This is a genomic window from Amycolatopsis sp. cmx-11-51 (assembly GCF_047608665.1).
GTDB lineage: Bacteria > Actinomycetota > Actinomycetes > Mycobacteriales > Pseudonocardiaceae > Amycolatopsis.
On record NZ_JADNQO010000001.1, the window covers coordinates 394,929 to 452,599 of the forward strand.

Here is a 57,671-nt window from a genome sequence, read left to right on the forward strand (position 1 = left end):
GCTCGCCGACGAGTGCGCCGCCGTACGGCCGCAAACGGTCGAGGGCGTCGTCGATGTCCTCGACCGAGAACACGAAGTGGCGAATGCCGGGCGTGTTCATAAGCGCCCGCGAATCACCTTCTCGTCCCTCCGGCGTCCGGTAGTGGATCAGTTCCACCCCTCCGTGACCGTCCGGCGGCCGTAGCACCGCGATATCCGTCCTGACCCCTTTCAATCCGGTGAGACGGTCGACCGTGTCGCCCGTGAGCGACGCCTCGCCTTCCAGTTCGAGACCGAGCGCGATGAAGAACGCCTTGGCCGCTTCGAGGTCGCGGACGACGACACCGACGTGTTCCAGCTTCTTGAGTGGCATGACAGTTCCTTTCAGGCACTCTGACGCGCTGCCTGCCGACGCAGGAGCTCTTCGACGGCGGAAGGCAGGGTGGTCTCGAAGTCGATGAGCTTGACCCAGGTCGGGGTCACCACGATCCGGACCATGCCGTCGTAGAGCGACCGCACGCCTTCCTCCCACTCGACCCGCTGCTCGGGCGTCATCTCGTAGGTGCCGTTCCACTGCATGTACTCGTCGGGGATGCCGTCGACGACGTCCAGCTCGGCCGTGCCGCGGATGAGCAGCACCTTCGGCGGGTGCGATTCAGTGTCGATCGTCAGTGCGACGGCGGGGTTGCGGCGCAGCGACGGCAGTTTCTGCGCGTTCGTCGCGGTGCACATGACGATCTCCTTGCCGTTCCAGTGGATCCCGATCGGGATCGCCCGCGGCGTGCCGTCGAGCGCGGTGTAGGCCAGCCGGGCCAGGTCACGGGCCAGGAGTTCCTGGCTGAGCGGGCGGTTCAGGATCTCGTCGATCGCGCTCTGCCGCATGTCGCTCTCCTTTGGGTCGCTGTCTTCGCGGACGTCCCAGGGACGCCGCTGTCCCCAGCACTTCGACACTCTCGAATGTGTCCCGCATCACATCGTCTTTAGCGGGCTAACCGCGACCTGTTTGTCGAAACGGCACCTGGCCGGGCGTCGCGTCTGTGAAGGCATACGAGAGGACAGTCCATGACGAAGGAATCCAAGGTCCGCTTCGAGGGCTTCCTGCCCGCCACACCCGCCGACACCTGGGCCGCGATCACGACGGGCAGCGGCGGCTGGCTCTGGCCGATCCAGTACGAACCACGCGACGGCGGTGCCGAATCCGGCCTCACCCCGAACGGCGGCATGGTGACCGTCTGGAAGCCGTCACAGCGCTTCGTCACTTACGCGGAAGACGAAACGGGCTGGTTCAACACGCTCGAGTACGTGCTCGAACCGAACGACGGCAGGACCTACCTGCGCTACGAACACACCACGGTCCTCGACGACGTCGAATACGACGCGTGCAAGCGGCACACGGCGTTCTACTACCACTCGCTGGGCGAGTACTTGACGCACTTCAACCGGCGCGAGGTGAAGTACTTCAAGACCGACGCGCCCGAAGCCTCGAAGGCTCCGGAGGCGTTCGAGGTCGTGCGGGCAGCGATCGGCGCGACGGTCGCAGGCGACCAGGTGCGCTTCGAGGTGCCGGGCGTCGGCACCATCGAAGGCGTCGTCGACTATCTGACGCACGTCTTCATCGGCGTCCGGACCGAAGACGCGCTGTACCGCTTCTACGGCCGGAACGCCTGGAGCTGGCCTGTCAGCATCGGGCACCACCTGTTCGCCGAAGACGCCGACGTGAACAAGGCCGAGAAGGCGTGGACGGCCTGGCTGAACGGCCTGTACGCCTAACGGGGCAGGTTCTTCGCGAGTTCGGCCCCGACGGACTTCGCCGCTTCGGCAGACTCTCCGGGCGGGATCGGTGAGTTCGTGAAGAACCCCTTGTCCCAGCCTTTGTAGGTGACGATGCCGACGTACACGCCTTGGGTGAAGCGCAGTTCCGCGCCGCTGAAGGCGCTGTCGGTGTCCAGAGTGACGAGAACTGCCTTCTCCCCGATGCCCTTCACCTGCTGCTGGCGTTCTGACGGCGCGGCCGACCCGACGGAGGACTCGGCCGCGCGCTTCTCGGCGTCCGGCCCCTCGTGGCGGTAGACCATGACCTGGAGGGTGCGGTCGTGGACGTTGTCGCCGTCCGGCGCCGACCAGGAGCAGCCGTACTGCTTGGTGACGATGTCGCCCGCCTTGATCTCGTTCTCGCGGACGCCCTGGAAGCTGTTGGTGACCGTCTTGTTCAGGGTCTCTGGGGAGATCTTGCACTCGGTGGGCGGCTGCTGGGAGACCGGCGCCTTGCCGACCGACGAGTAGTACTCCGACGCGAAGATGCCGCCTGGGATACCCAGGCCGAGCAGGACGACGCCGCCCACGATCAGGCCGACGATCAACCCGGTCTTTTTCTTCTTGGGCGGCTGCCCGTAGCCGGGCTGGGGGTATCCGGGATGCGAACCGTAACCGGGCCCACCGGGCCGGCCGTAACCCGGCTGCTGTCCGTATCCCGGCCCAGGTGGCGGGCCCTGACCCGGACCTGGGCCGTACCCCTGCGGCGGCTGGTGCACCGATCCTCCTACCGATCCTCGCGTACGCTCCGCGTCGCGTTTAGCCTGCTAAAGGCGACACGCGGCCAGCATGGCACGGCGGCCGGGGCCCGGGGCACCGGGAACGCCCACAGTGCTGTCCGTGGGCGCCCCCGGATCGCGATCAGGGGGCTGAACGCAAGTCGGCCGGATCGCGATTAGCCCGCTGAAGGCGACGTCGGTGCCAGGAGCGGCCTGATCGCGATTAGGGGGCTGAACGCAAGTCGGCGTTAGTGGGCGAAGTGGCGCGTGCCGGTGAGGTACAGGGTGACCCCGGCGGCCTCGGCGGCGGCGATGACCTCGGCGTCGCGGATCGAGCCGCCCGGCTGGACGACGGCGCGGACACCAGCCTCCAGCAGGACCTCCAGGCCGTCCGGGAACGGGAAGAAGGCGTCCGAAGCGGCGACAGCGCCCTTCGCCCGGTCCCCCGCCCGCGAGACCGCGAGCCGCGAGGAGTCGACCCGGTTGACCTGGCCCATGCCGACACCGACGGTCGCGCCGTCGTTCGCCAGCAGGATCGCGTTCGACTTCACCGCGCGCAGCGAACGCCACGCGAACTCGAGGTCGGCCAGCGTCCGCTCGTCGGCGGCCGCGCCGGCCGCCAGGGTCCAGTTCGCCGGGTCGTCGCCCTCGGCGGCGATCGTGTCGACGGTCTGCACCAGCATGCCGCCCGAGATCGGCCGGAACTCGATCGGATCCGGCGACGTGATCGCGGGCAGCTTCAGCAGTCGCAAGTTCTTCTTGCGCCGCAGGATCTCCAGCGCCTCGGTGTCGAAGTCCGGCGCCAGGACGACCTCGGTGAACACCTCGGAGATCTGCTCGGCGGCTTCGCGGCTCACCGGCCGGTTGGTCGCGATCACCCCGCCGTAGGCCGAAACCGGGTCGCAAGCGTGCGCCTTCCGGTGCGCTTCGGCGATGTCCTCGCCGACGGCGATCCCGCACGGGTTGGCGTGCTTGATGATCGCGACGGCCGGGGCGTCGAAGTCGTAGGCGGCGCGGCGCGCGGCGTCGGTGTCGACGTAGTTGTTGTACGACATGGCCTTGCCGTGCAGCTGCTCCGCGTGCGCGAGACCCGGCCGCCAGTGCTTGTACAGCGCGGCCTTCTGGTGCGGGTTCTCGCCGTAGCGCAGCACGTCACCGCGCTCCCACGAAGCGCCGGTGAAGTCCGGGAAGCCGGAGTCGTCCGCGGGCGCGTAGACGTTGGCGAACCACGCGGCGACAGCGGTGTCGTACGCGGCGGTGTGCGCGTACGCCTGCGCGGCGAGCCGCTTGCGGTCGGCCAGTTCGAAACCGCCGTCGGCGACGCGCTCCAGTACCCACCCGTAGCGGGAGGGGTCGACCACGACGGCGACGCTGTTGTGGTTCTTCGCCGCGGCACGCACCATCGCCGGGCCGCCGATGTCGATGTTCTCGACGCAGTCCTCAGGGCTCGCGCCCGAAGCGACGGTCTGCGTGAACGGGTACAGGTTCACCACGAGCAGGTCGAACGGCGCGATGTCCAGCTTCTTGAGCTGCTCGACGTGCTCCGGGCGGTCACGGTCGGCGAGCAGGCCCGCGTGCACGCGAGGGTGCAGCGTCTTGACCCGGCCGTCGAGGGACTCGGGGAACCCGGTGACCTCTTCGACCGGCGTCACCGGCACCCCGGCGTTGGCGATGACCTTCGCCGTGCCGCCGGTCGACACGATCTCGACACCCGCCGCGTGCAGCCCGGTGGCGAGTTCGAGCAGGCCGGCCTTGTCCGAGACGCCGATCAGCGCGCGCCGGATGGGCCGCTGCCGGAGTGCAGTACTCACGAAAACCTCACCTTTCGTCCCTCGACCGCGCACCCGCTCCGGCCGAGTCTTTCGATCGTTTCCACCAGGAGCCTGCGTTCCACGGCCTTGATCCGCTCGTGCAGGACGTGCTCGTCGTCGTCGGACTCCACGATCACCGGCTCCTGCGCGATGATCGGCCCGGTATCCACCCCGGCGTCGACGAAATGCACCGTCGACCCGGTGATCTTGACGGCCATCGCCAGCGCGTCGGCCACGGCGTGCGCGCCGGGGAACGACGGCAGCAACGCCGGATGCGTGTTGATCACACGGCCGGGGAACCGCGCGAGGAATTCGGCGCCGAGGATCTTCATGAATCCCGCCGAGACGACCAGGTCGGGCTGATAGGCGGCGACGGCTTCGGTGATCGCCTTGTCCCACGCCGTGCGGTCCGGATGGTCGGCCATCCGGACGGTGAACGACGGCACGTCGGCGCGTTCGGCCCGGGTGAGTGCCTCGATCCCGGTGCGGTCGGCTCCGACGGCGACCACCTTCGCCGGAAAGTTCGGCTTTTCGACCGCGTCGAGCACGGCTTGCAGCAGCGTGCCGGAACCGGACGCGAGGACGACGAGCTTCACCGGAGTGGGCAGGTCCAACCGACTAGCCAGAACGGGCTCCTTGCCACGGCGGTACGCACTCGGGCGTACGGCGCTTCACTCGGTCGCGACAACCCTAACGGTCGCCACCAGGCACGCTTTCGTCGCCGGACCCGTCGGTGGACTCGGTCACAGCGATGTCCTGCTCGGGCTGGGTTTCGGGCGGGGTCTCGTCGGAGTCTTCATCCAGCTCGCGGGTGAGTTCCGCTTCGGCTTCGTCGTCCAGATCGTCGTCGTCCGGTACTGATTCGTCTTCTTCTTCGGCTTCGACGATGGCTTCAGGTTCCGTCGGCGGCGCGGGCGGCTCGTGTGCCCCGGCGAAGAAGGCGACGAGCCCGCCGGGGATGACGATCCAGCAGAAGGCGATCACCGACGCGACCCCGACCGGCACGCTGACCGGGTCGAACGGCCCGTCGCCGAGCCTGCCGCCGGAGAGGGTCCCGAGGATGACGCAGCCGAACGCGACGAGCGCGCCCGCGACGGCGACCGCCCGCATCCGCAGCATCGGATCCTCGTCGATCGTGCGGATCTTCCAGCCGACGAGCGCACCGACCAGCGCGGGCAGGACCAGCAACGCCGGCCACCAGACCGCGTGGTGCGACGGGATCCCCGCCAGCACCGGCACGCCCGGCAGCTGTCCTTCCTGGTAGCCGAACATGCCGACGGTCAGCGAACCGACCGAAAAACCCGGACCGGTGGTGAAGGACAGCGCGGCGACGACCGCGTTCGGCAGATACGCCACGGAAAGCACGAACAGGCCGAAGCTCGCGCCGAGGCCGGGTTCGAACAGGCTGTCCACAGTGGACCAAGTGAGCGCGGTGGCGACGGTGAACACCACCGCGCCACAGGCGACCATCGCGGCGAGGCCGAGCGCGCCCGCCCGCAGGCCCTGCCCGGCCACCGGGTCGAACCGGTCCCGCACCGTGGCGGGAAGCCCGCAGCGCTTGGCGACTCCCGCGACGGCGGCGAATCCGGCGATGAGTCCAGGCACGCAGAAGGCGGTCAGCGGGTTCACCCCGATCGGCGATCCTTCTGCCAGCAGGGCGATGAACACACCGAACAGCGCGTGCGCCCCGGCTGTCACCGCTACCACCGGGACGGCGTCCGCCGGGGTCCGGCCGCCGATCCGGCGCACGGCGTGCGCGGCCGTCCTCGCCGCGAATCCCGCGACGACGAGTGTCGGTAGCAACGGAAGTACGCCGAGCGGGTGATCGTCGAGTTCGAGTTCCACCTGCCAGGAGGCGAGCCAGCCCGGCCCCGCGGCGAGCAGGGCGCCCATGGCGGAGAACCGGGGACGGTCGGCGGCGAACGCGACTACCGCGAGGACCGTCGCGACGGCGGTGTAGGAGAAGAGCAACGGCGTACAGGCCGCGGCGAGCAACACCCGAACCCGTTTCGCCCTGGACACCTCCGGCGGCGAGCGTTCGTCGCGGGTGAGCAGCTTCATGATCCGCACCATGACATCCGGACTGAGCCGTCCGGGTGAGGCACGCCGCCACCGGGTGACGTGCGTGGCCCAACCCACCCGGTCGGGTAACCCGGAAAAGAAAGCACCCATTGTGACACGGAGTGTCACAATGGGTGCTTTCTCGGTACGGAAGGTCAGCTTTGCCGGTCGAAACCACCCGGCGGCGTGCCCGGGTTCTGGCCCTGCTCCGAGGACGGCGGCTGCTGGAAGAACTGGCCCTGCTGCGGCGCGTACGTCGTTGCCTGCTGCCCCGGCGGCTGCGTGACCGGCGGCTGGAAGCCACCCGGCTGCGCGAACGGGCCGGACGGCTCACCTTGCTGCTGGCCCTGCTGCTGCTGCCCCGCACCGGGGAACGACTGGACCTGCGTGGCGGCCGGGCCCTGCTGGCCCTGCTGGCCGAACGGACCCTGCGGGCCCTGCTGCGGGAACTGCTGGCTGTAGGGGGCCTGCGGCGCCTGCTGCTGCGGCTTCGCGGCGGGCAGTTTGAGGACGCCGTGCTCGAACAGCAGCGCGGCGACCGCGATCAGCATCTGCAGGATGCCGAGGATCAGCACCACGGTGATGATGCCCGGGACCGAGACCTCCGGGCGGCCCTCCCCGCCGTCGACGGTCGGGTAGCCGATGATCAGGTCGAGCGCGCCGAACGCGCCGAGCACGCTGAACAACGCGGCGAACGGCAGCACCTTCGGGCCGCGCGGCAGCGCGTGCAGTGCCGCGAGCAGACCGCCGACCAGGAGGAAGACCGAGACCTCCTTGGCGGCGTCGGCTTCATCGGAGAAACCGACGAAGAACTGCACCAGGCCGAGGACGGTGACGGCGAGCGCGAGCAGCAGCGCCAGGTTCAGCGGTGACGACGGCGCCTGCTGCTGCGGGAAGGCTCCCGATCCTGGGTTGGGGTGTTGCTGGCCGCCACCCTGCTGGGGGTAGCCGGGCCCACCGCTGGGATAGGACATCCGAATGCTCTCCTGTCGTTGGACCGGCACCCCGGGGGCACGCGGAACTCCCGGGACAAACGAGGCGGCTGTGATGCTCGAACGCTAGCGCACGCACGCGGTCATCTCGCGCCTCGGGCTCTGAGACGTCTGTACACCTGATCGGGTTCCGCGCGGAACCCCTCGGCGACGCCCATTTCGCGTTTAGCCCGCTGAACGCGACGCGGCACCGAGTCGCGTTCAGCGGGCTAAACGCGAGCAGGCGGGCCGGGCACCCGCGTGGGTGCCCGGCCCGCCGGGGAAAACGCTCCGTCTCTGAAAGGATCAGAGGCTGTTGTACAGCTCGCGCGCCAGGACGGCGGTCTCGCTCGGGGTCTTCCCGACCTTGACGCCGGCGGCCTCGAGGGCCTCCTTCTTGGCGGCGGCCGTGCCGGAGGAGCCGGAGACGATGGCGCCGGCGTGGCCCATGGTCTTGCCCTCGGGCGCGGTGAAGCCCGCGACGTAGCCGACGACCGGCTTCGTCACGTTGTCCTTGATGTAGGCCGCGGCACGCTCTTCGGCGTCGCCGCCGATCTCGCCGATCATCACGATGACCTTGGTCTCGGGGTCGGCCTCGAACGCCTCGAGGGCGTCGATGTGCGTGGTGCCGATGATCGGGTCACCGCCGATGCCGACACCGGTCGAGAAACCGATGTCACGCAGCTCGTACATCATCTGGTAGGTCAGCGTGCCGGACTTCGACACCAGCCCGATCGGGCCGTCACCGGTGATGTCGGCCGGGATGATGCCGGCGTTCGACTTACCGGGGCTGATCACGCCGGGGCAGTTCGGCCCGATGATGCGGGTCTTGTTGCCCGTCGCGACCGCGTGCGCCCAGAAGTAGGCCGAGTCGTGCACCGGGATGCCCTCGGTGATCACCACGGCGAGCGGGATCTCGGCGTCGATCGCCTCGATGACCGCGTCCTTGGCGAACTTCGGCGGCACGAAGATGACCGAAACGTCGGCTCCGGTCTCCTTGATGGCCTCCTCGACCGTGCCGAACACGGTGAGGTCCTTGCCCTCGACGGAGACGGTCTGACCGGCCTTGCGGGCGTTGACGCCACCCACGATGTTCGTGCCGGACTTCAGCATCTTGGTCGCGTGCTTCATGCCCTCGGAGCCGGTGAGCCCCTGGACGATGACCTTGCTGTTTTCGTTGATGAAGATCGACATCTCACGCACCTGCCGCGGCGAGCTCGGCGGCCTTGTCGGCCGCGTTGTCCATTGTGTCCACCACGGTGACCAGCGGGTGGTTCGCGTCGGCCAGGATCTGGCGACCCTCGATGACGTTGTTGCCGTCCAGCCGCACGACGAGCGGCTTGGTGGCCTCGTCGCCCAGGATCTTCAGCGCCTCGACGATGCCGTTCGCGACCGCGTCACAAGCGGTGATGCCGCCGAAGACGTTGACGAAAACGCTCTTCACGTCGGTGTCGTTGAGGATGACGTCCAGCCCGGCCGCCATGACCTCGGCCGAAGCGCCGCCGCCGATGTCGAGGAAGTTGGCGGGCTTGACGCCGCCGTGCTTCTCGCCCGCGTAGGCCACGACGTCCAAAGTGGACATCACGAGGCCCGCGCCGTTGCCGATGATGCCGACCTCGCCGTCGAGCTTGACGTAGTTGAGGTCCTTGGCCTTGGCCTTCGCCTCGAGCGGGTTCTCCGCGTCCTTGTCGACCAGGGCCTCGTGGCCCGGCTGACGGAACGAGGCGTTCTCGTCGAGGGTGACCTTGCCGTCGAGGGCGATGATCTTGTCCTGCGGGTCACGGACCAGCGGGTTGACCTCGACCAGCGTCGCGTCCTCGGAGACGAAGGTCTCCCAGAGCTTCACGACGACGTCGGCGGCCTCGTCGACCACGTTCTCCGGGAACTTGCCCGCGGTCAGGATCTCGACGGCCTTCGCCTTGTCGACACCGATGATCGCGTCGACCGGGATCTTCGCGAGCGCTTCGGGACGCTCGACGGCCAGCTGCTCGATCTCCACGCCGCCTTCGGCCGAAGCCATCGCGAGGAAGGTGCGGTTCGCACGGTCCAGCAGGAAGGAGAAGTAGTACTCCTCGGCGATGTCCGAGGCTTCGGCCACCAGCACGCGGCGCGTGATGTGACCCTTGATGTCGAGACCGAGGATCGCCTCGGCCTTTTCCGCGGCCTCGTCCGGCGTCTGAGCCAGCTTGACGCCGCCGGCCTTGCCGCGGCCGCCGGTCTTGACCTGCGCCTTGATGACGACCTGGTTGCCGATCTTCTCGGCGGTGGCCTTGGCTTCTTCGGGGGTGTTTGCCACGGCACCCGGCAGAACCGGTACTCCGTGGGCGGCGAAGAGATCCCTCGCCTGGTACTCGTAGAGGTCCACTACTCCAGTCTCCTGACGACACGCCACTGTGGTGGTCCGTTGCCGGACCGCGCTGTCGGACCAGTCGAGGTTAGCGACCTGCGCAGAAGCAGGGGACTCCGCACCTGGTGAAGTCGGTCACCGTATGCGGTCAGATGGTGTTTCCACGGTGTGAGACCGCACACCGGAGACCCAGTTCGCCGCCTCTTCCAGGCTTTCGAAGGCGTTCTCGAACTTGCTCGGGCCGTTACCGACCGCGAAGAGGAGGACGTCCGGGAGCGCTTCGGCGAGCCCTTCCGGTTCACTCGCGCCTCGCACGACGCCGAGGATGTCCGGATCCTCCTGTTCGGCCGTCCGCACCAGGTGCGCGACGGTGTCGAGGCGCCCGGTGTAAACGACCTCGACACCGTCATCACGCAACAGCCTGCCGAGCGCGACCGCCGCGCCTTCCTCCACGCCGAACTCGGCCAGCACGACGCGCGGCAGACGACGCGTCACTCGGACCGCCGTGAGCCCACGACGGCCGTCCCGGCCGCGACGAGGGAGACGGCGGCGGCGCCCAGCGCGAGCCAGAACCCGATCCCCGCCGACGCGTCGTCGTACTCCGCCCCGACGAGCGGCAGTTCCGCCGCGCGCAGACCGAGCACCAGCGCGGCACCGGCCAACGCGGCCGCGGCCGCGATCGGGCGCGAGCGCACGACGAGCGCGTACAACCCGAGGACGACCGCGAGCGCGCCGAGCAGGCCCCACGACGCCGCGCCGAAGTCCGACCACAGGCCCGGAGCGGTGTAGCCGGGCGCGATGAACACCGGCGTGCCGAACGCGGCGATCGCCAGCACCGCCGCGGCGACGACCGGGGTGAGCAGGTTGCCGTTCGCCCGCGAGCCGTCCAGCCCGGTGTCCATCGCGGCGTCCATCGCGGCGTCGTCGGTGACGTCGCGCTCCACGACCCCGGTGATCACCGCGGCGAGCGCGGCGACGGCCGCCAGCGCGAGCGCGATGAACGTCCAGGTGACACCCGGGCCCGCCGAGTAGCCGACCTTGTCCGGCGACGGCAGCGGCAGGTCGACACCGAACAGCGCCGGGTCGACCGCCTTGTCCTCGGTCACGGACAAAGCAGCGCTCAGCACGCCCGCGCCCGCGAGGACGACGCCCGCCCATGTGGCCGCGACGACTCCCCTGGCGAACGGTGAGAGCCTCGGCACGAAGACGAACAGCGCGGGAATGGCGAGCACGGCGGCGGCGCCGAGCAGCAGCCAGCGCGCCGGTGTCTCCGGGACGGGCGCCGGACCGTTGGCCGTCAGTACCGGTGTCAGCACGCCCGCGACCGCCGCCGCGGCGGCGAGCAGCGCCAGTCCGCCGGTGGCCAGCCGCCACCAGAACAGCCCGGGCAGCCTGGCCTCGCCCGCCAGATCGCCGGTGACCGCCTCGCCCGCTTCCTCGACGTCGAACCGGGTGAAGGTCAGCCCGAGCAGCAGCAGGCCCGCGACGGTCACCAGTACCGAACCCGGCGCGACCGAGAGCCGGTCCACGACCAGCCCCGCGACCACCTGTGGCACGCCGACCGCGAGCGCCGCCAGCGCGGCCCCGGCGAACCCGCCCTTGCCGACCGCTGCCGAGGGCGAACTCACCGCCACGAGCACGGTCAGCGGAAGCAGGGCCGCGAGCAGCAGGTATCCGGCCATCGCGACCGTCGGTCCCTCGAAGGCGTTCTTCGCCAGGAGGTACGCGTTGCCCGAACCGAGAGGTGCGAGCAGCAAGCCGATCCCGCCCGCCACGCCGAGCATGGGCCCGAGCAGCCGCCAGCGGCGCCGTCCGTCGAGTTCGCCCGCCAGTTCCGCCTCGTCACGGGCGGTCCCCGCGGCGAACGCCCCGGCGGCGAACGTGAGGAGGTGGCCGGCCACCAGCGGCCACAGTCCCGGCCCGGCCGGAGGCAGGGTGAGCAGGCGGTCGGCGAGGAACAGCTCCGGACGCGCGGCGAGGGATCCGTCCGCGAGCAGCTGCAGGTCCAGCAGTAGCCGTCCGGGCGCGAGCGCGGTCAGCCCGAGCACCAGCCCCGCCGTGAGCCCCGGACGTCCCGTCACCACGGCGTAGACCACGGCCACCGCGGGCGCCAAGGCCAGCACGACCAGCAACGGCCCGGCGGCGAAACCGGGTGAACCACCCCGGACGACGGGCATCAGCGCGCCGACGGCCAGCGCGACCGCACCGGCCGCCACCAGCCCCGCCGACAGCACAAGCGCTCGCGGGCGGGCGGGCGGTTCGCTCCGGAGCGGTTCGGCGGACACGGTCCCGGGGACGGCCTGCCCGGTGGATTCCGCGAGCACTGGAGAAACTGCGGATTCGTCACCGGGGTGCCGTGAGCGCGAAGTCATCGACGGCGACGCTAGCAAGCCGGGCTCGCACGGGCCCGCCAGCAGGGGCGCCGCAGGTCTCACCAGCGCTCAGCGGCACTCACGTGCTGCTCAACGGCACTCACCTACGGCACTCACCTGATGCCGCTGAGGCCTGAGTGGCCTCAGCAGAGGCCGAGAGCGGGTAAACCCCCTTCAACATCACCGAGCAACCAGTTATTTCCCTCGTTTGCCTCCCTCCTGGCCCTCCGGTACCCCGAACGGCCGCATGATCTTGTAACGCAAGTCACAAGGTTACGAGTAAACCCCAGCTAACTTTGGGTGATATTCACTGGATAACGGCCAGATCGTCATCGCCCGATCGGCCGAGGGCGCGGCCGAATCTTGCTGATCGGGGTGCCGCTTCGTTACTGTCCCCACGTCCCCATTACAGTCAGATCACGAATGAGAGTTCTGAACGAACCACCCCCGAGGTCGTTCACCGGGTCCCCCGCCCGGGCTCTTGATCCGACTCCCCGAACATGGAAGGCCCCGTCTTGGCTTCACACCGCTCCCCCGGCGGCCAAGCTCCTTCCCCGGCGCTCGAGAACGCACTCGATGGTGCGGTCGTTCGCGTCCGGGGCTCGCACCGACTGTCGCCCCCGTCTTCGGCCCTTCGTGGCCGTGTCGTGGTCGCGGCCGTCGCTGCCGGCGCCTTCGCGGCCGCCGCTGCCGGGCAGACTCTGAAGTCCGTTTCGGAATCCTCCGACGCAGCCGTTACCCCGCTGGCCAGCGCCCAGGACGCGAGCGCCTCGTTCGCCCTCGGTGGCGGAGCCGGTGGTGGCGCCCCCGAGTTGCTGCCGACCAGCCAGTCGGCGAACGCCTCGGCCGAGGCCCAGAAGCTCTCGGACAACAACAGCATCACCCAGGCCCGTGTGAAGCGTGAGGCCGACGCGGCCCGCAAGGCGGCCGAAGAGGCCAAGCGGCCCAAGACCTGCATGCCGACCAAGGGCACCTTCACCTCGGGCTTCGGTGCCCGGTGGGGCACGAGCCACCTCGGCATCGACCTCGCGGCCCCGATCGGCACGCCGATCGTCGCGGTCTCCGACGGCACGGTCATCGAGGCGGGCCCGGCCAGCGGTTTCGGCCTCTGGGTCAAGGTTCAGCTCCCCGACGGCACGGTCCACGTCTACGGCCACATGAACTCGTTCTCCGTCCGCGAAGGCCAGAAGGTCAAGTGCGGCGAGGAGATCGCCGAGGTCGGCAACCGTGGCCAGAGCACCGGCCCGCACCTGCACTTCGAGGTGTGGCAGAACGGCACGAAGAAGATCGACCCGCGACCGTGGCTCGCCTCCCGCGGCGTCAACGTCGGCTGATCGAGTCCTTTCTCACCCACCACATCGGTGATCACGCCCGCGCCAAGGGCACGCCTGGCAACGACGCCCTGGCGTGCCTTCGGAATCTCCGCTCCCCCCATTTCGGGCATAAGGGAGCGTCTTAGGTCCTCTGACTCGGCGCACGTTCGGCTTTCCGGACCCTCAAAGGGCTCATACGACACCGTCGGGCGGTCTTCGGACGAAGTACCCCACGGCGACTTGCCACACCGTGCAGAGTCCTGCCGGGCGCCGTCTGAGTGACGGCCACCAGGCGACCATTCCCCGGGAAGCCTCCCGGTACCCGGCTGACCGCGGCCCGAACAGCCATCGCCGCGCGTGCCCGCATACGACGCACCGTCCGGCCCCGTCCGGTTCGTGCATCCGCAGTAACGCGCGCCAGGCCGCGACCAGCCTGAGCACTTCCGGCGGTTCCGGACCCCGATCCGGTCCCGCCCCTTCTTCAACACCCCGCAGGTATTCGAGTACCCCAGCGGCGAGAACCCCAAACAAGACCCCGTCCACACCGTGCGCCCCCTCCCTTGGTCGGGGGACACCGGCTTTTCCAGCATACCCCAGCGCATCGAACTCGTGTTCGATGCGACAGGTATACGGGAGGGGTCCGACAGTTTTCGAACGCGGTGATAAAACCGCAGTTCAGGGCTATAGTTTGACCATCGGCACGCTGCCGATGAGCATCAGCCGGACCTTGCCGGCGGCACCGAAGTCGATTGTCGCCGTGGCCCGCGGGCCGGCTCCGTCGCAGGCGACGACGGTCCCGAGCCCGTACTTGTCGTGGCTGACCCTGTCGCCGATGTCGAGCTTGAGCGCGACAGTGTCCTTCCAGCCTTTGCCGAACGGGCTCGTGCCCGTCGACCTCGACGGCGACGCGGAGCCACCACCGCGGCTTCCCCAGGTCGTCGCGGCGCGCGGCGAGCCGCCCGACGAACCGAAGCCGCCGGAGGACGACGACGGCGCGAGCCTGCGCCAATCGACCAGTTCGTCGGGAAGCTCGTCGAGGAACCGCGAAGCCGGGTTCATCTGCGGCTGGCCCCAGGCCGAGCGCACCATCGAACGGGAGACGTACAGCCGCTTCCTGGCCCGCGTGATCGCGACGTAGGCGAGACGGCGTTCCTCGGCCAGTTCGGCCGGGTCACCGAGCGCGCGCATATGCGGGAAGATCCCGTCTTCCCAACCGGTACAGAAGACGACGGGGTACTCGAGGCCCTTCGCGGTGTGCACGGTCATCAGCGTGACCACACCGGCGTCGTGCCCGTCGCCGTCATCGCCGCCGTCGGCCGCGGGAATCGAGTCCGCGTCCGCCACCAGCGAGACCCGCTCCAGGAAGGCGGGCAGCGAGCCCGGTTCCGGCACTCCGGGATCGGCCTCGGGCAGTTCGCCGTCCGGCCCAGCGACCTCGGCGGTGAACTCGGTGAATTCCCGCGCGACGGTGACGAGTTCCGTCAGGTTCTCCACCCGCGAGGCGTCCTGCGGGTCGTCGGACTCCTCGAGTTCCGCGCGATAGCCCGTGCGCTCCAGGACCGCTTCGAGGATGTCGGCGACTTCGGCGCCGCTCTCGGCGATTTCACCGAGTTCGTCCAGCAGCTCGACGAAACCGGTGATCGCCCTGGCACTACGCGGATTCAGCAGCGGCACCTCACCGTTGACGGCGCCGCGCAACGCCTGCGCGAACGAGATGCGCTCCCGCTCGGCGTACGTCGCGATGACCGCTTCGGCGCGGTCGCCGATGCCGCGTTTGGGGACGTTCAGGACACGGCGCAGGCTCACCGTGTCCTCCGGGTTCGCCAGCACCCTCAGGTACGCCAGCATGTCCCGGACCTCACGCCGTTCGTAGAACCGCACACCGCCGACGACCTTGTAGGGCAGGCCGAGGCGGATGAAGATCTCTTCGAAGACACGCGACTGGTTGTTGGTGCGGTAGAAGACCGCGACGTCGGAGTAGTCCGCTTCGCCCTTGTCCGCCAGCGCGTCGATCTCGCCCGCGACGAACGCCGCCTCGTCGTGCTCGTTGTCCGCGACGTAGCCGACGATCTTCTCGCCGTCGCCGGAATCGGTCCACAGCCGCTTCGCGCGCCTGTTGGGGTTGCGCGCGATGACCGCGTTCGCCGCCGAAAGGATCGTCTGGGTCGAGCGGTAGTTCTGTTCCAGCAGCACGGTCCGCGCGTTCGGGAAGTCGCGTTCGAACTCCTCGATATTGCGGATGGTCGCGCCGCGGAAGGCGTAGATCGACTGGTCCGCGTCGCCCACGACGCACAGTTCCGCCGGGTCGATCGCGGCCTCCTTCGCCTCGGTGCCGACCAGTTCGCGGATCAGGGTGTACTGCGCGTGGTTCGTGTCCTGGTACTCGTCGACCAATACGTGCCGGAACCGCCGCCGGTAGTACTCGGCGACGTCCGGGAAGGTCTTCAGGAGTTCGACCGTCCGCATGATGAGGTCGTCGAAGTCGAAGGCGTTGGCCTGGTTCAGCCGCCGCTGGTACTCGACGTAGACCTCGGCGACGCGGCGTTCGAGGTCGTTGCCCGCGTCGGCGACCGCCGTGTCCGGATCGATCAGTTCGTTCTTCAGGTTCGAGATGTGCACGGCCAGCGTGCGCGGCGCGTACCGCTTCGGGTCGATGTCGAGATCACGGGAGACGAGCGTGATGAGCCGCTTCGTGTCGTCCGAGTCGTAGATGGAGAAACTCGACGACATCTCCAGCGTTTTGGCCTCACGGCGCAGGATCCGCACGCACATGGAGTGGAACGTCGACACCCACATGGCGTTGGCGCGGCGGCCGACGAGGTCGCTCACCCGCTCCCGCATCTCCGCGGCCGCCTTGTTGGTGAACGTGATCGCCATGATCTGGCCGGGATGCACGTCCCGCTCGGCGAGCAGGTACGCGATCCGCCTGGTCAGCACCCTGGTCTTGCCCGAACCCGCACCCGCGACGACCAGCAGCGGCGCGCCCGCGTGGGTCACGGCCTCGCGCTGCGCCGGGTTCAGGTCGTCGAGCAGGTCCGCGTGCCGGGGCTTGGCCGGGCCGTCCGCTGGGAGATCGAAGAGGGTGTTCATCGCCGGTCCACGCTACAGCGCCGGGCGTAGGCGCTGTTGCCGCCTGCCGTCCGACGCGCGGGCGGTGTTCGCGGCGGAGGATCGGATGCCATGGACACCAACGGAATTTCCTCCCGGCTCAGGGCCGCCGACGCCGACCGGGAGCGGGTCGCCTCGCTCATCCAGGCCGCCGGCGGCGAAGGTCGTCTCACTCTCGAAGAAGTAGAAGACCGGCTCAGCACCGTGTATTCCACGAAGTACACGGACGAACTCGCTACGCTCACCTCGGATCTGCCGAAACCCGCGCCGAAGCGGCACCCTGTCGCCTTCGGGCATCCGGCGGTGCGGATCCACCTCGCGGTCGCCGTGGTGCTTTCGGTGCTGCTGATCGTCCGCTGGACGGTTTCGGGCGTGCCGTTCTTCTGGCCTGCGATGCCGATGTTCTGGCTGGCCATGAGCGTCCTGGTGCACGCGCGCGTCCGCGGGACGCGGCGCCGCTTCAAGCCGGAGGACGACTTCGCTGTGGCATAATGATGGTATGCGGCACCGCGCGACGCGATTTTTTTACGGGAACCGGACTCCGGCTCCCGTGATCGCATAGTGCCGTTATGCCATCACCCGAAGCCCCGGAGTCCACGGACCCCGGGGCTTTACGCTGTTCCGGGGGCCAGCAGGGAATCCGGACCGAAGAGAGGTCCCGATGGACACCACACAGAAGCCGGACGCCGAAGAACCCACCGCCACGGCCGAGGAGATCAGTGAGCTCCGCAAGGAGATCGACTGGCTCGACGGTGAGATCCTGCGGCTGGTCAAACGCCGGGTCGAGGTCTCCAAGACGATCGGCGCCGCCAGGATGGCCGCGGGCGGCACCAAGATCGTCTACAACCGCGAGATGGACGTGCTGGGGCGCTACCGCGAACTCGGGCCGGAGGGACGGCAGCTGGCGATGGCGCTGCTGAACCTGGGCCGGGGCAGGCTGGGGCGCTAGACCCGCGCCTCCAGGCCCACGGCACCCGGATCGCGTTCAGCCCGCTAAACGCGAGGCGGCCGCATCACGATCGCGTGCCGTGAGGAGAAACTCAGGGGTGTTCCCCGAGCCATGGCGACTGGGGACCAGGCAAACTGGACACATGATTAACCTCATCGCCATCGTGATCGCGATCGCCGGCGTGCTCGCCGCGTTGGGCCATCTCGGTTATCTCGCCATGTTGAACAACGCGGCGGGTAAGCGAGCGGGCGGTACGCCCATCGCTCAGTACGTCAAGTCGCGTTGGCCGATCGCAGCGGGTACCACAGCAGCCTCACTGTTCGCCTGGTTGCTCACTAGTGGGGGAACGCCGCTCGACATCATCGCCATTTTGCTTGCAGCGGGTAGTGGAATCACCGCCACCAAAGCCCTGCAGTCGACCCAGCAGAAGTACCGCAGCGGCAACTGAGGGGCCTCACCAGCACGAATAGCATTGCGTTACGTCATCAAGCCCGTTCGGCCGCGCCCGACCGAGTGAAACATCTGCAACTTGCAGAGTGGGTGAAGACTTGCGGGTGTCGAGCTTTTACTGTGGATCCCGTGAAGACCCTTGCGTCTGGGTCGGGCGATGCCCGAACGACGCGCGGGGGCAATAGCCCCGCGCGTCCACAGTCGCGTGCTCGTGCATTTGCTCACGAGAGTGCCCGGGAGTCTGCAAGCGAGGGATCCCGTGAAACCGCTGCGCCGTTCGGCTTGATCGGTGTCACATCGCCGTCAGGGACGGCCCGCGAGGGGGTCGCTCGGACATGACCGGCTGGGTGGAACACCTGGGACGTACCGGACGGGACGGCGCCGCGCACCCGGGCCGCCACCGGGCGGGCGGGACCGAGGGCTGGACCCCGCCCGTGCCGCCGAGGCGGCAGCGTCCAACCGGGCACGGGCATCACGCGCACAGCGAGTTCGCCCCGCCCGCCATCGGTTCCCTTCCCCTGCCGCCACCGCGGAACGGGAGGGCGCCGAGCCCCGGCTACGCCCCATCGAGCGGCCGACTGCCGCTCCCCCAGCCCGCACGCGAGGTTTCCGTGGAACGCCCGGCACGTCTCGAGGTCGCGTTCACCGAACCTGTCCGGCCCACCGCCGAAGAACGGCGCGCGAAGGCCGCCCAGCGCACGAAGGTGACACTGACGGCGCCCGCCCCCCGCCGCCCCGCACCGGTGGAAACCGAGGTCGGCGACGACGACGTCCGCGTCTACCTAGCCCCGCCCGTCGACGGCCTGAGCACCTTCGATCTCGGTTCGGTGCCCGCTTCGGTGACCCCGCCCAAGACCTGGCGCAAGGCCGCCTGGTTCGCCGCGGCCGCGTCCGCGCTGGTCGTCATCGGCCTGCTCTTCGCCGGTTCGTTCCTGGTCGGCAAACCCGCATCGGAGCAGCAGAGCCAGGGCGGCTGGCCCGGCTACCGCGGCGGCAGCCCGTTGACCAACGAAGGCATCGCCGCCGACCCGATCACACCGCCACAGGGCGGCGCGGCGGGCAACCCGTCCGGTTCCGAGACCGACTCCTCCCCCCAGGACGACCGCAGCTCCGTCAAGTCGGGCACCTCCTCCGACAGCGAGACCACCGGCGGTGGCGGGTCGCGGCCCGACTCGGGTGGACCGGTCACGAGCGGGCGGCCCGCGCCGTCTTCGAGCGATCGGCCGCGGAAGCCGCCGATCATGCCCGCCGACCGCACCACCACGACGGCCCCCTGGTACGCGTCGCAGCCGGACGCGCAGGCGATGGGCGACAACACCGAGGTCTTCCTCAACTCCGTCACCACCGACCCCCACGAAGCCTCCTCCGTCACCTCCGGTGGTCTGCGCGAAGAAGGTGCGCAGGGCCTCCGCGAGCGCTACGCCGAAGTCGCCTACTTCGAGGTGAAGAAGATCAGCATCGACCAGCGCCGTGGCGTCACCGTCAACACCGTCGAGGTCACCCACAAAGACGGTACGAAGACCATGGAGCAGCGCACGCTGACCTTCGGTGACGACGACAAGATCGTCGACGACGGTATGTAGGTGTCCACGCACGTGCAGGTGTGCTGTTCCGCTGCACGTGCGGAGCGGCGAGCGGTTGTCCCTGGTCCGGGTGGGTGACCTAAGCTGCCGTTCGTCGTATCGCGACGGCATTCCGGCGATAGAGCCTGGCCGCGGACCGTCTCCACAGGGTTACCTGACGACAGCAGGGTCCGCACCGTTCAGAAAACGACCGCGGATCAGAGGCGTCGGCCGAACGGCCTGACGTCTGCCCCAAACCAGAGCGAGGAATTTCGTGCTTGATCGACAGCGCATACGGCGTGAGGACGCCGTACGTGTCGAGGACGTCATCCCGGAAGAGATCCTGAACGACAACCGCGTCGACCGCGAGTACCTGGAGCAGGTCTTTCGCGAGCCGCAGAAGTTCGTTCCCGCCCGCACCCGCGAAGAGTCGTCGCCACGGCCAGAGCCCGAGGAAGAGCCGGAAAGCCGCGCCGCCCGGCGAGCCAAGCTGGCAGGCCTGGTCGCCGCCGGACTGCTGGTCGCGGGTGCCGTTGTCACCGCGGGCTTGCTCGCGGGAGCCCAGCGGCAGGACCCGTTGCCGGGCGCCGCGGCGCCCGAGGTGATGAGCGGAGCCGCCGCGCTCGGCGGGCTCGCCGTCCCGGACGCCACCGAACCGCGGCAGAAGCGGGAGACGCCGACGCCGCCGGGGACCAGCACGACGGCCCATCCGGCTTCGGGCACCGGCTCGGGTCCGGTCCCGCGGCGGGGTTCGGCGGCCAGCAGCACCAGTTCGCAGCCGATCGCCAAACCGGCCGCGATCAGCACGGCCGAGGACAAGATCGACGCGGTCCGGAAGTTCTACCAGACCGTCGACGCCGACCCCTATGGCGCGAAGTCGCTGCTCACGCCGGTGCTGGCCGACTCCGAAGCTGGCATGCTGATCCAGGCGTGGAGCACCATGGACGCCATCCAGATCCAGGACATCCGGGAGCAGGCCGACGGCACGATCCTCACCGTGGTGACCATGCGCAATCCGGACGGCGGCCTGGTTCGGGTCACGCAAGTGCTGGAATTCGCCGACGAGACGACGGGTCTGATCACCGACGCCCGGCTGCTGTCCGCGCAGCACATGTGACGGATACCGGGCGTGAAACAGCCCTCCACCCAGGGCGATCAGAGCGTACCGCGTGTGTGTGCGCAGAGTGAGGGCCTAGCCTTGTCACGAGTCGGTCTCGGAAAGCCGGCACACAGACCACTACATGTGCATACGCTCCAACGCTGTGGCGTGCTGAAGGCCGCACCGCGTGCGCGGACCACTCCGCGACGTGAAGACGGAGCCCAAAGGGAGGTCGCGTGAGCGACGAGGGTCGCCTGGTCGCCGGTCGATATCGCATCGCCGGGCGGATCGGCACGGGCGCGATGGGTGCCGTCTGGCAAGCGCACGACGAAGTACTCGGCCGCACGGTGGCGATCAAGCAGTTGCTGCTGCAGCCCGGCCTCGAGGCTCACGACGCCGAGGACGCCCGCCAGCGCACGATGCGCGAGGGCCGGATCGCGGCCCGGCTGCACCACCCGAACGCCATCTCGGTGTTCGACGTCGTCACCGACGACAACGGGCAGCCGTGCCTGATCATGGAGTACCTGAACTCCACCAGCCTCGCCCAGGAGTTGCAGGAGCATCGGACGCTGCCGCCGATCGAGGTGGCCAGGATCGGCGCGCAGGTCGCGGCGGCGCTGACCGAAGCGCACGCGGTCGGCATCGTGCACCGGGACATCAAGCCCGGCAACATCCTGCTGGCGCCCAACGGCTCCGTGAAGATCACCGACTTCGGCATCTCGCGGGCCAAGGACGACGTCACGGTCACGAAGACCGGGATGATCGCCGGAACCCCCGCCTATCTGGCGCCCGAGGTGGCCATCGGCGGCGACCCGGGCCCCGAGTCCGACGTCTTCTCACTCGGCTCGACGCTCTACGCGGCCTGCGAAGGCCAGCCGCCGTTCGGCCTCAGTGAGAACACGCTGAGCCTGCTGCACGCGGTCGCGGCCGGGCAGATCATCCCACCGCGCCAGTCCGGCCCGCTCGCCAGCGTGCTGGCCGTGCTGCTGCATCCGGAGATCCGGCACCGACCCACCGCCGAAGAGTGCGAGGAACTCCTCGCCGCTGTCGCGCGGGGTGAAACGCCGCTGGGCGGTCCCACGGACGAAACCGTGCTCGCCGCCCCCGTCGCGGGCGCGCTCGCGGGTGCCGGCGTGACCCAGGCGCTCGACAGTGAGGCGGCCGGGCATTCGGGCTCACTCCTCGACGAGCAGGCCGCGGCGGGACCGTACTACGACGACGAGGACGACTACCATCAGCCGCCCGCGTCGAAGTACCCGGAAGACGATTACGACGGGTACGACAACTACGACGAGACGGCGTTGCTGTCCGAACGCGGCCACCCCGGTGGCCCGGAGCCCACACGCGCCGTCCCGGTGCCCACGGGCGACTACGACAACGATTCCTACGACGATTACGACGACCCGCCTCCTCCTCCCCCACCGCCGCCCACCCGTGCGCAGACCAGCCCGGCGGACGAGGACGACGAGAAGCCGGGCGCGTGGAAGAAACCCGCGATCATCGGCGGTGTCGTGGTCGTGGCGCTGGCCGCGCTGGGCTTCTGGCTGCTGAGCCCGAACAACCCGGAGACGCCCGCGCAGGTGGGGAACTCTTCTACGAAGCCGACCCCGTCGGCGACGTCTTCGGCGCCCGAGACGACGGAATCGCCGTCGGAGACGCAATCGGCCGAGCCGCCCAAGGAGACGGCGGGCTCGTCGAAGAAGACTTCGAGCAAGGCGACTCAGCCGCAGGAGCCGAATCGGCCGACCCCGCCGAAGTCGACTCCTAAGTCGACTCCGAAGCCGCCGTCTTCCCCTGACGACCCTCCGCCGAGCACTACCCCGAGCCCGACAACGACCCCGACTCCCGCCGGAACGTGATCCATTGAGTTCTGAAGGTTCCATCGTCGGCGGCCGGTACCGCCTGGACCAGCCCATCGGGCGTGGCCGGGCGGGCATCGTGTGGCTGGCGTTCGACACACGTCTGCTGCGCACGGTCGCGATGAAGCGCATGTACCTGCCCGTCGGTCTGCCGCCGGACCGGGCGGAGCAGGCCAAGGCCGTCGTCGTCCAGGAGGGCAAGGACGCGGCCAAGTTCGAGCACGCCACCGCCATCAAGGTGTACGACGTGCTGCCCGACGGCCCGGACGTGTGGCTGGTGATGGAGTACATCCCGTCGCGCGGGATGTCGACCTTCCTGGCCGAGCACGGCAGGCTGACCGCGGAACAGGCCGCCGCGCTGGGCATCATGCTCGGCCGCGCGCTGGCCGCGATGCACGAGGCCGGGGTGGTGCACCGGACCGTCGAGCCGGGCACGATCCTGCTGGCCGACGACGGCGGCGTGAAACTCACCGATATCGGCATCACCGGTGGCGGCGCGAGTCCGGCCTACCGGGCGCCCGAGGTGGCGCGCGGCGAACCGGCGACTTCGGCGTCCGACGTGTTCTCGCTGGGCGCGACGCTGTACACGGCCGTCGAAGGCGTACCGCCGTTCGGCGAGGACGGCGAGTCGTCGGAACGGCCGCCGCAGACCGCCGGTCCGCTGGCCGGTGCGCTGCGCAAGATGCTGCGGGCCGAGCCGGACGTGCGGCCGACGATGGCCGACACCGTCCGCTCGCTGGGCGCGATCACCGAGGGGCGGCAGACGGCGTTCATTCCGCCGACCGCGCCCGCCATGCCGACGATGCCTGCCTCGATGCCGATGCAGCAGGCGCCGCAGCAGCCGGTTCCGCAGTTCCCTCAGCACCAGCCGCCGCAGTATCAGCCCCCACCGCAGCAGCAGTACCCGCCGCCGCCGCAGCAGCAGTACGCACCCGCGCCGGCCGCGGCGAAGTCGCCCGACACCCGGAAGTGGCTGATCACGGCGGGCGCCGTGGTGGCGGCGATCCTCATCGGGGTGCTGTTCGCGGAACTGTTCCTGATCTGAACAACCGGGCAGGCTACAGCCGCTCGCGAACCAGTGCCGCCAGTTCGACGGGACGGCTGAGGAACGGGCTGTGGCTCGCCCGCCAGGTCACCTGCGTGTCGCACCGTGCGGCGAAGTGGGCGACCATTTCCGGTGCGATCGCCCGGTCTTCGGCACAGGTGAGGTAGGTGTTCGGGGTTTCCTTCCACGCCGCGCCCTCAGGCGACTCGTCGAAGATCGTGACGGGCTCCGGACGCAGCAGGGCCGTGGCCCATTCGGCGACGGCGTCCGAACAGTCGGCGTACAGGGCCTCGCGGACGGCGGTGCGGTCGAGATGGGTCATGCCCGCGTCGTCGAAGGTCAAGGGCAGCGACTCGGGTTCGCGTCCGGTTTCCTCCTTGATCCGCTCGATCCAGTACTGAGCTGTCTCACCGGGTTCGCTGACGATCGCGGCCAGAAGGATCAGATGCGAGACCCCTTGGAGCCCGCTGGCGGTCACTCCGCCGTAGGAGTGCGCGAGCACCACCGGTGGTTCGGCCGCTCGGTCGACGATTTCCTGGACGGTCCGGGTGGTTTCGGCGATCGGGCGCGCACCGAGGTCGGGAACGGTGACCTCGACGCCTTCCCGGCGCAGGCGTTCGGCGATGTCGTCGAAATGGGCGGGCTGGTGCCAAGAGCCGTGCAGGATGATCAGGGGACGCACGGAGGTCCTTTCGCCGGCGGGGTCGGTGGCTTCCCTGCCAGGTTGTCGACCGCCGGCACGGCTGATCAAGCTCAGCCGGTTTTCGTGCCCGCCTGGTCAATCCCGGTTGCCTGTCCGGTCAGGCCGCTTTCGCCGCTTCACGGATCGCGCTGAGGAACCGTCGCACCGCGGGGTGTTCCCTGGCGTGCGCGGCCACGGCCGCATGGATGGAGCGGACCGGATCGGGGCGGCGGACCTTGCGGATCGCGACGCCGGGGTGCGGGGCGCCGAGGCCGAGTTCCGGGATCAGCGCGACTCCGAGCCCGGCGGCCACGAACCCTTGCGCCGTTTGGTAATCCTCGGATTCGACGACGTGGTTCGGGGCGAATCCGGCCGCGCCGCACGCGTCGAGCAGGATGTCGCGGCAGGCGCCGGGCAGGCCGTCGACGCCGACCCACGGATCCTCCGCGAGTTCGCCGAGATCGAGGACGCGTTTACGGGCGAGCCGGTGGTTCTTCGGCAGGATCGCGCGGTACGGGTCGTCGAGAAGGTGCACGTACTCGACACCCTTGACCCGGGGAAGGGTCGTCGGGAGCACGATCATCGCGACGTCGGCCTTGCCCGACTCGATCTCGAGCATCGAATCGTCGGGCTCGACCAGTTTCAGTTCGAGGCGGACCCCCGGAAAGTCCCGGCGCAGCGCGGCGACGGCCAGGGGCACCAGTGAGGCACCGGCCGTCGCGAAATAGCGGATCGCGAGTCTGCCGGTGCGGCCTTCCTTGAGTTCGGTGAGCGCGGCCTCAGCCTTGGCGAGCTGGGTGCTCAATGTTTCCGCGTGTTCGGACAGCAGCGAACCGGCGGGCGTCGGCCGCACGCCGCGTCCGACGCGCTCGAGCAGTTCGACGCCGGCTTCCCTTTCCAGCGTGGACAATTGCTGGCTGATCGCGGAAGGTGTGTAGCCGAGGTTCCTGGCTGCGGCGGTGATCGAGCCGCTGCTGATCACGGCTCGGAGGACCTGCATGCGGCGGACGTCCAGCATGGTCCGATCTTACAGTTCTTCTTAAAGCTCCCTGCAGTAATTCTCGCTTGTCCTTACGCGTCGGCGCGGCGAAGCTGAGCCGACGCGTAAGGGAGGACTGGGGTGGGCGAGACGAAGACCCTGCTGCGGATCGGCGCGCTGGCGCTCATGTGGGGATCGAGTTTCTTCTGGATCAAACTGGGGCTGGGCGCGTTCTCCCCGGTGCAGCTGGTACTGGCGCGGGTGACGCTCGGCGCGGCGGTGCTGATCGGGCTCTGCTATCTCGGCCGGGACCGGCTGCCGTCGGGACGGCGGATCTGGGGACATCTGGCCGTCGCGGCGTTCTTCCACAACGCGCTGCCGTTCCTGCTGTTCGCGTGGGGTGAGCTGACCGTCGACTCCGGGATCACCGGCGTCCTGAACGCGACGACGCCGCTGTGGGTGCTGCTCGCCGCGCCGATGCTGGGCACGCGAACGAAGATGACCGCGGTCCGGGTCGCCGGGCTGATCGCCGGGCTCACCGGGATCCTGCTGATCTTCGCGCCTTGGGAAGCCTCGGGGCTGCTCAGCTGGGGTGCGCTGGCCTGCCTCGCGGCGGCCGCGAGCTACGGGTTCGCGTTCGTCTACGAGGGCAAGTACCTGACCGGCACCGGCGACTCGCCGATGTCGCTGGCGGGTGGGCAGATGCTGCTCGCGACCGGGTTCCTGCTGCTGGCGATGCCGATGGGTGGCTTCGAACCGGTACACCTGAGCACCGGTGCCGTCGTCGCGGTCGTGATTCTGGGGATCGGGTCGACCGGGATCGCGTTCGCGCTGAATTACCAGCTCCTCGCGAGTGAGGGCGCCGTCGCGACGTCGATCGTCGGGTACCTGCTGCCGGTGGTTTCGGTGCTGCTGGGGGCGGTGTTCCTGCGGGAACCACTGAACTTCCGGGTGATCGCGGGGATGGTCGTCGTGCTGGGAGGCGTCGCGCTGACCCGGCTCCGCCAGAAGGAGCGGGGGACCTTTGCTACCGCCCCGGTGGTGGAGCGGCCCCTCGCGACCGCGGGGGAGGCGCCGTGACCCGCGTTTAGCGGGCTGATCGCGCTCCGCCCGCCCGGCACCTCCCAGGGCAGGCGGGACGACTTTCGCGGGCTAAGTGCGACGCGGCGGGGCCTGGGGGCTCACCGGATCGCACTTAGCCCGCGAAAGTCGCCACGGTCACCGGATCGCGATTTAGCCCGCTAAAGGCGACGCGAGTCAGAGGGCGGAGACGACGAGCAAAGCGGCCATGATCAGCTCGACCCAGAAGTAGAGCCAGCTCGGATAGAACCGCTCGGGCCGCTCCGCGAACCGGGCGACCAGCCGCCCGAAGGCCATCCCGGCGAGCGCGACGGCCACCGCGATCGCGGCGCCCCGCTGGATCCCGCCGACGTCGAAGGCCGCGAACCCGAGCAGCACGGCGATCGCCACCCCGAAGCCGCCGTAGACCGCGCGCACCTCGGTCCGCGCGGTCGCGGAGTCCAGCGTGATCCCGAACGGCCGGATCAGCCGCCCCGGCGCGACGAGCCCGAGCAGGCCCATCCCCAGGAAGAACACGGCCACCAGGCCGATGAGAACGGGCGTCACTCAGACGAGACGCCGGTCGGAAGCCCAGCGCGAAAGCTCGTACCGGTTCGAAAGCTGCGTCTTCCGCAGAACGCTCGACACATGCGTCTCGACGGTCTTCACCGAGATGAACAGCTCGGACGCGATCTCCTTGTACGCGTACCCGCGCGCGAGCAGCCGCAGCACATCGCGTTCCCGCGGCGTCAGCAGGTCCAGGTCCGGGTCGCTGATCGGCGCGGAGCCCGGCCGGTCGGCGAACGCGTCGAGTACGAACCCGGCCAGCCGCGGCGAGAACACCGCGTCACCGTCGGAAACCCGCACGACGGCGCGCACGAGTTCCTTCGACGAGATCGTCTTCGTGACGTAACCGCGGGCCCCGGCACGGATCACGGCGATCACGTCCTCCGCGGCGTCGGAGACCGAGAGCGCGAGGAACACGACATCCGGCAGTTCCGGACGGATCCGGCGCAGCACCTCGGCACCGCCGCCGTCCGGCATGTGCACGTCGAGCAGCACCACCTGCGGCTTGGTCCGCGCGATCCCCGCGACCGCCTCGGCCACCGAGCCCGCCTCACCGACCACGCGCACGTCGTCGGTGATCGAGTCCAGTTCGGTGCGCACGCCTGCCCGGAAGAGCGCGTGGTCGTCGACGAGGAAGACCTTGACCGGCTCCCGCGTCTGCTGGTTCTCCGTCACGATGCTCCCTCGCTCGCCCTGTCCCGTGAGCATAGCGACCTCACGCCGCACCCTTCCCCGCCTTGACCGGCATCTCCAGCTGGACCTCGGTTCCTTCACCCGGTGCGGTACGCAGCTTGCACTTGCCCCCGTGCCGTTCCATCCTCCCCCGGATGGAATCGGCGAGACCGTGCCGATCGCCCGGCACGACCTCGGGGTCGAAACCCTTGCCCCGGTCGCGCACGAAAACCGTCACCGACGTCGGCTCGACCTCGGCGTACACGCTGACCTCGTCGACTCCCGCGTGCTTCGCGGCGTTGACGATCGCTTCGCGGGCGGCCTGCACCAGCGCGGTCAGCGGCTCGTTCAGCGTGGCTTCCCCCACGACGACCTGCTGTACCGAAATCGCGAACGCGTCCTCGACCTCGCCGCACGCGGCCGCGAGCACCTCGGACAACTGCCCACTGATCGCTTCCTCTTCGGTCTTTTGGCTCTTTCCGTACCCCGTCGGCCCGTACAACCAGCCGCGCAGTTCCCGTTCCTGACCGCGCGCGAGCCTGGCGACCTCACGCGGCGATTCCGCCTGCTTCTGGATCAGCGCGAGGGTCTGCAGGACCGAGTCGTGCAGGTGGGCGGCGATCTCGGCGCGTTCGTCGGTGCGGACGCGGGCGGTGCGCTCGTCGGAGAGGTCACGGACCAGACGCAGCCAGAACGGGACGGTCAGCACGGCCACCCCGAACAGCGTCGCGATCACCGCGACCAGCGCGAACTTGACCTGGTCGATACTGCCGCTCTGCAGGACCACGACACCGATGCCGGCCATCACCAGCGCGACACCGGCGACCACACGGATCGCGGCCGACCAGCCCCCGCCGCCGAGGAAGGCCCCTGCGACACTGCCCTTCGCGCCGAGACGCCAGCGCCTCCGTTGCGACTCGTCGGCCTCACGCCAGACGACCGCCGCACCGATCATGGCCAGTGCCAGCGGGATGGCGACCCAGCCACTGATCAGGCCGGTCAGCGTGCCGCTGGCGACGGCGAGACCGACACCCAGCGCCATCAGGCCGAAAGCCTGCTGCTTCTCCTTCGGCGCGGCTTTCTCCGGCTCGACGTCACCGGTCTGCTGCTGGACGAAGACCCAGAGCAGGCCGTACGCGAGGAGGCCGATGCCATTCAGCGCGGCCAGCAACGCGAACGCGGTCCGGACCCAGAGCACCCTGACGCCGAGGTGGTCGGCGAGGCCGGCGGCGACACCCGCGATGGCGCGGCCGGACCGGCGCCGGTACATCTTGGGCGGCTCGAACGGCGCCGGTGACAGGCTGCCGGGCACGGGCACCGGAGTGCGCTCGATGAGCGTCGGCTTCCCCTGCTCGGCGAGGTCGTTGGAGGCGGATTCCTGCACGTTCTCCATGGTCACATGGAGTGCGGTACTGATCCATCGGGGAAACCCCTGACTCTTCCCGCTGGGGAAACCTCAGGGACGTTCCCGGATGTGGCGGGAGGTCACCGGGGCGCATTCTTTGTGGCATGAGTGGGAGTGAGACACATACACCGAGGCGCGGCCCTGCCGCCGGCTTCGAACACACCGTCAAGGATTTCTGGCGGAGCAGGCCGGTCCGCCCGGCGCACGGCCGCAAGTTCGCCGGCGTCGCCGCCGGGATCGGCTACCGGTACGGCATCGACCCGACCGTGGTCCGCGTCGCGCTGGTCGCGGCGACCGTGTTCGGCGGTTTCGGCGTCTTCGTCTATCTGCTGGGCTGGCTGTTCCTGCCGCAGGAGGGCGACAGCGTTTCCGCGTTCGAGGGCCTGATCGGCCGGGGCAGGGCGTCGAGCTCACCCGCGTTCGCGGTGCTGCTGCTGCTCCTGCTGTTCCCCGGTCTCACCTGGACTTTGAGCGGCGGCTGGATGACCGACGGCACCGGGCTGATCGGTTTCGCGCTGATGGCGGTCGCACTGTACCTGCTGCACCGCAACCGCGGTCAGTTCAACCGGCCGGTGATGCCCGCTCCGGCGTATCCGACCGCCGCGTTCTCGATGGCGTCGGCGGCGACCTCGGCCTCGACGGCGACCGAGAGCGGCTGGGACCCGCTCGCGGCCGACCCGTCCGCCTGGGACCTGCCGAACGCTTCGCCGTCCGGCGGCCTGCCGCCGCAGACCCCTCCCGCGCCGCCGGCGCCTCGCGGCCGGAAGTCGAAGATCGGCGCCGCGACCTTCGGGCTCGCCGTGCTGGTCGCCGGGATCGGCACCGTGCTGAACCTGGACGGCGAGGCGTGGTTCACCGTGCAGCACGTCGTCGGGCTCACCCTGGGTGTGGTCGGCATCGGGCTGGTCGCCGGTTCGTTCGTCCGGGGCGGTCGTGGGCTGATCGGGCTGGCGGTGCCGCTGGCGATCGTCGGGATGGCGCTGACGACGGTCCCGTTCGAGAACTTCTCCGCGAAGGGCGGCTTCGGTGACATCAAGGCGACACCGAGCGCGGCGTCCGAGGTGCTACCGGAGTACCACCGCTCTGCGGGGAACATCGACCTCGACCTGACCAAGCTGCCCGCGGGGACGCCGGTGACCACGAAGGTCTCCAACGGAGCGGGCAACTCGACGGTGCTCGTGCCGGCGGGTGCCGAAGTGAAGGTCACCTGCGAGACCGGAGCGGGCGAGGTCGACTGCCTCGGCCAGTCTCGCTCGGGGGTCGGCGTGGACACCGTCGACTTCACCTCGGCGGGTACCAGCGGCCAGAAGATCGTCCTGCAGGTCGAGAACGGTGTCGGAAACGTGGAGGTGCGTCGTGGCTGAGTACGACTACGACAACTACGACAGCACGCAGTCGGCTCAGCCCGCGAAGCGCGGGGTAGACGTCTTCACGCTGATCGTCGGGATCGCGACGCTGCTGGTGTCGGGGTACGTCCTCTCGGACGGCTCCTCGTGGCTCCCGCGGTTCGACTTCCGGTGGGTCATGGCGGGCGGGGCGATCTTCGTCGGTGTCCTGCTGCTCGCCGCTTCGGTGCGCAAGAGCCGCCGCTAGCGGCGCCGCTCACGATCCACTCCACTCCGAAGGCCCCGGCCACTCGCCGGGGCCTTCGCCTTGCGCGGGGCCGCGCGACTTTAGCCCCCTAATCGTGATCCGGTGGGCCCCGAGCACCGGATCGCGTTTAGCGGGCTGATCGCGATCCGGGTCACGCGGGTGCCCTGGGTCGCCAGATCGCGCTTAGGGGGCTAAACGCAAGTCGGAGCGGTGCGGGTCACTCCCACTCGATGGTGCCCGGCGGCTTGGACGTGACGTCCAGGACCACCCGGTTCACCTCGGCGACCTCGTTGGTGATGCGGGTCGAGATCCGCTCCAGCACCTCGTAGGGCAGCCGCGTCCAGTCGGCGGTCATCGCGTCCTCGGACGACACCGGCCGCAGCACGATCGGGTGCCCATAGGTCCGCCCGTCGCCCTGGACGCCGACGCTGCGGACGTCGGCAAGCAGCACCACCGGGCACTGCCAGATCTCGCCGTCCAACCCGGCCGCGGTGAGTTCCTCGCGCGCGATGGCGTCGGCCGCGCGCAGTGTCTCGAGCCGCTCGGCGTCGACGGCGCCGATGATCCGGATGCCGAGTCCCGGCCCGGGGAACGGCTGACGCCGCACGATCGTCTCCGGCAGCCCAAGCTCCATCCCGACGCGGCGCACCTCGTCCTTGAACAGCAGGCGCAGCGGCTCGACGAGCTCGAACCGCAGGTCGTCGGGCAGCCCACCGACGTTGTGGTGGCTCTTGATGTTCGCCGCGCCCTCACCGCCGCCGGATTCGACGACGTCCGGGTACAGCGTGCCCTGGACCAGGAACTTGTAGTCGCCCTCGGCCTTCAGGTCACGCTCGGCCTGCTCGAACACGCGGATGAACTCGCGGCCGATGATCTTGCGCTTCTCCTCGGGGTCGGTGACCCCGGCCAGCGCGTCGAGGAACCGCTCACGCGCGTCGACGGTCACCAGGTTGACCCCCGTCGCGGCGACGAAATCACGCTCGACCTGGGTGCGCTCACCGGAGCGCAGCAGACCGTGGTCGACGAACACGCAGGTCAGCCGGTCGCCGATGGCGCGCTGGACCAGCGCGGCCGCCACCGCCGAGTCGACACCGCCGGAAAGCCCGCAGATCGCCCGGCCGTCGCCGACCTGCTCGGCGATGCGCTTGACCTGGTCGTCGACGATGGACGACGTCGTCCACTGCGGCCGGATGCCCGCGATGTCGTGCAGGAAGCGGCGAAGCACCTCTTGGCCGTGCGGCGAGTGGTGCACCTCGGGGTGGTACTGGACGCCGGCGAAGCGGCGCTCGACGTCTTCGAACCCGGCGACGGCGGCGCCTTCGCTCGACGCGGTCACGGTGGCGCCCTCAGGGGCCTTGGTGACGCTGTCGTTGTGGCTCATCCAGGCGGGCTGGCTGCTGGGGAGGCCGGCGTGCAGGACGCCACCCTCACCGGCGACGCGGACCTCGGTGCGGCCGAACTCGCGGGTCCCGGTCGGCTCGACCGTGCCGCCGAGTGCCTGCGCGAGCACCTGGTGGCCGTAACAGATACCGAAAATCGGCACGCCGGCGTCGACCAGCCCGGGGGCGAGTGCGGGGGCGTTCTCCGCGTACACACTGGAAGGACCACCGGAAAGGATGATCGCGGCGGGGTCCTTCGTGAGGATGTCCTCGGCGGTGGCGGTGTGCGGGACGACCTCGGAGTAGACCTGGGCCTCACGCACGCGGCGCGCGATCAGTTGCGCGTACTGCGCCCCGAAGTCCACGACGAGTACCGGACCGGTGGGACTGGGCACCTGAAACCTCCAGATCAGAGCAGTACGCTTCCCCACCATCGTCCCAGGTGGGCCGGGTCACCTCGCCGCCAACCCCCTCACGATTCAGGACAGCGACTGACCGCTGCGGGGCCTACCGTCCAGGGACATGAGCATCGACTGGAGCGAGCAACTCTCCGAACAGCTCGACTGGCACTGGACACAGCATTTCCGTCCCCGGCTAAACACCCTCACCGACGACGAATACTTCTGGGAACCCGTCGAGGATTGCTGGTCGATCCGTCCTCGGGAGGACGGCCGCCTGATGATCGACTGGGCGCATCCGGAGCCCTCACCGCCTCCGGTGACGACGATCGCCTGGCGCCTCGCCCACATCACCATCGGAGTCTTCACGATGCGGAACGCGTCGCACTTCGGCGCCGAACCCGTCGACTACCAGACCTTCCCCTACGCGGCCTCCGCCGCCGAAGCGCTGAAGCAGATCGACGACGCGTACGCGCACTGGCGTGACGGCGTCCGCGCCCTCACCGCCGAAGACCTCGAACGTCCCTGCGGCGAGGCCGAAGGCCCGTACGCGGACTACCCGTTCTCGGCGCTCGTCCTGCACATCAACCGGGAGGCCATCCACCACGGCGCCGAGGTCCTCCTGCTGCGCGACCTCTACGCGCGTCGCGTTTAGCCCGCTAAACGCGACGCGGGCGGGGAGCGCGTTTAGCAGGCTAAACGCGACGCGCCCATACTGAGGCGAGCCCAGGAAAGGACCCGCCTTGCGAGCGACAGTCATCTACGGCGCCGGCGACGTACGCGTCGAGACCGTCCCGGACCCGAAGCTGAGCGAACCCACCGACGCCCTTCTCCGCGTCGTCCGCTCGTGCATTTGCGGCAGCGACCTCTGGCCGTACGGCAGCATGCCCGCGCGCGACCGCGGCGTCCGGATCGGTCACGAGTTCCTCGGCGTCATCGAGGCCATCGGCTCCGACGTCACCACGCTCAAAACCGGTGACCTGGTCGTGGCCCCGTTCGTGTACTCCGACAACACTTGTCAGTTCTGCCGCGAAGGCCTCCACACCTCCTGCCTGCACGGGGGCTTCTGGGGCGCGAAGGGCGTCGACGCCGGTCAGGGCGAGGCCGTCCGCGTCCCACAAGCCGATGGCACGCTGGTGAAACTGCCGCACACCGAGGACGACGACCTGCTCGCCTCGCTCCTCACGCTCTCCGACGTGTTCCCGACCGGACACCACGCCGCGACCAAGGCGGGCGTGAACGCACGCACCACTGTCACCGTCATCGGCGATGGCGCCGTCGGGCTCTCCGCGGTCCTCGCCGCGAAGCGTCTCGGTGCCGAGCGCATCATCCTGATGGGCCGCCATCAAGCCCGCACGGACCTCGGCCGCGAGTTCGGCGCGACGGACGTCGTATCCGAGCGCGGCGACGAAGGCATCGAGAAGGTCCGAGACCTGACGAACGGCGAAGGCACTCACACCGTTCTCGAGTGCGTCGGTACGAAGCCCGCCTTCGAGATGGGCGTCGGCGCGGTCCGCCCCGGCGGCACGATCAGCCGGGTCGGCGTGCCCCAGTACGACGAGGGCCCGATCGGCCCGCCGCTGTTCCGCCGCAACATCACCGTCACCGGCGGCGTCGCCCCGGCGCGGCACTACATCCCCGAACTGCTCGACGACGTCGTCGAGGGCCGGTACCAGCCGGGCAAGGTGTTCGACCGGACCATCGGGCTCGAAGAGGTCCCGGACGGCTACCGCGCGATGGCGGACCGCGAAGCACTCAAGGTGCTCGTCAAACCATGACTCGGTCGAGTGGGTGTTCACACCTTGGACACCCACTCGGAATACCTTGTTACACATGGACATGATCACCCCGGAGCCGCGTCCCGCCTGGATCGCCGGCCGCCCCGAACAGGGCGCTTCGACGCTCACCGTGCACCACCCGTTCGACGGAAGTGAAGTCGCGACCGTCGCGGTGCCCGGACCGGAGCAGGTCGAACGGGCGGTGAGTGCGGCGGCAGCCGTCGCGAAGGAGTTCCGGCGTTCCTCGGCGCACAGTCGCGCCGCGGCGCTCGACCACGTTTCGCGGGTCATCGCCGGCCGGGCCGAGGAGATCGCCGAGGTCATCACCGCCGAGAACGGCAAACCGCTCAAGTGGGCCGACGCCGAGGTGCGGCGCGCGGTGTCGGTGTTCCGGATCGCGGCCGAAGAGGCCCGCCGGTTCAGCGGTGACCTGCAGCGGCTGGACACCGACCCGGCGGGCGAGGGCAGGCTGGCCATCACCCGCCGCATCCCGCGCGGCCCGGTACTGGGGATCGCGCCGTTCAACTTCCCGCTGAACCTGGTGGCGCACAAGGTCGCGCCGTCACTCGCGGTCGGCGCGCCGATCATCGTCAAACCCGCGCCGCGCACACCTCTCTCCGCGCTGATCCTCGGCGAAATCCTGGCCGAGACGGACCTGCCGGAAGGCGCGTTCTCGGTGCTTCCGCTCGGCAACGAGGAGACTTCGGCGCTGGTCGCGGACCCCCGCCTCCCGGTCGTGTCGTTCACCGGTTCGGGTCCGGTCGGCTGGTCGCTGGCGGACGCCGCGCCGCGCAAGCACGTCGTGCTCGAACTCGGCGGCAACGCGGCCGCCGTCGTGCTTCGCGACTGGCCGGACCCCGAAGGCGCGGCGCACCGCATCGCGACGTTCGGCAACTACCAGGCGGGGCAGTCCTGCATCGCGGTCCAGCGGGTGATCGTCGAGCGCGAGGTCGCCGAGAATTTCCTGCCGACGTTGGTGGAAGCGGTGCGGTCGCAGCAGCCCGGCGATCCCTACGACAAGAACACCGACGTGGGCCCGGTCGTCGACGAGGCCGCCGCGGAGCGGATCGTCGCGTGGATCGACGAGGCCGTCGCCGCGGGCGCGAAGATCCTCACCGGCGGCAAGCGGAACGGCGCGACGGTGGAGCCGACCGTGCTCACCGACGTCCCACCGTCCACAAAGGCCTGGGCGGAGGAGATCTTCGGGCCGGTGCTCGCCGTGTCCATTGTGGATAGTGTTGACGAGGCTTTCGCTTCGGTCAACGAATCCGCCTACGGCTTGCAGGCCGGAGTGTTCACTCGCGACGTGCATCTCGCCTTCTACGCGTCGACCGAACTCGAGGTCGGCGGTGTGATCATCGGCGACGTCCCGTCCTACCGCGCGGACCAGATGCCGTACGGCGGCGTCAAGGGATCGGGCGTCGGACGGGAAGGCGTGCTCGCCGCGATGCACGACCTCACCGAGGAACGGGTCACCGTCTTCACCGGCATCGACCTCTAGGCGGGAGTGACGGCCTGCGCGAACCCGAACACCTTGTCCGGGTCGAAGGTCTTCGCCACCCGCTTGAGGCGGGCGGCGTTGTCGCCGTAGTAGGCCGTCATCCAGTCGGGCAGGGCGGGGTCGATGTAGTTGACGTAGCCACCGCTCAGCCCGAGCCCTGTCACCACCTCGGCAACGGAATCTGTTGCCACGGAACGGTTACGCGTATCCGCCTGGCTGTAGATCTGCACGCTGCCGATCGCCTTCCGGTGCCAGAACGCGGTGGCGTCCGGGGCGATTTCGGCGACGGCACCGCCGAGACCGTCGACCAAGAGGTCCATTCCCCGCCTGCCGTCGAGGATCGACGTCAGCTTCGCGGGATCCACCACCTCACCGAGGATCCGTGAAGAGGCCACAAAGGACTGACGGCTTTCACTGCCGGAGAAGTACTTCATGGCACCGAGGTAGTCGAGTTGCTTCACCGTACGCGTGCTTTTGACCTTGCCGGTCAGTTTGTCCAGCTCCCTGGCCAGCGAAGCGGAATCGCCGACATAGCAGCCGGAAACCCGGGCACCGACCGGAGATCCTCCCGACAGTACGACGTTCGCCCACAACTCCGGTGGGGCTTCGGGCAGCCATCGTTGCCACTCGGCGAGGACCTCGTTCGCGCTGCCCGCCGGGAATCGCAGGGAGAACACCGAAACGACCGAGGGCGACGGGTCGGTGCGGAAGGTGAACGAGGTGACGACCCCGAAGTTGCCGCCGCCTCCTCCGCGCAACGCCCAGAACAACTCAGGCTCGGAATCCGCCGACGCCGTCCGGAGTTTCCCGTCCGCCGTGACGACTTGCGCCGACACCAGGTGATCACACGTGAGCCCGTATTTGCGAGCGAAGACACCGATTCCGCCGCCGAGTGTCAACCCGGCGATGCCGACGCTGGGGCACGACCCCGCAGGAAGACAACGGCCAGCGCCACCGAGCGTGGCGTAGACATCCTTGAGTTTCGCGCCCGCACCGATCACGACCTGTTCACCGCGAACGTCCACTGAGGACATTCCGTCGAGGTCGATCATCAGGCCGCCGTCAGGAACGGAATAACCTGCGTAGCTGTGGCCGCCGCTCCGAGCGGCGATCGGAACCCGCCTCGCCGCCGCCTCGACGGCGGCCTGCACGTCTTCCGGTTTGGCGCAATTCGCGATCGCGGCGGGCTTGAGGCCGTCGAAGGCCGGATTGAACACAAGTTTGGCGTTGTCGTAGCCGGAATCACCCGGCAAGAGCAGCGAGACCTTGTCGCGCAGAGCGGCCCAGTCCGGCGGCCCGGACGGCGGCGTGACACTGGTGCTCGGCGGCAGCGAAGCGCCCGGCGCCGAACTGGGCGCTTGTGCCGGAGGCGCGGCAGAGCACGCCGTCGCGGCCGCCCCCGCCGCGGCCGCGCCGGCGAGCTTGAGGAAGTTTCTTCGCCCCAACTTCATACTTGTGAAGACGCCTGGGCCGTGATCGGGTTGCCGCGATCACCCGGCCGAGTCACAGCCAATGCGGCAGCGGCGGCACTTCGCCGTCCAAAGTGGATCCGTCGGCGCGGCCGGTGATCCAGGCCAGGACGTCGCCGGGCGCGCCGGTCACCTTGGCAGGCTCGCCGGTGCCCATCCGCCATTCGTGCCGTGTCCCGTCGCCGTCGACGGCGATCAGGAGGACGGCGGGCAGTTCGTCGCCGTACCAGGCGATCGCGCTGCTCACCACCACCTCGAACTCCCGGCCGAGCAGCCCGGAGACCCGGTCGAAGTCGTAACCGGAGTCCAGGTCGACGAGGTGGATCGAGGTTTCGGACAGCCGTTTGAGCAGCACTCCCTCACCGGTGAGGCGATTGCCCAGCCGATCACGAGCCTCACCGGCCCATGCCTCGTCCGGCATGGACGCGGCCAGGTTCGCGAACCGCTCACCGGAGTCCACGACGTCGGCGACGATCACCGCGGCGGAGCGGTCGGCTCCGGCCTCGATGCCCTCGTCGCGAGCCGTGGCCGTGGTGTACATCGGCGTCTCGACGCCGGTCTTCGCCCAGGTCAAGAGGTTGCCGAGGCCGTCGGCGTTGCGCGCGACGTGCGAGAGCAGATGCGCCCTCGTCCAACCGGGCAACGCGCTCGGGGCGTGCACGGCGTCCTCGCCGAGGCCGCGGGCCACGAGCGCCCATTCGTCATGCAGGGCGCGGACGCGATCGAGCAGGGCGTGCGCGCGTTCGGAGGCGGTCACCTGCCCCAACTTACCGCCGAAGGGCCGCCGGTGCGTCCGCCGGAACGGACGGGTTCTTGGGCGCGATCGGTTCGAGCCGCGCGTACGGCAGGTCCTGCGACGGCCGATTGTCCGTTTCGCCCTTGTTGGGCCACAGGGAGAACGCCCGCTCGGCCTGCGCGGTGATGGTGAGCGAGGGGTTCACACCGAGGTTCGCCGTGATCGCCGATCCATCCACAATGGACAGTCCAGGGTAGTTGAAGACCCGGTGGTACGGGTCGATCACACCGTTGTCGGCCGCCGTGCCGATCGGCGCGCCACCGATGAAGTGCGCGGTGAGCGGGATGTCGAAGATCTCGCCCCAGGTACCGCCCGCCATCCCGCCGATGCGCTCGGCGGTGCGGAGATTGGCTTCGTGTCCGGCGGGGATGAAGCTGGGGTTCGGCTCGCCGTGCCCCTGCTTCGAGGTGTACTTGCGGCGGCCGAAGAGGCCGCGCTTGGTGTAAGTGGTGATGGAGTTGTCGAGGCTCTGCATCACCAGCAGGATCACCGTGCGCTCGCTCCAGCGGTAGCCGTTGAGCAGGCGGACCGTCTGGACCGGGTGCTTGACCATGAAGTCGACGGCCTGGCGCCAGCGCGGGACCGCCGAATCGCCTTCGGTGGCGATGGTCTGGAGCAGGCTCATCGCGTTGCTGCCCTTGCCGTAGCGGACGGGCTCGATGTGCGTGTTGTCGTCGGGGTGGATCGACGAGGTGATCGCGACGCCGCGGCTGAAGTTGCGCTCCTCGTCGACCGAGGTGCGGGCGGCGCCGATGATGGCCTCGGAGTTGGTGCGGGTCAGTTCGCCGAGGCGCGGCGAGAGCTTCGGCAGCTTGGCGGTGTCACGCATGCCGTGGAGCAGGTTCTGCGTGCCCCAGGTGCCCGCGGCGAGGACCACCTGCGCGGCGGTGAGCTTGTGTCGGAACTTGCGCGAGGTGGTCCCGGTCTTCTTGATGCTCACCTCGTACCCACCTGCGTTTAGCGGGCTAATCGCGCTCACGGTGGTGAGCGGGATGACCTGCGCGCCGTCCTTCTCCGCGAGGTAGAGGTAGTTCTTGACCAGCGTGTTCTTGGCACCCACCCGGCAGCCGGTCATGCAGGCGCCGCATTCGGTGCAGCCGGTGCGCGCCGGGCCCGCGCCACCGAAGTACGGGTCCTCGGCACGCTCCCCCGGCTTGCCGAAATACACGCCGACGGGCGTCGGGTGGTACGACTCGGGGACACCCATGTCCGTGGCGACGCCCTTCATCACGACGTCCGACGGCGTGACGCTGGGGTTGGTGACTACGCCCAGCATGCGGCTGGCCTGGTCGTAGTGCGGGCCGAGCTCGGACTCCCAGTCGGTGATGTGGGACCACTGCGGGTCGACGTAGAACGGCTTCATGGGCCGGTACAGCGTGTTCGCGTAGACCAGCGAGCCGCCGCCGACGCCCGCGCCGGCGAGCACCATGACGTCTTTGAGCATGTGGATGCGCTGGATGCCGAAGCAACCGACCTGGGGTGCCCAGACGTAGCGGCGAAGGTCCCAGGACGTCTTCGCGAACTCGTCGTCGGCGAAGCGGCGGCCCGCCTCGATGACGGCGACGCGATAGCCCTTTTCGGTCAGGCGCAGTGCGGCGACACTGCCCCCGAACCCGGAGCCGACGACGATCACGTCGTAGTCGAAGTCGTCTTCAGTGGTGGTGTTACTGGCAGTCACACCCTCGACTGTAACCCCGGCCACCCCTTCTGACCAGAGGTAAGTTACTGGCCAGTCACCTTCCACCCGTCTGCGCGACGTCGACGATCCAGGTGACGCCGAAGCGGTCGGCGAGCATCCCGAAGGCGGGCGCCCACTGGGCGGGGCCGAACGCCTCGATCACGGTCGCGCCCTTGGCGAGGCCCTCCCATACGGGGCTGACCTCGTCGACGCTCTCACCGCGGACGGAGAGGAAGAACGGCTCCTTGGTGATCGTGGTGCCGTTTTCGCGATGCGTGCTCGGGGCGGCCGGGACCGCGGGCGTGTGCTCGCCGGGCACGTCGTAGGCCATGACCTGGAAGCCGTTGTCGGCGACGACCTGGCCGAACACGACGTGGGCGGCGCCGGGCAGTTCGGCGGGCATCCCGAAGTCGGCGTAGGTGACAACAGTGAGTTGCCCGCCGAAGACCGACTGGTAGAACTCCAGGGCTTCGCGAGCCTGGCCGTGGAAGTTCAGATGGGCGACAGCGTTGAGCGACATGGTTTTCCGGTCCTTCACCAGGGATTTCTGGCGCCGGAGGCTTCCGGCGACAAGAGCCACGATGTCAGTGGTACCGGTCAAAGAACGTCCGCTACTTGTGCCATGGTGAAAACATGCCGATCGCTTCCTCGACGACGACGTCCAGCCGGCTGCTGTCACTGTTGTCGATGCTGCAGGCCCGCCGCGACTGGCCGGGCGGCCTGCTCGCCGAGCGGCTGGGTGTCAGCGAGCGGACAGTGCGCCGCGACGTCGACCGGTTGCGCGAGCTGGGATATCCGGTTCAGGCGGTCAAAGGCCCCGACGGCGGCTACCGGCTCGAAGCGGGCAGTCGGCTGCCGCCCTTGCTGTTCGACGAGGAGCAGGCGGTCGCGCTCGCCGTGGCGCTGCGGATCGCCGTCGGGACGGGCGCGGGTATCGAGGAGGCGGCCGCGCGGGCCCTTGTCACCGTGCGGCAGGTGTTGCCGTCGCGGCTACGGCAGCGCGTCGACGCCCTCGAGATCAGCGCGGCCGGGCGCGGCGTCGATCCGCAGGCCGACACCGGGGTCCTGCGCACGCTGAGCGCCGCGGTCCGCGCCGGGGAGGAGCTGCGGTTCGACTACCGCCCGCCGGGACGCCCTGAGGACGCCGAACCGCATCCGCCCCGCCGGGTGCAGCCTCGTCACCTCGTGGCGCGGGCCGGGCGCTGGTACGTCGTCGGCTGGGACCCCGATCGCGAAGACTGGCGGACTTACCGTGCCGACCGGATGACACCACGTGTTCCGACCGGGCCGCGGTTCGTTGCCCGCGAAGTGCCGGGCGGCGACGTGGCCGCCTTCCTGTCGGCCCGGTTCACAGGTTCCGAGAGCACGAACACCTGGCCCTGCCGCGGCGAGGTGATCCTCGACCTGCCCGCGGCGGAGGTGGCGCCGTTCGCCGGTGACGGTGTCGCGGAGGAACTCGGCGCCGCCCGGACCAGACTGGCGACGGGGTCCTGGTCGTGGGCAGCTCTCGCGGCGGCGCTGGCGCGCTTCGACACCGAGATCGAAGTGGTCGGTCCGCCGCAGTTACGTGCGGCGTTCGCCGAACTGTCCCGTCGCGCCGACCGCGCCGCGGGGACCGGTGCATGCTCGTAGTCGTAGTCGATGATTTCGCGAAGGAGCACCTGCACAGCGACCTGCAAGTGGTCCGCGCGGCGATGCTCCGGAAGCTCGACGGGCTGCCCGAGTACGACATCCGTCGTCCCTGGCCTCGACCGGGACCAACCTGCTCGGCCTGGTCAAGCACCTGTCGGTGTGGGAATCCCGGTACTTCGGCGAGGTCTTCGATCAGCCGTTCCCCGAGCCCGTCCCCCGCTGGGACGACCCCGGACAGCGCGGGGCCGACATGTGAGCGACGAGCAGGAACACACGACGAGATCACCGGCCGCTTCCAGCGCGCATGGGCTCACTCCGCCGCGACGATCGCCGCGCTCGCCGTCGCCGCCCGGAGCGACTTTAGCGGGCAAATCGCGATCTGCTGAGCACGCAGAGAGGGCTGGATGACCACGGTGGTCATCCAGCCCTCCCAGATCACGTCATTCCGCCGGGATCGCGTTTAGCGGGCTAAACGCGATCCGGGGCGGGGAGCGAGCGTCAGCGGCGGACGGTCAGGCCGACGCGCTGGAACTCCTTCAGGTCCGAGTAGCCCGTCTTCGCCATCGCGCGGCGAAGCGCGCCGAAGAGGTTCACGACACCCTCAGCGTCCGAGGACGGCCCGAAGAGCAGCGTCTTGAGGTCGACGGCGTAGTCCGGCCCCAGCGCCACGCGCGAACGCGGCAGCGACGGGTGCGCGGCCGCCGACGTCCAGTAGAGCCCCTGCCCCGGAGCCTCGGAGGCGGCCGCCAGCGGTGCCCCGAGCATGACCGCGTCGGCACCGCAGGCGATGGCCTTGGCGATGTCGCCGGACACGCTCATCCCGCCGTCGGCGAGCACGTGCACGTACCGGCCGCCGGTCTCGTCGAGGTAGTCGCGGCGTGCGGCCGCGGCGTCGACGATCGCGGTCGCCATCGGCGTCCCGATCCCGAGCACGCTGTCGGTGCTCGTCACACCGCGGCTCGCGCCGTGGCCGACGATGACGCCGGCCGCGCCGGTGCGCATCAGGTGCATCGCGGTGCGGTAGTCGCTGACCCCGCCGGCGATCACCGGGACGTCGAGGCGTCCGATGAAGTCCTTGAGGTCCAGCGGCTCGGCGTCACGCTGCACGTGTTCGGCGGAGATGATCGTGCCTTGCACGACCAGGATCTCGACGCCCGCCTTCAGCAGGTCCGGCGTGAGTTCGGCGGCGTGCTGCGGGCTGACCCGCGCGGCCACCGTGACACCGGACTCGCGGACGGTCTTGATCGCCTCGGTCAGCAGGTCCAGCCGGATCGGGGCGGAGTGCAGTTCCTGCAGCTCGCGCACGATCGCGGTCGGGTCCTCGGTGTCCTCGGCGGCCCGGACGAGGCGGAAGATCGCGTCCTCGACGTTCGGGTGCCGCGCCCAGAGCCCTTCGGCGTTGAGGACGCCCAGCCCGCCGAGCTCGCCGACAGCCACCGCGGTGCCCGGCGACACGATCGCGTCGGTGGGGTGTGTGACCAGCGGCAGCTCGAAGCGGTACGCGTCGATCTGCCAGGCGGTGGACACGACCGAAGACGACCTGGTGCGCCGCGACGGCACGATCTCCACGTCATCGAGGTCATACGCCCGCCGCGCGGTGCGGCCCATGCCGATCTCGACCAGATCCCGCACGTCAAGTCCCTTCTCGCCGACGACCGTTACACCCCATTGTCGCTAGGCCGCGTGGGTGACCTGCGCACGGGGCACCCGAACCGGCCCCGAAGTCACACCAGCCCCATCTGCCTCACCAGTTTCACGATTAGCCCGCTAAAGGCGCGCCGGTGGGGCGAGTGGGACTGGAGGGTCAGGAGGAGACCGTCTTCTTGTAGGTGGTCCGGATCTCCTCGATCTCGCGGTTCGCTGAACGGGTACACGACGACGATCACCTTCGACTTCTCCCGAGAGATCACCCGTCCGACCCGCGCCACTGCCCGCGCCCGGTCAGTTCGGTGAACCCGTCCGGGAACCGCGGGGTGACGACCTCGTCGGTCAACTCGCCGCCGTCCGGCCGTCGTGCCGAAGTACAGCTCGGTGCGCTTCCACGGCTCACCCGGCGACGTCTCGGTGTCCCCGCGGCCTGCGCGGGCGGCGCGGCGGCGAAGACGGCCGGCGCAGTACGCCGTGGAGTGGTCAGCGAGAAGACATCGGGTTCCTCCCAGGAGACTGGATCAGCGGACCAAAGTCTCCCGAGCACGGAACCGGATGGGTAAATATCCTCGAGGGCGGACTACCGGGTGGTGTAGTTCGGCGCCTCGACGGTCATCGTGACGTCGTGCGGGTGGCTTTCCTTGAGCCCGGCCGCGGTGATCCGCACCAGCTGCGCCTCCTGCAGCTCGGGGATCGTCGACGCACCCGCGTAACCCATGCCCGACCGCAGCCCGCCCACCAGCTGGTGGACGACGTTCGCGAGCGGCCCGCGGAACGGGATCCGCCCCTCGATGCCCTCGGGGACCAGCTTGTCCTCGCTCAGCACGTCGTCCTGCGCGTAGCGGTCCTTCGAGTACGACTTCGCCTGGCCGCGCGACTGCATGGCGCCCAGCGAACCCATCCCGCGGTAGGTCTTGAACTGCTTGCCGTTGACCAGGATCAGGTCACCGGGCGATTCGGCCGTCCCGGCGAGCAGGCTGCCGAGCATCACGGTGGACGCGCCGGACGCGATCGCCTTCGCGATGTCACCCGAGTACTGGATGCCGCCGTCGCCGATCACCGGGATCCCGGCCGGGCGCGCCGCCTGGTCGGCCTCGTAGATCGCGGAGATCTGCGGCACGCCGACCCCGGCCACGATGCGGGTGGTGCAGATGGAGCCAGGGCCGACGCCGACCTTGATCCCGTCCGCGCCCGCCTCCACCAGCGCCTGCGCGCCGGCCCTGGTCGCGACGTTGCCGCCGACGATGTCGACGGTGTCGCCCAGTTCCTTCTTCAACAGCGCGACGGTCTCGACGACGGCGCGGGAGTGCCCGTGCGCGGTGTCGACCATCAGCACGTCGACCCCGGCGTCGGCCAGCGCCATCGCGCGCTTGTGCCCGTCCGGGCCGACGCCGACGGCGGCACCGACGATCAAACGGCCGTTGGGGTCCTTGGAAGCGTTGGGGTACTGCTCGGTCTTGACGAAGTCCTTGACCGTGATCAGCCCGCGCAGCTTGCCGGCACCGTCGACGATCGGCAGCTTCTCGATCTTGTGGCGGCGCAGCAGCCCGAGCGCGGCCTCCGCGGTGACCCCGACCTGCGCGGTGACCAGCGGCAGCTTCGTCATCACCTCGTGCACCGCACGGGTGTGGTCGACCTCGAACCGCATGTCGCGGTTGGTGATGATGCCCACCAGCGTCCCGGCGGCGTCGGTCACCGGCACACCGGAGATCCGGAACCGCGCGCACAGCGCGTCGACCTCGGCGAGGGTGTCCTCCGGCGAGCAGGTGACCGGGTCGGTCACCATGCCGGCTTCGGAGCGCTTCACAACCTCGACGGCGGACGCCTGGTCATCGATCGGCAGGTTGCGCTGCAGCACGCCCATCCCGCCCTGTCGGGCCATCGCGATGGCCATCCGGCCCTCGGTGACCGTGTCCATGGCGGCGGAGACCAGCGGGATGTTCAGGGTGACGTTGCGGGAGAGCCGGGTGCGGGTGCTGACCGCACTGGGCACCACGTCGGACTCGGCCGGCAGCAGCAGCACGTCGTCGAAGGTCAGCCCGAGCATGGCGAATTTGCTCGGGACGGGGGCGGTGACGCTGTCGCTGGTCATAGCAGGCGAACGGCCTTCCTAGCGGTGACTTATGGGGGCCGCCGTGGCTGGTGACAGCACGGCGAGGGCCTGCCCCTCATGATATCCGGGCCGGGCGGCCGCTCGGCCCGGGTGGGCGCCCGGTAGCGTGCAGGCGTGCCGCAAGATGCGTTGCCCCCAGACCCGTTCGCGGATGACCCGGACGACCCGGCCCGCGCGTTCATCGACGACGCCGACCGGCTCGACGAGCCGATCAGCGACGAAGAGCGCACCGAGTTGCTGGCCGACCTCTCCGATCTCGCCGTCTACCAGGCGCTTCTCGAACCGCGCGGGGTACGCGGGATCGTGGTCGACTGCGGTGAATGCGACGAACCCCACTACCACGACTGGCATCTGCTCCGCGCCAGTCTCGAGCAGCTGCTCGCCGACGGCCGGATGCGGCCGCACGAGCCGGCGTTCGATCCGAACCCCGGTGACTACGTGAGCTGGGACTACTGCCGCGGTTTCGCGGACGGCGTCACGGCGAACGAGAGCGCTTACTAAGACACACCGAAAGGGCCTGGTGAGAGAGATCTCACCAGGCCCTTTCGGTTGTTCCTGAGGATGCTAGGACGTCTCGGCCGCGGCGGGCGCCTGCGCTCCGGCACCCGGCGACGGCTCGTTACGCGGGCCACCGGGGTCATTGCCCGAAGCGGGCGGGGTCGTCGAAGTCGTCGGCGGAGGCGGTTCGCTCGTCGAAGTCGGCGGAGTCGGTGTGGGAGTCGTGGTGCCCGGCAGACTGGTGCCGGGGTTGCCGCCTCCTGGCAGCGACGTCGGCGAAGCGGTCGGCTGCGGAGAGAGCTGAGGCGTGGTCGCGACCGGGGTCCGCGAAGGCAACTGCTGATCCGGCGGCAGCGGCTGCTGGCCAGGGTTCTGCAGCTGTGCGCTCAACTGGCGATGCTGCTCGAGCAGCTGATCGCGGTTCTCTTCATCGGTCACCTGGCTCAACGCGGCCTGTGCCTCGTCGAGCGCCTTACGCGCGTCGTCGAGGCGCCCACCGGCGAGCGCGAGGTTGGCCTTCTCCAGATCGAGTTTGACCGCGGCGGCGGCCTCGACCGACCGGGCGTGGTCGGCGTAAAGCACCTTGGTCAGGCCCCAGAGCGTGTCACCAGGCTGCGCGTCCTTCGCGGCGAGACCGGTACCGGCGAAGGCGATGGCCAGGACGGCCGCGGCGGCGGCCACCGGGACCAGCAGCCGGCGTCTTCCCCCGTGTTTGCGGGCGAGCGCGGCGGTCTTCACGGTGGTGATCGCGGTGTCGACGTCGACGAGTTCCGCGAGCGGTTCACTGTCGATGTCACGACGCCAGGCCAGCAGCAGCGCGTTGAGCTCCTGATCACCGAGGTCGTCGGCCATTTTCGGGTCCGAGCCGCCGAGCGCGTCGAGCAGCGCGTCATCGGCCTGAACGGCCGACAGATCCGCGGCGAACTCGGCCTCGGAAGACGTCAGCCCTCTTTCGAAGACCGTCAGTTCACGATCGGTCCCAGGGGAGAACCGATGGTCGCGATCGGTCACTCAGATCACCTCCTCAGCGGCCAGAACCTTACGTAGGCGCGCGAGGGCGCGATGCTGAGCCACCCGGACGGCGCCAGGGGTGGACCCCACGGCCTCCGCCGTTTCTTCGGCGGACAATCCCACGACGACACGCAGGACCACAATCTCACGCTGTTTATCGGGAAGGACACGCAGGAGTTGCGCCATGCGCTCGTTCAGCTCGCCCTGGAGAGCGCGCTGCTCGGGGCCGACGTCACCCTCGATCTCGTCAGGGACCTCGGCGACCGGTTCGGCACGGTTACGGGCCGCGGCGCGATGCGCGTCGGCCACCTTGTGCTGGGCGATCCCGTAGACGAAGGCCAGGAACGGGCGGCCCTGATCACGGTACGAAGGCAATGCCGTGAGCACCGCGAGACACACCTCCTGAGCAACGTCGTCTGCGGAAGCGAACGAACGCTCCTGCCTGCCAACCCGAGCGCGGCAGTACCGCACCACCAAAGGACGGATGGCCGCCAGCAACCGCTCGACCGCTTGAGGATCACCCTCAACAGCAGCGGCGACCGGCTCATCCAGTCCGTCCCCCACATTGGCCATCGCAGACAACAGTCCCAGTGTTACGTATAGGCGTGCAAAGAGTCCGGCGTGTGACTTCGGAGGCCACTACCGGTGACAGCTACCGTACCGCCCCGGGCCCGTCGCCTTCGCTGACGACCGCCATCGGCGCGCCACCCTTCCGGCGAGCGCGCTGAAACCGGGTCTTCCTGGTTCTCTTCGCTCGTAGTCGAACTTTCCACGAGTTGGAGCGCAGTGGGGTACGACGGTCCACCCGGAGGCGGACACGCTCGGGCAAGAGTGCCCGAGCTGTGAACGGAAAAGCACGAAGCGTGACAGGGAACACAGGTACGGGCCAGGGGCTTGCCCCCGGCCCGTTGTCACCCGTTGCCGCTATCAGCCGGTGAAATCAAGAAAGCGTTGTCAGGAAACAAGTCCACGGCGGAATCCGTGGGCGACCGCCTGAGCGCGGTCCCGCACACCGAGCTTGCGGAACAAGCGGCGCGCGTGGGTCTTCACAGTGTCTTCGGACAGGTACAGCTCGCGGCCGATTTGTCCGTTGCTCTTGCCCTGGCTCATCCCACGGAGCACTTGAAGCTCGCGCTCGGTGAGCTGAACACCGGGGTCGGACGGCTGGCGCGGCGCCGGCACCGAGGTGCTGGCGAGCGTATGCGCCAGTGCGGCGACCAGTTCGGGACGCGAGGCGTCCCAACGCAGGTAGCCGCGGGCTCCGCCGGCGATGGCGGCGGCGATGCTGCCCGCATCGTCCGGGGCGCCGAACACGATCACGTTCGCTTGGGGGTTCGCTGAGACGAGCCGCCTGGTGGCTTCGACGCCAGTCGGGACAGCGCGCTGGGTTCCGACCAGCACGACGTCGACCGGCTGACGGGAGTACCGGGCCAGCAGCTCGTCACCGTGCGCTACGCAGTCGATGCGACTGACCCCTGGGACCGCGGACATCACTCGAGTGAGCCCTTCGCGGACACTGCGTCGGTCGTCGCAGATCAAGACCGTCGTCACGGGGTTTCCTTCCTGCAGCCGGGTGACATTCCACTTCCCCTATCGGACGCTTTAGCCCGAACCTTGACACGATCCGGTGGCTTTTTTGAAAGTTTCTTAGCCCGGTTGCCGGAATGGGCCCTCCAACAGGCTAGACGCCCCGAGCGGGGACCCATGGAGATTCCCGGGCGAGCCACCTCCCGCAAGGATCTGCGTGCCGTAACACTGCGTGCAACAGTTCGGCACTTCTGAATCGATACTCACCGGCGTGTCCTGCCCCCATGTCCGCAGCGACCAGGCAGGCCACCCATAGAAGTGAATTGAATTCGTATTTCTCGGCGGTTTCGCGAGCGCTCTCGATCAGCGCCATCGCACGGTCTCGCTCAGCGGAACTTCCATTCGCGATCGTCACGCCGAGTACAAGCTGTGATTTGACGACATGTCGGCAGGCACCCTGGGCTCGCGCCGTTCCCAGCGCCATTTCCGCAGGTGCGATCGCGGCGCCGGAAATGTTACTCGCCAGTTCGATTTCCGCGCCCACCCAACCGGCCCTGGTCCGGCTCCGCCAGTTGCCGAGGTGCGCCTCCGCACGGGCCACCAGCCGCCGGGCGGCGGCCAGCCTGCCGCGCCCGAGGTTGTCCGCGGCCAGACCGAGGAGGGCGTCCGCGCGTGCCCCCTCGGCGTCCAGACCGTCGGGGTCGGGTTCGCCTCGCGGCTCCGCGATCACCAGCGCGAGCGCCTCACCGTCGAGGACGAGGGCCGCCGCGTGCCCGCCCAGCTGCCGCCGGTGCGACGCCAGCGTGCTCGCGGCCAACGACGCGAGCACCGGATCTTCGCTCGTGCGCAAACCGTGCAGCAGGGTGGCCGCCATCGCGTACCGGCCGCGGGCACCGAGCCCGATCGCGGCGAGCAGCCGGCCGCGAGGCGACGCGGGCACCGCGAAGGAGTTCGGCGGCGGCACGCCGTCACCGAACGCGGCGGACCGCAAGGACGCTTCCATTCGTCCTTTCTATCGCCTCGCACCGACAAGAACGTGCTCGATCCGATCGGCGGCCGTCGTCAGCTCGCCGAGCAGTTCGATCTTGTCCGGAAGCGTCGCGGGATCCCAGCCAGGGCCGCAGGCGAACAGCCTGCTGCGCTGACGGCCGCGGGACACCCTGGCGAACAGGCGCGGATCCGCGGTCGCGTGCCGCCCCGACCACAGCACCACCGCGGCCGGAACGCTGCGGCGGACGGTCACCGCGAGCACCTCGGCCGGGAGGGAGGCGCCGAACAGCTGGGCCCCGATCCGGCGTCCCGCGAGCGCCGCGGCGAGCGCGTACATCGGCATGTTGTCGCGCTCGTCCGGGACGCAGGTCAGCAGGACGGGCCGCTGGTTGCGCGGTTCGCGGAGCACCGGCGTCGCGCGGACCAAGGCGGCGTACACGCATTCGGCGAGCAGGTATTCGACCTCCGCGCCGGCGCTGACCCCCCGCCAGCGCGCGCCGAGCGCGGTCAGCACCGGCGACACGACGCCGGTCCAGGCGGGCAGGACACCGAGTTCGCGGATCGTGTCGGCGAGCATGCGCTGAACCGCGCCGAAATCCATCGCGAGCGCGGCCGTGCTCAAGCGTCTGGCGAGACGGGACGGGACGTCGTGATCCTCGGCGGGTGGCGCGGCGGCCTGTTCCTCCGCTTGGACCACAGGGGTTTTCGGGCTCTCCACCACCGTCCGGGGCATTTGCTCGAGCGCGTACTTCGCCGCTTCGGCCGTCGAGGCACCGCGGAGCAACGCGCGCTGCATCAGTTCGAGACGGCCGATGTCGGAGCTGCCGTAGCGGCGGTGGCGGCCGTTGGTGTGGCGGCTCGGCCCTACGCCGTATCTGCGGTCCCAGGTTCGCAGGGTGGACGGTGCGACCCCGAGCCGGCGAGCGACGGAGGCCACCGGCAGGGTGGGTTCTTCACTGCTGATCCGAGATCCCACTCGACCCAATATCCAGGCAGGCCGGGGCCGCGGCAACCGGAACGGAAAGTGCGGCTAACACATCCGGGGGATGCCTAAAGGCTGAATCGTCTTGAATCTCTTGAACAAGTATTGGCGCGCTTCTAACGTTACCGCCGTTGCACCGAATGGAGTAGCCGCAGCGCAGCAGAGCAGGTAAACGCTTCGACCGGATGACGGAGGCGGTCAGGATGGCGGACACACGCAGGCTCCCGGGACCCAACGCCGATGTATGGGACTGGCAGCTCGAAGGGTCGTGCCGAGGCATGGACAGCGCGTCCTTCTTTCACCCTGACGGCGAACGCGGGCCCGCCAGAGCCCGCCGCGAGGCGAGGGCCAAAGCCGTGTGCCTGGCTTGCCCGGTGCTGGCCATGTGCCGGAACCACGCACTCGCCGTGCACGAGCCCTACGGGATCTGGGGCGGGTTGTCGGAGTCGGAACGCGAGCACATCATCAAGGCGGACAAGCGCACATTGAGCATGTCGAACGGCTGATCCGGCCGAGTCGGCAACGCGGAAGGGCGGCATCCGGGTGGGGTGCCGCCCTTCCGCGTGTCCAGACCCGGACGCGTCACGATTAGCCCGCGAAAGTCGCTCCGCCCGGCCTCCGCTCCCCGCCGCCCCAGATCGCGCTTAGCCCGCTGAACGCAGGTCGGTGCAGTCGCGGGGCACCCGGTCGCCGGATCGCACTTAGCCCGCGAAAGTCGCTCCCGTCGCGCCCGCGCTCCCCTGCCACCGGATCGCGCTTAGCCCGCTAAACGCGAGTGGGCGACCCCAGCGCACAAGAAAGCGGGGCGGCACTCCGCGTGGAGTGCCGCCCCGCTTCGGGGTGGAACGGTGGAGCTAGTGCGCGTGGCCGTGACCGGCCGCGGACGACTCCTCGCCGGCCGGCTTCTCGACGATGGCGCTCTCCGTCGTGAGCACGAGCCTGGCGATGGAGGCGGCGTTCGCCACCGCGGACCGGGTCACCTTGACCGGGTCGACGATGCCGGCGGCCAGCAGGTCGGTGAGCTCACCGGTGGCGGCGTTGAAGCCGTGCCCCCAGCTCTGCTCCTGGACCTTGTTCACGATGACCGCACCCTCGTGGCCCGCGTTGGTCGCGATCCAGAACAGCGGGGCGGACAGCGCGTCGCGGACGATGCGCACACCGGTCGCTTCGTCGCCTTCGAGGCCGAGGCCGCCGTCGAGTTCCTTGACCGCGTGCACGAGCGCCGAGCCACCGCCGGGCAGGATGCCCTCTTCGACGGCCGCCTTGGTCGAAGCCACGGCGTCCTCGATGCGGTGCTTGCGCTCGTTGAGCTCGGTCTCGGTGGCCGCGCCGACCTTGATCACCGCGACACCGCCGCCGAGCTTCGCCAGCCGCTCCTGCAGCTTTTCGCGGTCCCAGTCGGAGTCGGTGTTCTCGATCTCCTTGCGGATCTGCGAAACGCGCCCGGCGATGTCGTCCTTGGTGCCCGCACCATCGACGAGCGTGGTGTCGTCCTTGGTGACGACGATCCGGCGAGCACCGCCCAGCTGGGCGAGCGTGGTCTCGGACAGCTTGTGCCCGATCTCGGCCGAGACGACCTCGCCGCCGGTGACGACCGCGAGGTCGTCCAGGAATGCCTTGCGACGGTCACCGAAGAACGGCGCCTTGACGGCGACGGCGGTGATCGTCTTGCGCAGCGAGTTCACCACGAGGGTCGACAGCGCTTCGCCATCGACGTCCTCGGCGACGATCAGCAGCGGCTTCTTGGCCTCGACGACCTTTTCCAGCACCGGGAGCAGGTCGGCCAGGGCCGAGATCTTCTCACGGACCAGGAGGATGTAGGCGTCCTCGAGGACCGCCTTCTGCTCCTCCGGGTTGGTCGCGAAGTGCGCCGACAGGAAGCCCTTGTCGAACTGCACGCCCTCGGTGATCACGAGCTCGGTCGCCAGCGTGGACGACTCCTCGATCGTGATGACGCCGTCCTCGCCGACCCGCTCGACGGCCTCGCCGAGCAGGGCGCCGATGGCCGCGTCACGCGAGGTGACGGTGCCGACCTGGGCGATGTTGTCGCGGCCCTTGACCGGGGTCGCCTTCTCCTTGAGGATCGCGATGACCTTCTCCGCGGCGGCCTCGATGCCGCGGCCGACGGCCGTCGGGTTGGCACCGGCGGCGACGTTGCGAAGGCCGACCTTCACCAGCGACTGGGCGAGCACGGTCGCGGTCGTGGTGCCGTCACCGGCGACGTCGTTGGTCTTGGTGGCGACGCTCTTGGCGAGCTGGGCGCCGAGGTTTTCGAACGGGTCGTCGAGCTCGATTTCGCGAGCGACGGTGACGCCGTCGAGGGTGATGGTCGGGCCACCGAACTTCTTGTCGAGCACAACGTGGCGACCGCGCGGGCCGAGGGTGACCTTGACCGCGTCGGCGAGCTTGTTCACCCCGCGCTCGAGCGCGCGACGAGCGTCCTCGTCGAAACTGATCTGCTTGGGCATAGCCTTTTCCGCTTACCTTCCAGTTTTAAAGCTCGGAAAACACGAACGCCCCGTCCCCCGGCAATGCGGGGCCCGGGGCGTCATGCGCTGAGAGCGGACGTCAGTTGATGACGGCCAGCACGTCGCGAGCGGAAAGGATCAAGTAGTCCTCGCCGTTGTACTTCACTTCGGTGCCGCCGTACTTGGAGTAGATGACGACGTCGCCGACGGAAACGTCGAGCGGGACGCGGTTGCCCTTGTCGTCGATGCGGCCCGGGCCAACGGCCAGAACCTTGCCCTCCTGGGGCTTCTCCTTGGCGGTGTCGGGGATGACGAGGCCGGAAGCGGTCGTCTCCTCGGCCTCACTCGTCTGGACAACGATCTTGTCCTCGAGCGGCTTGATGTTCACGCTCACCGGGTTGACCTCCACGGTCGTCGAAAGCGTTGGCAGGATGAATTACGGCTCCTACCACCCCCGCCGTCGCGGGTGCCGGGGCGTGTTCGGGCCGTGCAATTAGCACTCTAGCCATGTGAGTGCCAGCTTCGCAAGGAGGGTCCACTCACTCTGCGGAAACTCGGCTACTGAACGCCTGACCGGCCGTTTTGTTCCGCGATGCCCGCGACCGCATTCCCCCTTGCGCGTGCCCGTCCGGCTAGAGCCACTTGCCTCTTGGAACCAAGTCCGGGCGGCGGGGACGGTCGCGCGATTAGCTTGTGACCTGCGGTCGGCCCGAGGGGAGGCAACGATGCTGCCGCTCGTCGAGCGGAACAAGCTGCCGGTGTACCTGCGCCTGATGCGGGCGGACAAGCCGATCGGCGCGCTGCTGCTTTTGTGGCCGACACTGTGGGCGCTGTGGATCGCGACGGCGGGTGAGCCGTCACCGTGGATCCTCGCCGCCTTCGTGGCCGGAGTGTGGCTAATGCGCGCGGCGGGCTGTGTGGTGAACGACTACGCGGACCGTGGATTCGACGGTCACGTGAAGCGCACCGCGCGTCGCCCGCTTCCCAGTGGCGCCGCGACGGCGAGAGAAGCGCGCTACCTGTTCGCCGTGCTGGTGTCGCTCTCCTTCCTGGTGGTGCTGACGCTCAACACCTCGGCCGTCCTGCTGTCGGTGGTGGCACTGGCACTGGCGTGCGCGTACCCGTTCGCGAAGCGCTACACGCCTCTGCCGCAGGTGGTGCTGGGCGCGGCGTTCGGATGGTCGATCCCGATGGCTTTCGCCGCCGCGGGGGAATCCCTGCCGCCGATCTGCTGGCTGCTGTTCCTCGCCAATCTCCTGTGGGTGGTCGCGTACGACACGCTGTACGCCGCGGTCGACCGGGACGACGACCTGAAGATCGGCGTGAAATCCACGGCCATCCTGTTCGGCCGCCACGACAGATTGGCCATCGGCGTTCTGCAGGGAACGATGCTGGTGGTCATGGTGGCGGTCGGCCGAGTGGGCTCGCTCGGCTGGAAGTTCTACCTCGCCGCCGGAATCGCGGGCGCGTTGTTCGTCCACCAGCAGAGGCTGATCGCGCGGCGCGAGCGCGACGGCTACTTCCGGGCGTTCCTGAGCAACAACCACGTCGGGATGGTGCTCTTCCTCGGCCTGCTGGCAGGACACACCTGGTGACGGCCCCGCAGGTCACGATTAGGGGGCTGAACGCAAGTCGGGGCCCTGGTCACACCCGGGAGGCAGGGCGGCCGCCGGATCGCGATCAGGGGGCTAAACGCAAGTCCGTGAGGTCGCTCACCAGGGCATCGGGGTGCAGGGCGGCGAGGGACCGGCGCTTCGCCGGCGTAGTCGCGAGGGCGACCGAAGCGACTCCGGCGGCGCGAGCGGCGAGGACGTCCGCAGCGGAGTCACCGACCATCACGCACTTCCCGGGCGAAGTGCCGAGAGCCCTCACCGCGGCCTCGATCAAGACCGGGTGCGGCTTCAGGTGCGCCGGGTCGCTCGACATCCGCGCGCTGATCCGGCGGACCTGCTCGGCGAGTTCGTGCACGGCGAGGAACGCCCGGATCGCTTCGACGGAGTTGGTGCTGACGATCGTCACCGTGAACCCCTGCGCGACCCACTCACGGATCACCTCAACAGCACCGGGGGCGGGCGGCACCGTCGAGACGGCCTCGTTCTCCAGCCGACTGAGCTGTCGCTCGACGACGTGCGCGGCGTTCGGGCCGCACGAAGCCGCGTACCGGAGCACGTCGAATGGATCCGCCGAGGCGCTCACCTCACGAGGCAGGTCGGGTCCGACGAGTCGCTTGAGCCTGTCGGCCACCTCGCTCGCCGCCAGCTTCGCGAACACGTCGCACACCGGACCGTCGAAGTCGAGGAAGACGTGGTCCTTCTCCTGCAGAAGCTCCTTCACCCCAGTCATGCGCCCACCTTGCCACCGGATCGCGATTAGGGGGCTGAACGCAAGTCCGGGAGGGACCTTACGGAAGGGGCGGCTTTCTGGTTAGGTTCCGACCATTGGGGTCGGTCCTGTACAGCAGACCTAGACACTGGGGGTACACGCCCATGCCGCGTCCCTTCCGTCCCGTTGCCCTCCTACCGCGCCGGCGCCGACCCAAACGGACCGCCGGACTCGCGATCCTCACCCTCACCGCCGGTCTTCTCGCCGCAGTCCCCGCCCAAGCCGCCCCGGCGGGCCAACAGCGCCAACGGGACTTCGCGGCCGCCGCACAGGAGTTCGGCGTCCCTGAGAACGTCCTGCTCGGCGTCTCCTACCTGGAGTCGCGGTGGGACTTCAACGCCGGCACGCCGAGCACGTCCGCCGGTTACGGCCCGATGCACCTGACCGACCTGCGCGAAGCGGGCACCGGCACGCATCACGACGAAGGCGCGGAGGACGCGCGCGGCGACGACGCTCGCCAGGCGAAACTCCCGGTGACACCGGCTCCGACGACTCCCCCGGCCGGGCTCCAGACCATCGACGAGGCGTCCAGGCTGATCGGCCAGGACGTCGCGACGCTGCGCACGAACACCACGCAGAACATCCGCGGTGGCGCCGCTCTGCTGGCGAAATACCAGCGGGAAACAGGTGACTGGAACGCCGCCGTCGCACGCTACAGCGGCGCGAAGGACACGGCGGGCGCGCAGGCCTTCGCCGACGAAGTCTTCGACACCATCTCCAGGGGCGTCAGCCGCAAGACCGACGACGGCCAGAGCGTCACCCTCGCCGCCACTCCGGTGAGTCCGGCGCGCGACCAGGCCGACACCTCGAAGGCCGGCACCTCGACAACGGAGTGCCCGAAGAAGGTCTCATGCCTTTCGGTACCGGCGCCGTACCAGGAGTTGCCGAAGAACGACTACGGCAACCACGACAAGGCGGACCGGCCGAAAAGCCAGAAGGTCGAATACATCGTCATCCACGACACCGAGGGTTACTGGGACACGGCGATGGACCTTGTCACCGACCCGACGTACGTGAGCTGGCACTACACGATCCGCTCCACCGACGGCCAGATCGCGCAGCACGTGCCGACCAAGGACGTCGCATGGCACGCGGGCAACTGGTACGTCAACGCGAAGTCCGTCGGCATCGAGCATGAGGGCTTCGCCGCGAAGGGCACTTGGTACACGGAAGCGATGTACCGCACCTCCGCGAAGCTCGTCGGCTACCTCGCGCGGAAGTACGACGTCCCGCTCGACCGCGCGCACATCCTCGGCCACGACAACGTCCCGGGCACGATCCCCGCGACCATCAGGGGCATGCACTGGGATCCGGGCCCGTATTGGGATTGGTCGCACTACTTCGACCTGATGGGCGCGCCGCTGTCCGGCTTCGGCCGTCCCGGTTCGCCGCTGGTGACCATCACACCGGACTTCGCGACGAACCAGCCCGCGTTCACCGGCTGCGAGACCGCCGGAAAGCTTTGCCCGGCACGAGGTTCCGGTTCCGTCGTGCTGCGCAGCGAGCCGAACGACTCGGCGCCGCTGCTCAAGGACATCGGCCTGCGGCCGGACGGTTCGGCGAGCACGATGGCCGTCTCCGACATCGGCAGCCGCGCGGAGACCGGCCAGCGGTACGTGGTCGCCGAACGGCGTAACGGCTGGACGGCGATCTGGTATCTCGGCCAGAAGGGCTGGTTCCGCGACGCGCGCACGACAAGCCCGGCGTTCGGCCTGGTCGTCACGCCGAAGCCCGGCTTGGCGACCGTGCCGGTGTTCGGGCGCGCGTACCCCGAACCTGAGGCCTATCCGGCGAACGTGCCGGTGCAGCAGGTCATCCCGCTCCCCTACACCTTCTCGGCGGGGCAGCGGTACTCGGCAGGCAACGTGCTCGGGTCCGAGTACTTCTGGGCGACGACGTTCGATCCGGCCAACCACGTTGTCGTCAAAGGAAAAACACGCTACGTGCAGATCCAGTTCGGGCATCGCGTCGCGTTCGTGAAGGCGGACGACGTCCGGATCCTGCCCGCTTTCTGACGCCGGTCCCGGGGTCAGGAGTCGAGGGCGACCTTGACCCCGGGAGCGTGCTCGGTGTTCCGCCGCGTCTTCGACCAGCCGTTCCGGCCGCGCACCAGGCGGAACAACGCCCGCCACGACGTGATGTAGAACGTGTAGATGTACAGCGCGTAGGCGAAGCCCATCCCGAGCCCGCGCAGGAGATTGCGGCTCTTCAAGCATTTGAACTGATAGATCGGGCCCCACACGATGAACGGCAGCAGCCCGAACGAACCGTAGATCGCGAACAGGATCCACGCGCCGTCGTCGGCGAACCAGGTCCACATCCGCGCCGGATCGCCCACCGTGGTGAACAGCAGCAGAAGGAACGGGATCGGGTACAGCAGCGAGCCGAGCAGCTGCATCCACGGCTGCGCGAGGTAGTACATCATCTCCGCCGCGCCCAGCGTGCTCACGTGCGGCGAATCCCAGATCCGCCGGAGATACCGCGAACACTGCATCGTGCCCTGGCCCCAGCGTGTGCGCTGCACCAGGAATCGCCGCAGGCTGTACAGCCCCTCCTGCTTCACATGGGAGTCCGGCGTGTACCCGGTCCGCCAGCCCGCGGTCAGCAGGTGCACGCCGAGTTCGAAATCCTCCAGCAGCGAACCGCGCCACGGCTGCGCGTCCTCGCCCGCGATCGAGTCCAATGCGGACAGTCGCGTGAACTGACCGTTGCCGCCCATGGAGATCGTGCCGGTGAACCCGCGCGAGGTCTGGATCGCCGCGATGGCCGTACGGAACTCGAGATCCTGCATCTGGGCCAGCTTCAGCCCGAAGGCGCGCGAGAACCAGTTCTTACCCGGCGGTCGGGTGTCGGCGTTGCCCATCCAGACGTCGAGTTGCACCGCGCCGATCGTCTCGTCGCCGAAGAGATGGTCCGCGGCGCACACCTCGAGGCAGTTCTCCGCCGGCCGTCCGTCCGCGTCGACGACCACGACGACGACGTCGTCACGGCTCGCGTCCGGGCCCATC

Annotated in this window: 54 protein-coding genes (2 of these 54 cut by a window edge); 20 read left to right on the forward strand and 34 right to left on the reverse strand. The window is 69.2% G+C overall.

The window, feature by feature from the left end:
• A protein-coding gene (locus ACM6LU_RS01930) for a VOC family protein (RefSeq protein WP_414935838.1) crosses the window boundary here: on the reverse strand, positions 1–352 show its 5' portion. Its footprint begins 98 nt before the window's first position; 352 of the gene's 450 nt are visible here — the first part of the coding sequence; the start codon lies at positions 350–352; the stop codon falls past the left edge of the window.
• Between the two features lie 11 nt (positions 353–363).
• Positions 364–861 (reverse strand): pyridoxamine 5'-phosphate oxidase family protein, encoded by a 498-nt coding sequence (locus tag ACM6LU_RS01935; protein ID WP_414935839.1) that lies wholly within the window; start codon positions 859–861, stop codon positions 364–366.
• A 180-nt stretch (positions 862–1,041) separates the two neighbouring features.
• Here ACM6LU_RS01935 and ACM6LU_RS01940 point away from each other — a divergent pair, with 180 nt between their 5' ends.
• Positions 1,042–1,749 (forward strand): SRPBCC family protein, encoded by a 708-nt coding sequence (locus ACM6LU_RS01940; protein ID WP_414935840.1) that lies wholly within the window; start codon positions 1,042–1,044, stop codon positions 1,747–1,749.
• Here the strand turns inward: ACM6LU_RS01940 and ACM6LU_RS01945 are convergent.
• From ACM6LU_RS01945 to ACM6LU_RS01985, 9 genes are all read right to left on the reverse strand, one after another.
• A complete protein-coding gene (locus ACM6LU_RS01945) occupies positions 1,746–2,510 on the reverse strand; it encodes a hypothetical protein (protein ID WP_414935841.1) in 765 nt (254 codons plus the stop codon). The genes ACM6LU_RS01940 and ACM6LU_RS01945 overlap by 4 nt on opposite strands.
• 248 nt (positions 2,511–2,758) lie before the next feature.
• Entirely contained in the window at positions 2,759–4,321 is a 1,563-nt protein-coding gene (gene purH / locus ACM6LU_RS01950) for a bifunctional phosphoribosylaminoimidazolecarboxamide formyltransferase/IMP cyclohydrolase (protein ID WP_414935842.1), read from the reverse strand.
• Positions 4,318–4,935, reverse strand: a complete 618-nt coding sequence (gene purN / locus ACM6LU_RS01955; RefSeq protein ID WP_414935843.1) for a phosphoribosylglycinamide formyltransferase — start codon at positions 4,933–4,935, stop codon at positions 4,318–4,320. The genes purH and purN overlap by 4 nt, the downstream gene beginning before the upstream one ends.
• 76 nt (positions 4,936–5,011) lie before the next feature.
• Entirely contained in the window at positions 5,012–6,394 is a 1,383-nt protein-coding gene (locus ACM6LU_RS01960) for a DUF6350 family protein (RefSeq protein ID WP_414935844.1), read from the reverse strand.
• A gap of 143 nt (positions 6,395–6,537) precedes the next feature.
• Positions 6,538–7,356, reverse strand: a complete 819-nt coding sequence (locus tag ACM6LU_RS01965; RefSeq protein WP_414935845.1) for a DUF5336 domain-containing protein — start codon at positions 7,354–7,356, stop codon at positions 6,538–6,540.
• A 303-nt stretch (positions 7,357–7,659) separates the two neighbouring features.
• Complete coding sequence (gene sucD / locus ACM6LU_RS01970) at positions 7,660–8,547, reverse strand: succinate--CoA ligase subunit alpha (RefSeq protein WP_414935846.1); 888 nt, start codon at positions 8,545–8,547, stop codon at positions 7,660–7,662.
• 1 nt (position 8,548) lies between these two features.
• Positions 8,549–9,718, reverse strand: coding sequence for an ADP-forming succinate--CoA ligase subunit beta (gene sucC, locus ACM6LU_RS01975; protein ID WP_101612251.1), 1,170 nt, complete (start codon positions 9,716–9,718; stop codon positions 8,549–8,551).
• Between the two features lie 117 nt (positions 9,719–9,835).
• The gene (locus tag ACM6LU_RS01980; RefSeq protein WP_414935847.1) at positions 9,836–10,195 is read right to left on the reverse strand and encodes a hypothetical protein; all 360 of its coding nucleotides are present in this window, start codon (positions 10,193–10,195) and stop codon (positions 9,836–9,838) included.
• Positions 10,192–12,072, reverse strand: coding sequence for a hypothetical protein (locus ACM6LU_RS01985; protein ID WP_414935848.1), 1,881 nt, complete (start codon positions 12,070–12,072; stop codon positions 10,192–10,194). Before ACM6LU_RS01985 ends, ACM6LU_RS01980 begins: the two co-directional genes overlap by 4 nt.
• Before the next feature lie 647 nt (positions 12,073–12,719).
• Here ACM6LU_RS01985 and ACM6LU_RS01990 point away from each other — a divergent pair.
• On the forward strand, positions 12,720–13,406 hold the full coding sequence (locus ACM6LU_RS01990) for a M23 family metallopeptidase (RefSeq protein ID WP_414935849.1): 687 nt from the start codon (positions 12,720–12,722) through the stop codon (positions 13,404–13,406).
• Positions 13,407–14,066: 660 nt separating this feature from the next.
• Here ACM6LU_RS01990 and pcrA read toward each other — a convergent pair.
• Positions 14,067–16,475: a DNA helicase PcrA gene (pcrA, locus tag ACM6LU_RS01995; RefSeq protein WP_414935850.1), complete on the reverse strand. Its 2,409-nt coding sequence runs from the start codon at positions 16,473–16,475 to the stop codon at positions 14,067–14,069.
• Between the two features lie 90 nt (positions 16,476–16,565).
• Here pcrA and ACM6LU_RS02000 point away from each other — a divergent pair, with 90 nt between their 5' ends.
• The 7 genes from ACM6LU_RS02000 to ACM6LU_RS02030 all read left to right on the forward strand — a co-directional run bounded on the left by ACM6LU_RS02000 (position 16,566) and on the right by ACM6LU_RS02030 (position 23,457).
• Entirely contained in the window at positions 16,566–16,985 is a 420-nt protein-coding gene (locus tag ACM6LU_RS02000; protein ID WP_414935851.1) for a DUF1707 SHOCT-like domain-containing protein, read from the forward strand.
• 169 nt (positions 16,986–17,154) lie between these two features.
• The gene (locus ACM6LU_RS02005; RefSeq protein WP_414935852.1) at positions 17,155–17,442 is read left to right on the forward strand and encodes a chorismate mutase; all 288 of its coding nucleotides are present in this window, start codon (positions 17,155–17,157) and stop codon (positions 17,440–17,442) included.
• 142 nt (positions 17,443–17,584) lie between these two features.
• Complete coding sequence (locus ACM6LU_RS02010; RefSeq protein ID WP_414935853.1) at positions 17,585–17,890, forward strand: hypothetical protein; 306 nt, start codon at positions 17,585–17,587, stop codon at positions 17,888–17,890.
• Positions 17,891–18,227: 337 nt separating this feature from the next.
• Complete coding sequence (locus ACM6LU_RS02015; protein WP_414935854.1) at positions 18,228–19,475, forward strand: hypothetical protein; 1,248 nt, start codon at positions 18,228–18,230, stop codon at positions 19,473–19,475.
• Between the two features lie 253 nt (positions 19,476–19,728).
• Entirely contained in the window at positions 19,729–20,571 is an 843-nt protein-coding gene (locus ACM6LU_RS02020; RefSeq protein ID WP_414935855.1) for a hypothetical protein, read from the forward strand.
• Between the two features lie 218 nt (positions 20,572–20,789).
• Positions 20,790–22,412, forward strand: coding sequence for a protein kinase domain-containing protein (locus ACM6LU_RS02025; protein WP_414935856.1), 1,623 nt, complete (start codon positions 20,790–20,792; stop codon positions 22,410–22,412).
• A gap of 4 nt (positions 22,413–22,416) precedes the next feature.
• A complete protein-coding gene (locus ACM6LU_RS02030) occupies positions 22,417–23,457 on the forward strand; it encodes a serine/threonine-protein kinase (RefSeq protein ID WP_414935857.1) in 1,041 nt (346 codons plus the stop codon).
• A 13-nt stretch (positions 23,458–23,470) separates the two neighbouring features.
• Here ACM6LU_RS02030 and ACM6LU_RS02035 read toward each other — a convergent pair whose 3' ends face one another.
• Complete coding sequence (locus tag ACM6LU_RS02035) at positions 23,471–24,139, reverse strand: alpha/beta hydrolase (protein ID WP_414935858.1); 669 nt, start codon at positions 24,137–24,139, stop codon at positions 23,471–23,473.
• A gap of 118 nt (positions 24,140–24,257) precedes the next feature.
• The gene (locus ACM6LU_RS02040) at positions 24,258–25,157 is read right to left on the reverse strand and encodes a LysR family transcriptional regulator (protein ID WP_414935859.1); all 900 of its coding nucleotides are present in this window, start codon (positions 25,155–25,157) and stop codon (positions 24,258–24,260) included.
• A 102-nt stretch (positions 25,158–25,259) separates the two neighbouring features.
• Here ACM6LU_RS02040 and ACM6LU_RS02045 point away from each other — a divergent pair, with 102 nt between their 5' ends.
• Entirely contained in the window at positions 25,260–26,198 is a 939-nt protein-coding gene (locus ACM6LU_RS02045; protein WP_414935860.1) for a DMT family transporter, read from the forward strand.
• Between the two features lie 177 nt (positions 26,199–26,375).
• Here ACM6LU_RS02045 and ACM6LU_RS02050 read toward each other — a convergent pair whose 3' ends face one another.
• From ACM6LU_RS02050 to ACM6LU_RS02060, 3 genes are read right to left on the reverse strand one after another with little or no spacing between them, the layout of a single operon-like run.
• Entirely contained in the window at positions 26,376–26,744 is a 369-nt protein-coding gene (locus ACM6LU_RS02050) for a DUF4345 domain-containing protein (RefSeq protein ID WP_414935861.1), read from the reverse strand.
• The gene (locus ACM6LU_RS02055; RefSeq protein WP_125680018.1) at positions 26,745–27,452 is read right to left on the reverse strand and encodes a response regulator; all 708 of its coding nucleotides are present in this window, start codon (positions 27,450–27,452) and stop codon (positions 26,745–26,747) included.
• Positions 27,453–27,459: 7 nt separating this feature from the next.
• Complete coding sequence (locus ACM6LU_RS02060) at positions 27,460–28,815, reverse strand: PspC domain-containing protein (RefSeq protein ID WP_414935862.1); 1,356 nt, start codon at positions 28,813–28,815, stop codon at positions 27,460–27,462.
• Positions 28,816–28,925: 110 nt separating this feature from the next.
• On the opposite strand from ACM6LU_RS02060, the gene ACM6LU_RS02065 reads away from it, so the two are divergent.
• On the forward strand, positions 28,926–30,185 hold the full coding sequence (locus ACM6LU_RS02065) for a PspC domain-containing protein (protein ID WP_414935863.1): 1,260 nt from the start codon (positions 28,926–28,928) through the stop codon (positions 30,183–30,185).
• Entirely contained in the window at positions 30,178–30,414 is a 237-nt protein-coding gene (locus ACM6LU_RS02070) for a hypothetical protein (protein WP_414935864.1), read from the forward strand. The genes ACM6LU_RS02065 and ACM6LU_RS02070 overlap by 8 nt, the downstream gene beginning before the upstream one ends.
• Before the next feature lie 217 nt (positions 30,415–30,631).
• On the opposite strand, the gene guaA is transcribed toward ACM6LU_RS02070, so the two are convergent.
• Positions 30,632–32,188 carry a glutamine-hydrolyzing GMP synthase gene (gene guaA, locus ACM6LU_RS02075; protein WP_414935865.1) on the reverse strand — a complete coding sequence of 519 codons (1,557 nt, stop codon included), beginning with the start codon at positions 32,186–32,188 and terminating at the stop codon, positions 30,632–30,634.
• Positions 32,189–32,315: 127 nt separating this feature from the next.
• Here guaA and ACM6LU_RS02080 point away from each other — a divergent pair, with 127 nt between their 5' ends.
• From ACM6LU_RS02080 to ACM6LU_RS02090, 3 genes are all read left to right on the forward strand, one after another.
• Positions 32,316–32,846: a DinB family protein gene (locus ACM6LU_RS02080; protein WP_414935866.1), complete on the forward strand. Its 531-nt coding sequence runs from the start codon at positions 32,316–32,318 to the stop codon at positions 32,844–32,846.
• An 88-nt stretch (positions 32,847–32,934) separates the two neighbouring features.
• Positions 32,935–33,969, forward strand: a complete 1,035-nt coding sequence (locus tag ACM6LU_RS02085) for a zinc-dependent alcohol dehydrogenase family protein (RefSeq protein ID WP_414935867.1) — start codon at positions 32,935–32,937, stop codon at positions 33,967–33,969.
• 55 nt (positions 33,970–34,024) lie between these two features.
• Positions 34,025–35,470 (forward strand): aldehyde dehydrogenase family protein, encoded by a 1,446-nt coding sequence (locus tag ACM6LU_RS02090; protein ID WP_414935868.1) that lies wholly within the window; start codon positions 34,025–34,027, stop codon positions 35,468–35,470.
• Here the strand turns inward: ACM6LU_RS02090 and ACM6LU_RS02095 are convergent.
• Genes ACM6LU_RS02095 through ACM6LU_RS02110 form a run of 4 tightly spaced genes read right to left on the reverse strand, consistent with a single transcriptional unit; the run spans position 35,467 to position 39,933 of the window.
• On the reverse strand, positions 35,467–36,921 hold the full coding sequence (locus ACM6LU_RS02095) for an FAD-binding oxidoreductase (RefSeq protein ID WP_414935869.1): 1,455 nt from the start codon (positions 36,919–36,921) through the stop codon (positions 35,467–35,469). The two genes, ACM6LU_RS02090 and ACM6LU_RS02095, sit on opposite strands and share 4 nt — an antisense overlap.
• Before the next feature lie 52 nt (positions 36,922–36,973).
• Positions 36,974–37,696, reverse strand: coding sequence for a maleylpyruvate isomerase N-terminal domain-containing protein (locus ACM6LU_RS02100; protein WP_414935870.1), 723 nt, complete (start codon positions 37,694–37,696; stop codon positions 36,974–36,976).
• Between the two features lie 10 nt (positions 37,697–37,706).
• The gene (locus ACM6LU_RS02105; protein WP_414935871.1) at positions 37,707–39,413 is read right to left on the reverse strand and encodes a GMC oxidoreductase; all 1,707 of its coding nucleotides are present in this window, start codon (positions 39,411–39,413) and stop codon (positions 37,707–37,709) included.
• Between the two features lie 55 nt (positions 39,414–39,468).
• Entirely contained in the window at positions 39,469–39,933 is a 465-nt protein-coding gene (locus tag ACM6LU_RS02110; protein WP_414935872.1) for a VOC family protein, read from the reverse strand.
• Between the two features lie 113 nt (positions 39,934–40,046).
• Between ACM6LU_RS02110 and ACM6LU_RS02115 the strand changes: the two genes are divergently transcribed.
• Entirely contained in the window at positions 40,047–41,045 is a 999-nt protein-coding gene (locus tag ACM6LU_RS02115; protein WP_414935873.1) for a helix-turn-helix transcriptional regulator, read from the forward strand.
• Between the two features lie 498 nt (positions 41,046–41,543).
• Here the strand turns inward: ACM6LU_RS02115 and ACM6LU_RS02120 are convergent, their stop codons facing one another.
• The 3 genes from ACM6LU_RS02120 to guaB all read right to left on the reverse strand — a co-directional run bounded on the left by ACM6LU_RS02120 (position 41,544) and on the right by guaB (position 44,784).
• A complete protein-coding gene (locus tag ACM6LU_RS02120; RefSeq protein ID WP_076163063.1) occupies positions 41,544–42,677 on the reverse strand; it encodes a GuaB3 family IMP dehydrogenase-related protein in 1,134 nt (377 codons plus the stop codon).
• Positions 42,678–42,951: 274 nt separating this feature from the next.
• Positions 42,952–43,095, reverse strand: a complete 144-nt coding sequence (locus tag ACM6LU_RS02125) for a DUF3574 domain-containing protein (RefSeq protein WP_414935874.1) — start codon at positions 43,093–43,095, stop codon at positions 42,952–42,954.
• 177 nt (positions 43,096–43,272) lie between these two features.
• Positions 43,273–44,784, reverse strand: a complete 1,512-nt coding sequence (guaB, locus tag ACM6LU_RS02130; RefSeq protein ID WP_414935875.1) for an IMP dehydrogenase — start codon at positions 44,782–44,784, stop codon at positions 43,273–43,275.
• Between the two features lie 135 nt (positions 44,785–44,919).
• Between guaB and ACM6LU_RS02135 the strand changes: the two genes are divergently transcribed.
• Entirely contained in the window at positions 44,920–45,306 is a 387-nt protein-coding gene (locus ACM6LU_RS02135) for a DUF5319 domain-containing protein (protein WP_005166667.1), read from the forward strand.
• A 63-nt stretch (positions 45,307–45,369) separates the two neighbouring features.
• Here the strand turns inward: ACM6LU_RS02135 and ACM6LU_RS02140 are convergent, their stop codons facing one another.
• The 5 genes from ACM6LU_RS02140 to ACM6LU_RS02160 all read right to left on the reverse strand — a co-directional run bounded on the left by ACM6LU_RS02140 (position 45,370) and on the right by ACM6LU_RS02160 (position 49,768).
• On the reverse strand, positions 45,370–46,314 hold the full coding sequence (locus tag ACM6LU_RS02140) for an anti-sigma-D factor RsdA (RefSeq protein ID WP_414935876.1): 945 nt from the start codon (positions 46,312–46,314) through the stop codon (positions 45,370–45,372).
• Positions 46,315–46,887, reverse strand: a complete 573-nt coding sequence (locus ACM6LU_RS02145; protein ID WP_414937058.1) for a sigma-70 family RNA polymerase sigma factor — start codon at positions 46,885–46,887, stop codon at positions 46,315–46,317.
• 381 nt (positions 46,888–47,268) lie between these two features.
• Positions 47,269–47,865, reverse strand: coding sequence for a response regulator transcription factor (locus tag ACM6LU_RS02150; RefSeq protein WP_003073605.1), 597 nt, complete (start codon positions 47,863–47,865; stop codon positions 47,269–47,271).
• Positions 47,866–47,995: 130 nt separating this feature from the next.
• Positions 47,996–48,844, reverse strand: coding sequence for a hypothetical protein (locus ACM6LU_RS02155; RefSeq protein WP_414935877.1), 849 nt, complete (start codon positions 48,842–48,844; stop codon positions 47,996–47,998).
• 9 nt (positions 48,845–48,853) lie between these two features.
• Positions 48,854–49,768: a MerR family transcriptional regulator gene (locus ACM6LU_RS02160; protein WP_414937059.1), complete on the reverse strand. Its 915-nt coding sequence runs from the start codon at positions 49,766–49,768 to the stop codon at positions 48,854–48,856.
• A gap of 248 nt (positions 49,769–50,016) precedes the next feature.
• Here ACM6LU_RS02160 and ACM6LU_RS02165 point away from each other — a divergent pair, with 248 nt between their 5' ends.
• A complete protein-coding gene (locus tag ACM6LU_RS02165) occupies positions 50,017–50,319 on the forward strand; it encodes a WhiB family transcriptional regulator (protein ID WP_037335869.1) in 303 nt (100 codons plus the stop codon).
• 348 nt (positions 50,320–50,667) lie between these two features.
• Here the strand turns inward: ACM6LU_RS02165 and groL are convergent, their stop codons facing one another.
• On the reverse strand, positions 50,668–52,281 hold the full coding sequence (groL, locus tag ACM6LU_RS02170; RefSeq protein ID WP_414935878.1) for a chaperonin GroEL: 1,614 nt from the start codon (positions 52,279–52,281) through the stop codon (positions 50,668–50,670).
• Positions 52,282–52,381: 100 nt separating this feature from the next.
• Positions 52,382–52,675 carry a co-chaperone GroES gene (gene groES, locus ACM6LU_RS02175; protein WP_007031106.1) on the reverse strand — a complete coding sequence of 98 codons (294 nt, stop codon included), beginning with the start codon at positions 52,673–52,675 and terminating at the stop codon, positions 52,382–52,384.
• Between the two features lie 331 nt (positions 52,676–53,006).
• On the opposite strand from groES, the gene ubiA reads away from it, so the two are divergent.
• Positions 53,007–53,876, forward strand: a complete 870-nt coding sequence (gene ubiA, locus ACM6LU_RS02180) for a 4-hydroxybenzoate octaprenyltransferase (RefSeq protein WP_414935879.1) — start codon at positions 53,007–53,009, stop codon at positions 53,874–53,876.
• Between the two features lie 85 nt (positions 53,877–53,961).
• On the opposite strand, the gene ACM6LU_RS02185 is transcribed toward ubiA, so the two are convergent.
• Positions 53,962–54,624, reverse strand: coding sequence for an HAD family hydrolase (locus ACM6LU_RS02185; RefSeq protein ID WP_414935880.1), 663 nt, complete (start codon positions 54,622–54,624; stop codon positions 53,962–53,964).
• Between the two features lie 143 nt (positions 54,625–54,767).
• Here ACM6LU_RS02185 and ACM6LU_RS02190 point away from each other — a divergent pair, with 143 nt between their 5' ends.
• Complete coding sequence (locus ACM6LU_RS02190) at positions 54,768–56,678, forward strand: N-acetylmuramoyl-L-alanine amidase (protein ID WP_414935881.1); 1,911 nt, start codon at positions 54,768–54,770, stop codon at positions 56,676–56,678.
• A gap of 14 nt (positions 56,679–56,692) precedes the next feature.
• Here ACM6LU_RS02190 and ACM6LU_RS02195 read toward each other — a convergent pair whose 3' ends face one another.
• Positions 56,693–57,671 carry the 3' portion of a glycosyltransferase gene (locus tag ACM6LU_RS02195; protein WP_414935882.1) on the reverse strand. Its footprint extends 410 nt past the window's final position, so only the last 979 of its 1,389 coding nucleotides appear in the window; the start codon falls outside the window, past its right edge; it ends in the stop codon at positions 56,693–56,695.

Bases quoted from the DNA above. Each gene is read 5' to 3' on its own strand.
- ACM6LU_RS02005 (WP_414935852.1), top strand. From the start codon at position 17,155: ATGGACACCACACAGAAGCCGGACGCCGAAGAACCCACCGCCACGGCC.
- ACM6LU_RS02165 (WP_037335869.1), top strand. From the start codon at position 50,017: ATGGCGGACACACGCAGGCTCCCGGGACCCAACGCCGATGTATGGGAC.
- ACM6LU_RS02065 (WP_414935863.1), top strand. From the start codon at position 28,926: ATGAGTGGGAGTGAGACACATACACCGAGGCGCGGCCCTGCCGCCGGC.
- sucD (WP_414935846.1), bottom strand. From the start codon at position 8,547: ATGTCGATCTTCATCAACGAAAACAGCAAGGTCATCGTCCAGGGGCTC.
- ACM6LU_RS01965 (WP_414935845.1), bottom strand. From the start codon at position 7,356: ATGTCCTATCCCAGCGGTGGGCCCGGCTACCCCCAGCAGGGTGGCGGC.
- ACM6LU_RS02145 (WP_414937058.1), bottom strand. From the start codon at position 46,887: ATGGCCAATGTGGGGGACGGACTGGATGAGCCGGTCGCCGCTGCTGTT.
- ubiA (WP_414935879.1), top strand. From the start codon at position 53,007: ATGCTGCCGCTCGTCGAGCGGAACAAGCTGCCGGTGTACCTGCGCCTG.
- ACM6LU_RS02000 (WP_414935851.1), top strand. From the start codon at position 16,566: ATGGACACCAACGGAATTTCCTCCCGGCTCAGGGCCGCCGACGCCGAC.
- ACM6LU_RS02115 (WP_414935873.1), top strand. From the start codon at position 40,047: ATGCCGATCGCTTCCTCGACGACGACGTCCAGCCGGCTGCTGTCACTG.
- ACM6LU_RS01985 (WP_414935848.1), bottom strand. From the start codon at position 12,072: ATGACTTCGCGCTCACGGCACCCCGGTGACGAATCCGCAGTTTCTCCA.
- ACM6LU_RS02015 (WP_414935854.1), top strand. From the start codon at position 18,228: ATGACCGGCTGGGTGGAACACCTGGGACGTACCGGACGGGACGGCGCC.
- ACM6LU_RS01940 (WP_414935840.1), top strand. From the start codon at position 1,042: ATGACGAAGGAATCCAAGGTCCGCTTCGAGGGCTTCCTGCCCGCCACA.
- ACM6LU_RS02090 (WP_414935868.1), top strand. From the start codon at position 34,025: ATGGACATGATCACCCCGGAGCCGCGTCCCGCCTGGATCGCCGGCCGC.
- ACM6LU_RS02155 (WP_414935877.1), bottom strand. From the start codon at position 48,844: ATGGAAGCGTCCTTGCGGTCCGCCGCGTTCGGTGACGGCGTGCCGCCG.
- guaB (WP_414935875.1), bottom strand. From the start codon at position 44,784: ATGACCAGCGACAGCGTCACCGCCCCCGTCCCGAGCAAATTCGCCATG.
- ACM6LU_RS02095 (WP_414935869.1), bottom strand. From the start codon at position 36,921: ATGAAGTTGGGGCGAAGAAACTTCCTCAAGCTCGCCGGCGCGGCCGCG.
- ACM6LU_RS02040 (WP_414935859.1), bottom strand. From the start codon at position 25,157: ATGCTGGACGTCCGCCGCATGCAGGTCCTCCGAGCCGTGATCAGCAGC.
- ACM6LU_RS02110 (WP_414935872.1), bottom strand. From the start codon at position 39,933: ATGTCGCTCAACGCTGTCGCCCATCTGAACTTCCACGGCCAGGCTCGC.
- ACM6LU_RS01935 (WP_414935839.1), bottom strand. From the start codon at position 861: ATGCGGCAGAGCGCGATCGACGAGATCCTGAACCGCCCGCTCAGCCAG.
- ACM6LU_RS02185 (WP_414935880.1), bottom strand. From the start codon at position 54,624: ATGACTGGGGTGAAGGAGCTTCTGCAGGAGAAGGACCACGTCTTCCTC.
- ACM6LU_RS02055 (WP_125680018.1), bottom strand. From the start codon at position 27,452: ATGCTCACGGGACAGGGCGAGCGAGGGAGCATCGTGACGGAGAACCAG.
- ACM6LU_RS01960 (WP_414935844.1), bottom strand. From the start codon at position 6,394: ATGGTGCGGATCATGAAGCTGCTCACCCGCGACGAACGCTCGCCGCCG.
- ACM6LU_RS02010 (WP_414935853.1), top strand. From the start codon at position 17,585: ATGATTAACCTCATCGCCATCGTGATCGCGATCGCCGGCGTGCTCGCC.
- pcrA (WP_414935850.1), bottom strand. From the start codon at position 16,475: ATGAACACCCTCTTCGATCTCCCAGCGGACGGCCCGGCCAAGCCCCGG.
- ACM6LU_RS02080 (WP_414935866.1), top strand. From the start codon at position 32,316: ATGAGCATCGACTGGAGCGAGCAACTCTCCGAACAGCTCGACTGGCAC.
- ACM6LU_RS02190 (WP_414935881.1), top strand. From the start codon at position 54,768: ATGCCGCGTCCCTTCCGTCCCGTTGCCCTCCTACCGCGCCGGCGCCGA.
- groL (WP_414935878.1), bottom strand. From the start codon at position 52,281: ATGCCCAAGCAGATCAGTTTCGACGAGGACGCTCGTCGCGCGCTCGAG.